The organism is Lactococcus cremoris subsp. cremoris KW2 (assembly GCF_000468955.1).
In the GTDB taxonomy this organism is placed as follows: domain Bacteria; phylum Bacillota; class Bacilli; order Lactobacillales; family Streptococcaceae; genus Lactococcus; species Lactococcus cremoris.
Map to the genome: position 1 here is coordinate 1,095,757 of NC_022369.1, position 57,671 is coordinate 1,153,427.

Sequence of the window (57,671 nt, forward strand, 5' to 3'; positions counted from 1 at the left end):
CACTTGTTTATGATGCTGTATCTATTCTGATTGATTTGGATTCTGAGGATGAAAAAGCTTTAGCAGAAGCCGATGCTTTTTGGGACAAGGCCGTTGAATCAGGAACAGTTACAGTAAATTTGCCTTTTGAGACACAATTTTGGGGTGGAAAAATGGGAGATTTTACTGACAAATATGGTGTGCGTTGGATGTTGCATGCTCAACCCTATTCAAAATTGCCATAAAATTCATAATTAGTAAAAATAAAAGTACTGACAGCCAAGACTGGTCAGTACTTTTTTATATGAAAATCAATTTTTTATTTAACGATACCTAAAAATTTTATAGATATTTGGATAGTTGCCAAAAATTTGTTATAATCGATATGTGAATTTTAACACAAAAGGAGTAACTATGAAAATTTGGACAAAACTGGGCTTGCTCTCGCTTGTAGGCCTCACTTTAACAGCTTGTGGAAGCAACACAAAGACAGCTAAAGAACAATCGAGTTCGTCTCAAAAAGTTGAAACTTCTGCTGGTGCAAGTAAATCAAACACTTATGCAGATCCTTCAACATTAAGTGATAAATATGATGTTATTATTGTTGGTTCGGGTGGAGCTGGAATGACAGCAGCAATTGAAGCGAAAGATGCTGGAATGAATCCAGTGATTTTGGAAAAAATGCCGATAGCTGGAGGAAATACTTCAAAAGCCTCAGCTGGTTTGAACGCATCAGAAACATCAGTCGAAAAAGCACAGGGTGTTGCCGATTCAAATGATAAATTTTATGAAGAAACGCTCAAAGGTGGTGGTGGAACCAATGATAAAGCCCTTCTTCGCTATTTTGTTGACCATTCAGCTGGAGCTGTCGATTGGTTAAATACCAATGGAATTGTATTAGATAATTTAACAACTACAGGTGGGATGTCAGTCTCTAGAACTCACCGTCCACATGATGGTTCAGCAGTAGGGGGCTATCTGGTAAAAGGACTCGAAGAAAACATCTCGAAACGAAATATTCCATTATTTGTAAATAGTGATGTAACTAAAATTACTGAAAAAGATGGAAAAGTATCTGGAGTAAAGGTTAAAATCGAAGGGGAAACAAAAAATATTTCTTCTAAGGCAGTAGTAGTCACAACTGGAGGCTTTGGTGCAAACAAAAAAATGATTGCCAAATATCGTCCAGATTTAAAAGATTATGTAACAACAAATGCTGCTGGCTCAACTGGTGACGGAATCACTATGATTTCAGAACTTGGTGGTCAATTAGTTGATATGGATAAAATCCAAATTCACCCAACTGTATTCCAAAAAACAGGTTATCTGGTTTCAGAGTCTATCCGTGGTGAGGGAGCAATTCTTGTAAATCAAAAAGGAAAACGTTTCTTTAATGAGATGGATACCCGTGATAAAGTATCTGCTGCCGAACTCAAACAACCTGGGAAATATTCTTATGTTATTTTCGGTGAAGGAACAAAAGCTAATGTAAAAGCTGTTGAACAATATATGTCTAAAGATATGGTTGTAGAAGGAAATAGTGTAAAAGATCTTGCTGACAAGCTTGATATTGACCAAAAAACACTTACTTCAACAATTGATGGCTGGAACAAAGCAGTTTCAACTAAAAAAGATGAAGAATTTGGTCGTACAACAGGAATGACCAATAATATTTCTGGTAAGTTTTATGCGATTAAAGTAGCGCCGGGTATTCACCATACAATGGCAGGGGTTAAAATTAATACAAATACTCAAGTTCTGAAAAAAGATGGAAGTCCAATCCAAGGCTTATATGCTGCAGGAGAAGTTACTGGTGGCCTCCATGGTGGAAATCGAATTGGTGGGAATGCAGTCGCTGATATTGTAATATTTGGACGTCAAGCAGGACTTCAATCATCTGCTTACGCGAAAACAATTGACTAATAATAAAGAAAGTTAAAATTAAACTGGAATGAAGTGCTGACAAGTCTGTCAGTACTTTTTTCTAAAATAATACTAATTTTCATTTTTATTGTATACTAATATTAAGTTTGTATAGAAAAGGGCTAGATGATAATGGATAATGATATTCAACTATTGACAGAAGAAGCAAATGAGTTATCTCACATTTTGAATAGAGGAAATATTGTCAGTGCCCAAGTGCAAAAAATGGAGCCTTATGAGCAAGGATTTTCTGGGGCTAGTTTACTTCGACTCAAAGTCCTTTTTGCTGATGGACAGCAAGGAAGCTTTATTGGTAAGAAAGCAGATTTAAAGGAGAGAATGGTGATGCGAACGTTGACAGAACAAGGTCATCATCATACGCCAGCATCTTACTGCAAGAATTTAACATCAGATGAAGCCCAATGGATGGTTGAAGAAGACTTAGGTAAACAACTTAGTGCCCCTCCTAATCGCTTACAATGGTTGAATAAAGTTGCGGCTGCTCTTGCTGAAATTCATGGAAATAATATGAAGCGAGGAAAAGAAATGGCGTGGCTTACGCCTGCTGATGCTGAATATTGGAATAAAATAGTAGGTCAATTATCGGTGGACCATTTTGAAAAAGCAATTTCTGATGATTATAGATTTGCTCAGCAATTTGAAGGCTATTTACCGAAAGTAAAAGAAAAGGCCGCTTTATTTGCGAAGAATATGATAGAAATCTCTAAGGAAGAAGAATGGTTAACCTTGACACATGGCGATTTACAAAATGTTGAGGGAAACCATGTCTATAATATTCAAGGAAATCCTTATATTATTGATTTTGGATTTTCAAGCTATGCTCCTTTTTATATTGACCTTGTAGATTATTTTTCTGCTGATGAGGCTATCTTATATCATAAAGCACTTATAGAAAGAGGCTTTTCTTTGGAATTAAAAGACTTTGAAGAACGTTTTAAGGCAGCAAGTTTATACCCTTGCTTTATTTACATGTTTCCAAGTATGATGGACTGGAAAAGGGGAAATGAAGAAAAGTTGATGAAATTGATTGATAAAATTGTTCATGACTGACGTAAAAAAATGGCTAAGTTCTATCATTAAAAAAACGCGAAATAAACAATCAAATATAAAAATAAAAAAAGACAAAATGTTTAAATTTGTCTTTTTCTTTTATTGAGAAAATTCGGACATGCTAATTATTTTCTTTAGTTTTTTTCTTCCGACGACGGTAGAGATAAAGTAAAATAACAAAAATAGGAATTAAGAGTAAGAACCATAATAACCACCAATAAGAGTCTTTCTTTTGAACAGAATTGTTCGCAATTTCTTTGACTTGTTTATTGCTAACAGTAAATTTCTCAGTAAAATGCCAAGTATTTTTACCAGATTTGGCTACCAAATCTAAATAGTAATGTCCTGCTTTAAGCTTAGTCTTTGCGGGAACACTATAATCAAAAGTAGAATGAGGGGCCATATCAAGATTTTCATCAGTAGATTGATATAAAAGTTTATTATTATCTTGCTGATAAACTTTAGTGGATATAGACAGGTGTGGCATTACCCAGCTTGTTGGATTAGCCAGTTTAGCCAGAATGCCTGATTTATTTTTATTGGTAACTCCTGCTGTCACTTCGGTCAATTGTAAATCTAGCTGAGGTGGTGAGCTTGGCTGTGTTCGAATGACTACGGGGATTTCTGCACTATAATGATTAACGATTTTTTGATTTTTATTTTCTTTTTGTTCTACATTATTTGGAACTTTTGAGACATGAATAGCGCCTAAAATGATTCCAGGTGATGAAACGGAAGGTTGGGTCAAATTAAGAAGAATTTCTTTACTTTGATTTCCAGCAATTTCAACTTCTGTAGTCTCAGCATTTAATTGGCTAAGAGTTGTTGAAGTACTAGGGAAAGGAAGAGTAGCTTTAGAAGGGGCCGCATAAGTTATTTGCCCTAAATTATTTGTCAAACCATTATATAAAGAAACTTTGAATTTATTAGTTTGACTTTCGTTATTAGAAATTGTTAAGGAGAGTTGAGCTGTAGAATCAGTTGGAATCAGCAAATCATAAAATGATGCGTCTTTTGTCTGGTACTGATTTTCATTTTTCTTAATTGAAAAATTGGCATCTGCCTTTACAGGGAGCTGTGTCACTAAAAGACTACCGAAAACAAATGATAAAAGGAGGAAGAGTTTTTTCATAAGAGTTCCTTTTGGGAAGATTATTAATAACAACCCTCACGCCGTGAGGGTTGCCTATAAATTAGTTAAAGTCACTAGCTTTTGTGACTGTTTTTGAGATTGTCCAATCAACATTTAATGTGATAGATTTACCAGCAGTAGCTTTTGCTTGATCTTTAGTTAAGGCAATATTTGTACTATCTTTATCAATATTTAATGACTGTTGTCCAAAGATTTCATCATCAGCCGCTTTAGTGAACACAGCACCACTTAAGCTGGTCAATGTTACACCATTTATTGTTAAGTTAGCTCCAGTATCTTGAGTGCTACCTGAAACTGTCCAACCTGTTGGGTTGGCTCTTGTATCAGTGACGTGTACAGCTTCCTTACCAGTTGTATTAGTACTATCTTTCAAAAGAACTGAAATATCACTATTATTATATTGGAATGAACCAAAGTCAAGGCTATCAATACTATTAAGTGTAACATCACCATCAGTAATTTCTAGAGTTCCTGTAGAAGTAGCGTCATCAGCAAATACAACGGCTGTTGATGAGACTCCCATTAGAGTAGCTAGGGTTAATAAAGCAAGGTTTATTTTTTTCATTTTTATATCTCCTTAAGTTAGTGGATTTTTAGAACTACAATATTGTAACACATTGTAACCAAAAAAACTAACATTAAAATGATATAATACTTAATAGTTTTTAAAAACATAAAGGAGATTGTTTTGCATTGATGTAGTATATAAATTACAACATTACAAAACAACCTTCTGAAAGTGTGGTATTAAGGGGATTAATTGAAAAGAAGTAAATGTTTTTTGTATTATATAAGTGAGATTGTCATATTCGCCATTTTATTGGTGCTTTTATCGCAAGGAGTTCAGGCAGATACAAAAGGAATTGTTAGACCGAGTGACAAATATCCTTTAGGAGCGGCAACAATGGCAACTTTCTATGCAGGGGAGAATATGGTTATTAACACTAACTATCCAACCAATGGGGAGTTTTATGCAGGTCACTTTTATTCAGGAACAAGTTTATCAAGTGATGGAAAAACTGAACTTGGACCTGGAAGTATCAATGATTTAAGTAAATATACAGGTAAGTTGCCCAATAATCTGGATCCAATGTTTATTTCGCCCACGGCATTTTCTCCAGCTATCACAAAGTCACTTGCTGAGACACAGAGTTTGCGAGGAAATCAAGGGGAGACCTACCATTACGTGATGGGGGCAACCAAAGCTGATGAATTTACTGACAATCAATTAAACAGTATTTTTAATAATAATGAATATAAGACAGCTTTTACGAATAAAGCTTACAAGAAATCTAATGGAGAAACGGCTCATCTTGAAGATATTGATTATTTTAAAGATAATGGTGTAGTCAATCAAAGTTCGGGAATTCAAAATGTAACGACTGTCAGTGATTATTATGATAATTTGACTGCGAGTACCTATGATTCTGAGGGAAATATAACTGGTTATAAATTGGCGGTCTTTAATGATGCAATAAAATCTGTAACAGTCAACAGCCAAATGGTCAAAGACCCTATCTGGACTTCGCCAAGCCTTATCCAAATAAATATAAATATGGATGAAACTAAAACGAATACTGGGGTTGTTGCGGTCGATATTGACGGTAAGGCAAATAATGGTATTTTTCAAAATTCAGAAGAAGTATCAATAAATTTGTTAAACTATGATTCTAGTAAGCAAAAAATTCCTTATATCATTTTGAATTACCATAATTTTAATCAATTTAATTTTGAGAACACTTCAATTTTCAGAGTAAGTGCTTATACAAGTGAACAAGTGAAACGTGATAAGCCAGATGTAAATCAATTCTATTTAAAAGATGACCGTCTAAATTTATCCTCAACAAAGGATAACGCACAGAGATATAATACCGCTTCACATATTATTAATAATTTCAATACAATTACCGGTGGAGAGGACTCAACGATTCAAATCAATAATGATAAAACAGACGATGGTTTTTCATTTTTAGGAACCTTACTAGCCCCTCACACTAATATTTCCGTAAACAGTACCACAACTCAAGGGTTCGCAGGAAATATAGTAACGGGACGCAGTCTTTACTTATTAAGTGATATCACCGCTGACAATGCCTTCTCGGCGAATTTTAACAGCGATGGTGATTTTCCCGGTACCAGCGATTTAGAACCTGATGCAAATACACCACCGCGTATTCTATCAATTGATTTACCTGATAATGTTAGTTTTAGCCCAGAAAATGCGACGACTCATTACAAATTTGAATTTTCTTTAAACAATAATATCCAGGTAGACCCAGAATCCCAAACGATGCACCGACTAGATGGCAGAAAAGTAAAAAATACATTTAATATTGAGCAACCAGCCAATAGTTCGAGCAATCTGTGGTCGCGTATGAATGACGGACAATGGAAAAAATATGAAAAAGAAGCAATCGCAGCTAATGACCAAGATAGTGCTCAGACTACCCAACTCTCAATTGCTGACGTCACAGAAGATTTAAAAACTGCTGATGGAAAAGATAATTATGATGATCAGACCTTATATGATGGAGGTCAAATTGATGCTTCTTATGATGTGGATGGTCAACAAAAAGCATTCATTGGTCAGCATTTATTACATAGAAATAAAATTTCATTTATTGTTGCAAGAAAAGAAGATGACTTATCAACGATGAGTCAAGAAGAAATTGATAAGAAGTATTCTAATACAATGGCTGTCTATACACTCGAAGTACATGGAGACCTTTTGGTCAATTATCCTAAGATATTTGATTTTGGGACTTATCAATTGGGGACCTCAGGATTAGCAAATAATGAGTTTAGAGTTGCGAAAGGTCAAATTAATGTAGAGAATCCTTATTATTTGGATTGGAAATTACTTGTAAAAAATACCACGACTGAAATTCAAAATAATCCATTGTTGTTAGATAGCGCAACGGATTTTAATGCTCAATTATATAATCTTGTCAGTGATACAGATGATACTTGGTTACCGGGCGCTTTTGTAAATTTGGGCTCACTCAAGGCAACAGGAGAACAAACAATGCTAGTACTAAGTACTGAACCTGATAATTCGGTTGATTCCAATTGGACTGAAGTTCAGCCAACTTCAAGTATGCAGTTTTATAAAACAGATGTGGAGTTAAAGTTCCATACGAATCGTGCGGATGGTTATGTAAAAAGAACGGGAAGTTATAAGTTGAATGCTTCTTGGGAATTAACAACTCCAAATATCATCAAAAAATAGTTGGAGAATTTCTACATTTATAGATTTAGCAAACTTTAAAAATAATCAGATGAAATTTGTGAAGGACGGTCTGTATTGAGAAGTTGGCTAATTTTAGGCCTTATCGTCATTTATTGACCCTCATTGATAGGGTATGTTATAATGTAAAGGGAATAACTGATTTTTTTAGCTTTATTAAGGAGGCTTTTCATGGCAAAACATTCAAAAGCGAGTTTAAAAAACAACAAAAAAATAATTGCAATTATCAGTTTAGCAGTCATTTTAATTGTTGCTCTCGGAGTCATCGCTTATCAAGTTTTTTATCCTCATAAAACCTCTGATAAAGCAGCATCATTTGCACAAACAAGCTCTACAAAGGTAAGTAAGAGCACTGCAAGTAAATCAAAAAGTAGTAGCACAACCAGTGATTCAACTCAAGCATCGTCATCGAGTTCATCGACATCGACTACTTCAACGACTTCAGCAAGTTCAAGTTCATCAAGTAGCCAAAGTACAAGTACTCCGGCGAATTGGACTGACTTAACAAGCACACAGCAAGATGCAGTATATGCCCAATGGGTTACTAACTCACAAGGCAAATTCGATGTATATACTGGGGAAGCATATCGGATTTATTTAGTCAATGTAGGAGCAAACGGAGTCTCATCTTATAATGACCCAGTTGATGTGATTCAGAATACAGCACGTGTTCAAATTAACGCAAATGGAACATATTATTTGCAAGTTCCAGACCCAAGCCAAACAGGCTTAAGAATGGCACAGAATCCTTGGCCGTTGGTCAATTGGCAGACTAAAGAAACACTGACAGGTGCACAACTTGCAGCCAAATATGGTTCAGATACTTCACTCAATAGTGGAAGTTCACAAATTAAATCAATAAATGCCACACCAGTTCCAACAGGAAATTGAAAAAAGTAGACTGACTTTTGTCAGTCTTTTTTTGTGAAATTAAAGTACTGACTATTCTGTCAGTATTTTTGTATTGGCAACGATGACTGATAGAGACTGTAAGTGATTTTTTAGACAAAAAATGCTATAATTTTCAGGATGAATGAAAATTTGAACGGCATTTTAAATGTCTATAAAGAAGCTGGTTGGACATCTTTTGATGTCGTCGCCAAACTTCGTGGTATTTTAAAAACAAAAAAAATTGGACATGGTGGGACTTTAGACCCATCAGTAACCGGTGTTTTACCTATTGCTGTTGGAAAATCAACACGATTATTAGAATACATGGAAGCAGCAGGTAAAATTTACGAAGGTCAAGTGACGATTGGGTTTTCAACTGAAACTGAGGATGCTGATGGTGCAATTGTAAATCAAACGCCAGTAAAAAATAATTTAACTGAGAGTGAAATTGATTCTGCTATGTCGCACTTTGTCGGGAAAATAAAACAGATTCCGCCAATGTATTCGGCAGTAAAAATCAATGGGAAAAAGTTATATGAATATGCTAGAGCGGGTCAGACGATTGAACGCCCAGCAAGAGAGATTACAATAAAATCTTTTGTAAGGACAAGCCCGATTGATTGGAATAAGGAAGAAGGCTTAGCCACTTTTTCTTTCAAAGTTGAGTGTAGTAAAGGGACTTATGTTCGGACTTTAGCGGTTGATTTGGCGGACAGTCTTGGCTATGCAGGACATATGTCAAAATTACAACGGACGGCAAGTAATGGCTTACTGATTAAAGATGCTATTAAATTGTCAAAAATTGAAGAAATACAAGAATCAGGAAAGCTTTCTACTATATTGTATCCAGCAGAATATGCTGTCAGTGATTTGCCTAGAGTTAATTTAACTACTGTTCAGTTTGATATGGCGCGTGTTGGCAAGAAATTTGCTCAAAGTGATTGGACAAATGAGGTAGAAACTGCTGACAGCTCTGTCAACAAGACAAAGCAGCAAGAATATTTACTGACAGACTTGTCGTTACTGACAACAGAAAAATTTGCGGCTTTTTATAATGATAAATTAGTTGCTGTCTATATGAAACATCCTGAAAAAGAAGGAATCTGGAAACCCAATAAAGTATTGGTCTGATTCTAAGCACATGAAGTTAAAAGTGAGAAAAATGGAAATATTAAAATTTACTGATGAACTAAAATTTGATGAAGAACTAATTCTTGTCCTCGGTTATTTTGACGGCTTACACCGAGGACATCAAAGCCTCTTTGCTGAAGCAAAAAAAATTGCTGCAGTATTAAATTTAAAAATTGCTGTTTTTACATTTCCAGAAAAACCAACTTTAACATTTAATAAATTTGAGCCAGATATGCTTTTAAAATTAACCTCAGATAAAAAAAGAGCAGAACTGTTTGCTGAAAATGGGGTTGATTATCTTGTTTTTAAAGACTTTACCTCTAAGTTTGCTCATCAAACTTCAACAGAATTTGCTAAAAGTGTAGTCATGAGATTTAATCCTAAAGTCGTTATTACTGGTTTTGATTATACAACGGGTTCTGATATGAAGAATCTAGAGTCAACAGAAGACTATCGGGTTGTTATTATGCCAGAAAAAGCTGATGAGCAAGGGAAAATTTCTTCAACTCGGATTAGAAAAGCAGTTGAAGCAGGAGATATTGCTCAAGCTAATCAACTACTAGGCTATTCTTATGAAACCACTGGGCTTGTTGTACATGGTTTTGCCAGAGGAAGACAGTTAGGTTATCCAACTGCAAACTTGGTCATTAAAGATTATGTTCATCTACCTGCAGTGGGAGTTTATACCTGTGATGTACTCTTTGCGGGTGAACGTCACCGAGGCTTTGCTTCAATTGGCTATAATGATACCTTTAATGGCACTGAAAAAACGGTAGAAGTTCATATCTTTGATTTTAATGGAGAAATCTATGGTGAAAATTTGACCGTGTTATGGTTAGATAAAATTCGCGATATGATAAAATTTGAAGGTATTGATCAATTGATTGACCAGATGAAAGAAGATGAACAAATCGCTCGAGATTTTAAAGCGTAAGAAACTAGGAAAAGAGATTTGGAAAGGGAGCCAAAAAACGTTGTGAGTCAATAGTTAACTCACTTGTTTTTTTGTGAAAAAAGAGATGAAAATTAATAATAAAAAAGTTGTAATTGTGGGAGCTGGAGCAGTAGGGAGTACTTATGCTCATAATTTGGTCGTTGATGATTTAGCAGATGAAATCGCCATTATCAATACTAATAAAAGTAAGGCTTCAGCCAATAGTTTGGACTTACTTCATGCTCTGCCTTATTTAAACTCAGCTCCTAAAAATATTTATGCAGCAGACTACGCTGATGTTGCTGACGCCGATATCGTTGTTTTATCCGCTAATGCTCCGTCAGCTACCTTTGGTAAAAATCCAGACCGTCTTCAATTACTAGAAAATAATGTTGAAATGATTCGCGATATCACGCGAAAAACAATGGACGCTGGTTTTGACGGCATTTTCTTAGTAGCTTCAAACCCCGTAGACGTACTTGCTCAAGTAGTTGCTGAAGTTTCTGGCTTACCTAAACACCGGATTATTGGAACAGGAACCTTGCTTGAAACAAGTCGAATGCGACAAATTGTAGCTGAGAAACTTCAAATTAACCCTAAAAGTATTCATGGTTATGTTTTAGCTGAACATGGGAAATCTAGTTTTGCCGCTTGGTCCAATGTTACTGTTGGTGCAATTCCATTAACAACTTGGCTTGAAAAATATCCGAATCCAGATTTTCCGACATTTGATGAAATTGATCAAGAAATTCGTGAAGTTGGCTTAGATATTTTCATGCAAAAAGGAAATACCTCATACGGGATCGCAGCTTCATTAGCGCGTTTAACAAGAGCAATTTTCCGAAATGAGAGCGTCATTTTACCTGTTTCAGCTCATTTGACAGGTCAGTACGGACAAGCTGAACTATATACAGGCAGTCCAGCAATAATCGACCGGACAGGCGTTCGAGCCGTTTTAGAATTGGAATTAACAGCAGAAGAGCAAGGTAAATTTGAACATTCTGCAGCACTCTTAAAAGAGAACTTTGAATCCATCAAGGAAAAATGCACATTATAAAATAAGGGATAGATAATTATCCCTTTTTTTATTTAATTCAACGAAATAATATTTCTTAAATAAAAAAATAAAATTAATGCTTGAAATAATAATTCATTTACGATATAATGAATACGTTATCAAGAAATGATATTTCGAAAGGATAAAAAATGTACGGTTTTTCAATTTTCATGAATAAGGACTTAGATGAAAAGACTTATTCATATATTGACAAAATGGCAAATCAAGGTTTTAAAGGGATTTTTACGTCTATGCACATTCCGGAAGATGAAGTGAGCCTTTATAAAAAAAGGCTGATGGATTTAGGGAAGATAGCAAAAGAGAATCATTTAAAACTCATGGTTGATATCTCAGGAAATGCTCTAGAGAAAGCTGGCTTTTCTATTAATCGCCTTAAAGAGCTTAAAGATTTAGGTGTAACTGGTCTTAGGATGGATTATCATATTAGCAATGAAACAATTGCTAAAGTGAGTCAGGAACTAACAGTAAGTCTAAACGCTAGTACTATTACACCAAAAGACATTGATGAGTTAAAAGAATATAAAGCAAACTTTAGCAAACTTGAAGCATGGCATAATTACTATCCAAGACCTGAAACAGGACTTTCCCGTGAAGGTTTTCTTAAAAAGAATGAGTTTCTGAAAAATCATTCTTTTCAAGTGATGGCATTTATTCCAGGCGATGCTTCTTTACGGCATCCTCTGTATCAAGGCTTACCAACTCTTGAAGAGCACAGATTCAAACACCCTCTGGCTTGTTTACTAGATATGGAATCAATGAATGTTGAACATATTTACGTCGGCGATGGAGGTTTGAAAGACTATACCCTTAAACAGATTAAAGGTTATTTTCAAGAAAATGTATTGTCAGTGAGAGCTAGTCAAACAACAACTTCCTTTAGTTATGTCTTAGGTCAACATGAAAATAGACAAGATGATGCCAGAGATGTAATTAGGAGCGCTCAAGCGCGCTTCAAGGAAATTCCAGAAATTATCCCAGAAAACACAAGTGAGCGAAGTAGAGGCTCAATCACTATTGATAATTGTGACTATGGCCGTTATATGGGTGAAATTCAAATTGTCAAAAATGATTTAGCAGCAGATGAGAAAGTCAATGTCGTAGGCAAGATAATCGCTGAAGACAGACCACTCATTACTTTCATTGGTTCAGGACAAAAATTTAAAATAGAAAAAGAGAAAAATAATGATTGATTTATCAACACTAACAACAGAACGACGAAATGACGAAACATTTAACCTTGATCAAATGACCGTAAAAGAAGCACTTGTCAAAATGAACAATGAAGATAAGAAAGTAGCTTATGCGGTAGAAGAAGCATTACCAAATATTGAACCAGTTATTTCATCAGCAATAGAAGCTTTTAACAAAGGTGGCCGTTTGATTTATATGGGAGCTGGAACAAGTGGTCGTCTGGGGGTTCTTGATGCGGCTGAATGTGTCCCAACTTTTGGTGTGCCAGCAACGCAAGTCGTTGGTTTAATCGCTGGAGGAGACAAGGCAATGACAGTCGCAGTTGAAGGAGCTGAGGATAGTTTAGAACTAGGTAGACAAGATTTAATTGACTTAAATTTGTCAGAAAATGATCTAGTTTTGGGAATTGCTGCAAGTGGACGAACACCTTATGTGATTGGTGCTTTAGACTATGCAAAAGAAATTGGTGCTAAAAGAGCCAGCCTTTCTTGTAATCTTAATGCTGAAATTTCAAAACATGCTGAATTTCCGATTGAAGTTGACTGTGGTCCAGAATTTTTAACTGGTTCTACTCGCTTGAAATCAGGGACAGCTCAAAAATTAATTTTGAATATGATTTCAACAATTTCAATGATTGGAATCGGGAAAGTTTATAATAATTTGATGGTTGATGTTAAGCCAACTAACGAAAAATTAGTTGAGCGTAGCAAACGAATCATTATGCAAGCAACAGATTGTTCTTATGAAGAAGCAGAAGAAAAATTCAATGAAGCAAATCAAGATGTCAAACTGGCGATTGTAATGCTTCTCACTGACTGTGCTGCAGAAGAAGGAAAGACAAAACTAGTTAAAGCAAATGGTTTTGTGAAAAATACTCTGAATTAAGAATTCACCCTTTTAAGGTAGAAAAAGGAGCAAAAATGGCGGAAGAAAAAATAGCTCGTATTGCAAGAGAGATTTATGAAAATGTTGGCGGAACACAGAATGTCAAAAAATTAATTCATTGCATGACTCGTGTTCGGATGACCATTATTGACGATTCTAAAGTTAATCTCGCAGGCCTAAAAGCAATTGATGGCGTGATGGGCGTTGTTGAAGATGAAACACTTCAAGTTGTTATAGGACCTGGAACAGTAAATAAAGTTGCACAAGCAATGGTCGACACAGTTGGCGTGAGATTGGGAGAAGCTTTTCCAAATGCAGAAGGTCAGTCAATCGACGATTTAATGGCAAAAACAAAATCGGAAGCTAAAGAAAAGTATAATAAACCCTCAAAATTTAAGGCAGTATTAAATACAATTTCTAAAATATTCGTTCCCTTGATTCCAGCCTTTGTTGGTGCTGGTTTAATTGGAGGTTTAGCCTCTGTATTAGGTAACTTGGTCACTGCTGGAACTTTAGATGCAGCAACTTGGACACAATTTATTACTGTTCTTAAGATTATTCAATCTGGAATCTTCTCTTATTTGGCTATTTATGTCGGAATAAACTCAGCTCAAGAATTTGGTGCGACTCCAGCTCTTGGTGGGGTCATCGGTGCTGTTTCTCTACTAACAGGTATGAATCCAGAGCTTCCTCTAAAGAATATTTTTAACGGAAGTGCTCTTTCAGCCGGTCAAGGTGGGATTATCGGTGTAATTTTTGCAGTTTGGCTATTATCAATTTTAGAAAAACAATTGCGTAAATTTATTCCTGATTCAATTGATATTATTGTTACACCTACGATTGGTTTATTAGTGATTGGGTTTGCAGAAATCTTTGCTATTATGCCAATAGCAGGGGTCATTTCTTCAAGTTTGGTAGGAGCGATTAATTTTATTCTTCAAGTTGGTGGTGGCGTTTCTGGTTTTGTACTTGGCGTTCTCTTTTTACCAATGGTTATGTTTGGTTTGCACCAAATTTTGACTCCGATTCATTTAGAAATGATTGCCAAAACTGGTTCAACTCAATTATTGCCAATTCTAGCCATGGCTGGTGCTGGTCAAGTCGGTGCTGCGATTGCACTTTGGCTTCGTTTGAGAAAAGATAAAGAATTTGTTGAACTCGTAAAAGGGGCTTTGCCAGTTGGAATATTAGGTATTGGTGAACCTTTAATTTATGGAATTACGCTTCCTCTTGGTCGTCCCTTTATTACGGCCTGTATTGGTGGAGGGATTGGTGGTGCCATTATTGGTTCTTTAGGTCAAGCAGGTGCCATTGCCATTGGGCCTTCAGGTCTTGCTCTCCTTCCACTTATTGCCAATGGAAAATGGTGGGTATATCTTCTCGGTCTCTTGGGTGCTTATGTGGGTGGATTTATCGCAACTTATCTCTTTGGGATTCCTAAAGATGCTAAGGAAAAAGCGGATAATTATGGAAAATCCGTACAAATGGAAACTCTCCAACCTACATTACGTGTCGTAACGGCGCCAGAATTTTCTAGCTCAGTAATCAGTTCACCACTTGATGGTAATGTAAAAGAACTTTCTTCAATTGAGGATGAAGTTTTCTCAAGCGGAATGTTGGGTAAAGGAGTGGCGATTGAACCAACGAATGGAGAAATTGTGTCTCCAGTTAACGGAGTAGTCACAACTGTCTTTCCGACTAAACATGCTATAGGTTTGACCAGTGATGAAGGGGTAGAAATATTAATTCATATCGGCATGGATACTGTTGCTTTAAATGGTGAAGGATTTGAAAGTTTTATTAAGCAAAATGACCGTGTTAGAAAAGGTGATTTATTAGTTCGAGCTGATTTTGAAAAAATAAAAGCAGCAGGCTTGTCTACAATTACACCAGTTGTTATTACTAATTCGGATACTTACAGAGAAATTATCATTACACATGGTGCAACAATAAGTAAAGGTCAAGAAATTTTCACAATAAAAGCATAAAAGTTAGAGGTTGGTTTATACCAACCTCTTTGTTATAATGAAATAAGAATGGAGAGGATACATGGATACTTTACTTATCATCAGGCAAAATTATTCTAACTTTACAACAGTTGAGAAAAAAATAGCCGACTATATTTTTGAAGTCGGAGAAAAAATGTTAGAAAAAAGTGCGCAAGAGGTAGCGAGTGAAATTGGAAGTTCTTCGGCGGCTTTAGTAAGATTTTCCAGAAAGTTGGGTTATGATGGATTCTCACAACTTAAACAAAAATTGAGTGCCTCCTATGCTGTTCATGAAGATGATGAAAATTATTATAAAGAAGTAAATGACTCTGAAACACCGTCCTCAATCAAGAATAAACTAAAAGTTCGGGTTAATCATATGGTGGAAACGACCAATGCAGCCTTATCAGATGATGAAATCATGGCGGCTGTCGCTTTAATTGATGAAGCAGAAAGTATTTTTGTATTTGGTATTGGAGCATCATCTATGGTTGCTCAGGATATTTTTCAAAAGTTTAGTCGAATTGGAAAGCAAGTTTTCTTTATTCAAGATGCTCATTTATTTGTTTCATCTCTTTCGATTTCGGATAGAAAAACAATTTTTATTGGCATTTCGATGAAGGGAGAAACAAAGGAAGTAATTGAACTGGCACGAGTCGTAAGAGGGATGGAAATTCCAATTATTGCGATCACTTCAAGAGAAGAATCGACACTCGGACAGATGTCAGATTATATTCTTCATTCAGTTTCTGGAGAAGATTATCAAATGCGTACGGCTGCCACCATGAGTTTGATGGCACAACTTTATGTTGTGGACATTCTTTTCTATATGTTTGTATCAGAGCATTTTACCGAGAGCTATGATAAGTTAGAAAAGACACGAGATGCAATTAAATTATTGGAAGAAAAATGATAGAGCCGAAATTTACTGATGATGAGTTGATTTCTGCAATTTTTTTCACAATGTGATAAAATAGACCATGTAAAAGATGGATTAAAAGTCCAAAATTTAAGAGGCTTAAAAGGCCCTATAAGGAGAATTAGAATGTCACGTAAACCAATTATCGCTGGTAACTGGAAAATGAATAAAACTTTGTCAGAAGCACAAGCTTTTGTTGAAGCTGTTAAAAATAACTTGCCTTCATCTGATAATGTTGAATCAGTTATCGGTGCACCTGCTCTTTTCCTCGCTCCTATGGCTTACCTTCGTCAAGGTTCAGAATTGAAACTTGCTGCTGAAAATAGCTACTTCGAAAATGCTGGAGCATTCACTGGTGAAAACAGCCCAGCTGCAATCGTTGACCTTGGTGTTGAATACATCATCATCGGTCACAGCGAACGTCGTGAATATTTCCACGAAACTGACGAAGACATCAACAAAAAAGCAAAAGCAATCTTCGCTGCTGGAGCAACTCCAATCCTTTGTTGTGGTGAAACTTTGGAAACTTTTGAAGCTGGTAAAACAGCTGAATGGGTTTCAGGTCAAATCGAAGCTGGTCTTGCAGGATTGACTGCTGAACAAGTTTCAAACTTAGTTATCGCTTACGAACCAATCTGGGCAATCGGAACTGGTAAAACTGCGACAAACGAAATTGCTGACGAAACTTGTGGTGTTGTACGTTCAACAGTTGAAAAACTTTACGGAAAAGAAGTTTCAGAAGCTGTACGTATCCAATACGGTGGATCAGTAAAACCTGAAACAATCGAAGGATTGATGGCTAAAGAAAACATCGACGGTGCCCTCGTTGGTGGAGCTTCACTTGAAGCTGATAGCTTCCTTGCATTGCTTGAAATGTACAAATAATTTTTAAATTATGGGTTGAATGAAAGTACTGATAATTCTGTCAGTACTTTTTTCGAACTTTTTTGAACCTTTGTCATAGGATAGCATTTTACAGATATGCTAGTATCTCTATTAGTAAATTTTTTGATAAAATAAATAGATGACATCTATTTAAGGGGAGAAAAAATGTGTACTAGTTTTCAACTAAAATCAAGTGATGGTGGCCTAGTTTTTGCAAGAACAATGGATTGGCATCCATTTAAGGCAGAAGCACTGGTTCTGCCTAAGAATTATGAATGGACAAGTGTTTACAATGAGAAAAAAATGACAAATCCTTATGCAATTCTTGGTGTTGGAAATAGTGAAATGCGTCAACATGCTGATATTTCTGATGGGGTCAATGAATATGGCTTGGCAGCTCAAAAATTAACCTTTTCGAATCAGTCAGATTATGCTAGCGAAGGAGAAGCTGGGAAAATTCAACTCGCTGCTTTTGAATTTTTACTTTGGTTATTAGGAAACTGTCGTTCAATTGAAGACGTTCGTCAGAAGATTGATACTGTCCAATTAATGACCGATGAAAATTCAACTTTCAAATTTGGTCGAAATGATTTGCATTTTTCGGCAACGGATTCGAGTGGTCAAATGATAAATATCGAACCACATGGTGGACGTCTGATCATTTCAAATAACTCGATAGGTGTGGTCACCAATGCTCCCAAATTTGAAAGAGAAATTGAAAAATTAACCACTTATATGGATCTTAATATACTGACAGAACCATCAGTAAAAAATAATAATCCCAATCAGATTTCGACTGGGAGTTTTAATGGTAAGCCAGTATTTCCTGGTGGATTTACACCGACTTCCCGATTTATCCGGGCCGCTATCTATAAAGAAAGAGCCATTTATCCTAAAAATGAACAGCAAAATATTATTGAAGCTTGGCATATTTTAAATGGGGTGACTGTTCCTAAATCAGAGGGCCGCTCAGGGACTTATACTGTCTATCGAAGTGCAGTTGAGGTGACGAGTCGAAGACTTTATTTACAGACTTATGAGGATTTAAACGTTCAAGTCTATCGTTTCCCAGAAGAACTCTAGTCCTAAAATTTTGCTATAATAAAGCAAGATTAATAGGAGAAATTAATGCATTTTATTGTTATATTAGGGGCGCTCATTTCGTTGTCCTTTACAAGCACTTATCTTGTTGCCAGCATTCGTGGTCGTGTTAAACCCAATAAAATTACCTGGTTAATATGGGGTATTGCTCCACTAATTAGCACAGCTGCATCATTATCAACAGGAGTTTCTTGGGCGAGTTTACCAGTGTTTATGGCCGGTTTTGGGCCAATCTTAGTATTTACGGTTGCTTGTTTTAATAAGGCTGCTTATTGGAAAATGGGAAAATTTGATTATATTTGTGGTTTTGTATCAATCTTAGCTTTAGTTGCTTGGTATATGACTAAGAGCCCAAATGTTGCTATTTTGTTAGCGATTCTTTCAGATGCTTTAGCGGCACTTCCAACTCTGATTAAAGGTTGGAACTTCCCAGAAACCGAAAATGGATTCTTGTTCTTAGGAAGTCTCTTTTCAGCAAGTACAAGTTTTACAGAAGTTCATCAGTGGAAACTTACAGAAGTTGCTTTTCCGATTTATCTCATTATCCTTAGTTTGACAATGATGTTTCTAATTGAAGGCAGAAGAAATTATTTAAAGCATAAAAAAGTACTCTAATGAGTACTTTTTTTAGTTAATTTGCCAGTAAAATTAACAAGAAGTGCATAAAATGGATTGGGTTGATTGTTATAGATGACATAAATAATTATAATTAATTCAGTCACATTTTTTGAGCTTTCTAAGCAGTAGATTAAAGGATTCATCTAAGATAATATGAACACAACAAAATGTAATTAATATGTTCGTTTTGGTATATCCTTGAAAAAAATCAATAGTTTAAGTAAAATAGACTTAGTTGATAAGGAATTTTAGATAAATTATAAGAATTCAATATTAAATCGGGAAAATATTATCTAAATGGAAACTATTCAAAGGGGATGAACTAGTGAGAAAATATCAAGAGGAAAATGTATATGAGGCTTTTAATAAGCGATTAGACTACATATGCAATTATTTTGATCATTTAATTGTTTCCTTTTCGGGAGGAAAGGACTCCGGAGTGATGTTAGAACTCGTTCATCGTTACTACGAAGAAAACGAATTAGAGGCAAAAGGAGTTAAAGTTTCTGTTTATTATCTTGATTACGAAGGAAATTATCAAGAAACAAAAGACTATATTGAGCGTTCAATGGGAAAATATCCTAGTTTTGACTATTATCACATCTGTATGCCTGTTTCAGCTTCTTGTGGCATATCAATGTCTCAATCAACTTGGTTGCCTTGGGATCCGGAACATCCAGAGCTCTGGTTAAATCCCATTCCCAAAGGAGCAATTCATCTTCAAAATCATAATTTCCCCTTTTTTCAAGTTGGAATGTCAGACTATGATTTTCAAAGTAAGTTTTGCCAGTGGCTTCATCAAGAAACAAAAGCAGAAAGAACGGCTGTTCTTGTTGGAATTAGAGCTCAGGAAAGTTTGAATCGTTTTAATGCTGTGACTCGTGAGGAAACTTTTTCACGATTTGGCATGACCAATTATAGTCATCGTATTTTTCATAATGTCTTCAATTTTTATCCAATGTATGATTGGCTATTTGAGGATGTATGGGTAGCAAATGCAAAATTTGGCTTTGACTATAATCATTTATATGATTTATATTTTCAAGCTGGTGTTCCCTTTAAAAGTATGAGAGTTGCTAATCCATTTCATCAGTGTGGAGTCGCCTCTCTAAAACTTTATCAAGCTTTAGAACCTGAGACTTGGGGGAAATTAATGGGGCGTGTCAATGGAGCAAATTTTGCGGCTCTTTATGGCGGGACGGTCGCTCTTGGTTATCGGGGAGTTACCCTGCCTAAAGGACACACTTGGGAAAGCTATGTCAATTTCCTTCTTAAAACTCTTTCGAAAGAAATGCGGCAAGTTTATCTTAAAAAATTTCAAAGTTCATTGACTTATTGGACCAAAAACGGTGGGGCCCTTCCAGAAAAAGTAGTTCGTGAACTTGAAGAAACAGACTTACAATTTGAAAACCTGGGAAATCCGAAAAATAATCGAAATTATAAACAGGAACATAAGGTTATACGTTTCAAAAAATACCCCGATGATGTTCCAATCAAAAACTTTAGGCTGGTTCCTTCTTATAAGAGAATGTGTATCACAATTTTAAAAAATGATACTTCTTGCCAGTACATGGGTTTTGGTCAAACCAAAGATGAATTGCAAAAGAAAAAGGAGGCCATGAAAAAATGGGAGAGCTTTTTATAAGCCCAGCTTATCAAGTGCAACGTGTTCCAATTGAGAAAATCAGAGCCAACTCATATAATCCAAACAAGACTGCACCATCAGAGTTCAAACTATTAGAGCGCTCTATCTTAGAAGATGGCTATACGATGCCAATCGTTTGTTATTATGATAAAGAAAAAGATATCTATGAGATAGTGGATGGTTTTCATCGATATCTAGTCATGAAAAATTCGCCAGAAATTGCTCAAAGAGAACAAAATTGCTTACCAGTGTCAATCATTGACCGTCCCTTAGAAGACAGAATTGCGAGTACCATTCGCCACAATCGTGCTAGAGGGACTCATTCTATTGAATTAATGACGCAAATCGTTCAACAATTGGTTGAGGCAGGATTGAGTGACCGTTGGATAATCACAAATATTGGGATGGATAAAGAAGAATTACTAAGATTAAAGCAATTGAGTGGTTTGGCCTCTTTGTTTAAAGGAGGAGATTTTTCAAGATCTTGGGAATGGGATAGCGAAGAATGATTAAATAGAGGAGCGAAAGCTACCCTATTTTTTATTTCTGAAAAAATAGAAAAAAATATTTTTGTTTTAAAAAAGAAGTAGCTTTTCTCAGGTATGATATAATAGGGCAAGTATTTATGATTTACATTGGAGAAATTATTTTCCATTATATTTCATTGAGTAGGAAAAAACTTTTGAAGGGAAGTATTAATGTTTCAAAAACCGAACTCAGCATATTTTCATATTCCTTTTTGTTCTCATATCTGTTATTATTGCGACTTTGCCAAGGTTTTGATGACAGGGCAACCTGTTGATGCTTATATTGAGGCAATCATTGAAGAATTCCAAAGTCTTAAAATAAAAAAATTGAAAACGGTCTATATCGGTGGAGGAACACCGAGTGTTTTGTCAGCTCAACAGCTCGAGCGTTTGTTAACTGCTATAGCTGACCAATTGGATTTAGATTTTTTAGAAGAATTTACTGTGGAGGCAAATCCGGGAGATTTATCAGACGATGTGATTAAAGTTTTAGCTCATTCTGCTGTCAATCGAATATCGCTTGGTGTTCAAACTTTTAATAATACTTTATTAAAAAAAATTGGGCGAACTCATAATGAAGCTCAAGTCTATGATTCAATTGAACGCTTGAAAATGGCTGGTTTTGAAAATATCACCATCGATTTAATTTATGCACTCCCTGGACAGACGATGGAAATGGTCAAATCAGATGTTGATAAATTTTTGGCTCTTGATCTTCCGCATGTTGCTTTATATAGTTTGATTTTAGAAGACCATACCGTTTTTATGAATCGTCAACGCCGTGGCCTTTTACGCTTGCCAAGCGAAGATAAGAATGCAGATATGTATGAATATATCATGGATATCTTAGCTCAACATGGTTATCAGCATTATGAAGTTTCAAATTTTGGTCGCCCAGGTTTTGAAAGTAAGCATAATATAACTTATTGGGATAATGAAGAGTATTATGGAATTGGTGCTGGAGCATCAGGTTATTTATCTGGTGTTCGATATAAGAATTATGGACCAGTGCATCATTATCTTAAAGCAGCGGCAAATGATAAAAGAGTGAATGAAGAAGTCTTAAGCAAAAAATCTCAAATTGAAGAAGAGATGTTTCTAGGTCTGCGCAAAAAATCAGGAGTTCTGGTTGAAAAATTTGAAGCAAAATTTAATTGTTCTTTTGATAAACTATATGGAGAACAAATTACAGAACTCATCAAACAAAAGTTATTATATGATGACCGAGAAAGAATTCATATGACTGACAAAGGGTTTGAACTAGGAAATAACGTCTTTGAAAAATTTTTACTCGATGATGTTAATTATTAATGCTATAGTGATGAATTTTTGTGAAAAAAATGTTACAATATAATTAATGAAACCTAAAATGAGACGTAAACTTAAAAAAATGGGAGCTTTTATCTTTACAGCAACCATGATTGCAATGATCGCCTTACTTGGTTTAGTACGAATTCGACCGATAGAACCTCCTAAAAAAGCAGCAAATGAAAAGATTGTTGTTAATCATATTTTGGATGAGAAGGTGCTGGATTTGAATAAACCAGTTGTCGACCTTTCGGGTTGGCAACGTCCAGAAGATATTGATTATAACACCTTGAGTCAGCATGTGATTGGTGCGGTTATACGGGTCAATGGTTCTTATGGTCATGCTGATAATTCAGCAAGCAAGGATGGAGAAGATACTGCTTATAAACAGCATATCAAGGCTTTTCAAGAGCGAGGGATTCCAACGGCAGTCTATGCTTTTGTAACTGGTAAAAATACTACAGAAATGAAGAAGCAAGCAAAAGACTTCTATCGTCGTGCAAGTCCCTATAAACCAACTTATTATTGGCTTGATGTTGAAGTTACCAATATGAAAAACATGAATGAAGGAATCGAAGCTTTTCGCGCGGAATTAGAAAAGCAAGGGGCTAAAAACATTGGGATTTATGCACAAGATTGGTTCTTACGGGATAATCAAATAAAAGTTGATAAGTTCAAAGCAATTTGGATTGCAGCTTATGGGCGAAATACAGGCTCATGGGACGCATCACCAGAGACAAGTTTAAGTTACAAAATGCAACAATTTACTGACCAAGGAACGGTGCCTGGTTATTCAGGAAATGTTGATTTAAATATGGTTAATAATCAATCAAATTATAATGAATTATTTAAAAATCAAAAATAATATTTTTCTTCCAAGTGATTTGCTTTCTCTTGGAAGTTTTTTTATCAGGACTGATGCAAATAAATTTGTTATAATGAATCAAATAGTAATTAAGGAGTTGTCATGACTGAAAAATTTATAAGACCAAGCAAGGATGAATACTTCAAAGAAATAGTTCAAGTGGTTGCGAAACGTTCTACTTGTAACCATGCCCAAGTTGGAGCTTTATTGGTGAGTCCAAATGGTCAGCTGCTTTCAACTGGCTATAATGGTGCCGTTTCTGGAATGCCTCATTGTACTGATATTGGATGTACAGAAGACAAGTACGGTCATTGTGTTGCCACTGTTCATGCAGAACAAAATGCGATTGCTCAAGCTGCCAAACATGGAGTATCGCCTGAGGGCGCAATTCTATATACTACTCTTTTTCCTTGTCTAGCCTGCCTGAAATTAGTCGTTGCTGCTGGGGTGAAAGAAATCAAATATATTGATGAATATCATGCCAAAGACCCATATGAAGAATTACTGATTGACACGTTAGAAATTTCTTGTAATAAGATTTGATTAGACAAGTTGTTTGAATTAGTAAATCACTGTTGAGTAAATGAGCAATTTATGAAAATTGCTCTTTTTTTTGCTAAAATAGAAGGCGAGGTTATCATAAAATGGGTATAAAATATCAACAAAATTATCAAGTTCCTTTCTATGAAAGTGATGCTTTTAAAAAAATGCGAATTTCAAGTCTTTTGGCCGTGGCCTTACAGATTTCAGGTGAGCAGTCGACAACTCTTGGGCGTTCTGATGTTTGGGTCTTTGAAAGATATGGCCTTTTTTGGGCAGTTATTGAATATGAACTAACCATTCACCGTCTACCAGAGTTCAACGAAAAAATTATCATCGAAACAGAAGCAACAAGTTATAATAAATTCTTTTGTTATCGTAATTTCTCATTTTTAAATGAAAAAGGGGAAGTTTTAGTTGAAATTCGTTCAACTTGGGTTTTAATGGACAAAGAAACAAGAAAAATTGACCGTGTGTTGGATGAAATTGTTGACCCTTATGAATCTGAAAAAGTGTCAAAAATTTCCCGTCCTCATAAATTCCTTAAATTAGAGCAATTTGGTGAAACACGACAAATTGTTTATCCTGTTCGATTTTCTGCTTTAGACATGAATGGTCATGTTAATAATGCTAAATATTATGATTGGGCAGCTGATATGGTTGACTTTGATTTCCGTAAAGAACATCAACCAAAACATGTCTTCATCAAATACAACCATGAAATTCTTTATGGTGAAGAAATAAAAGCTTTGATGTCTTGGAAAGATGACGTTAGCCATCATAATTTTAATGACGGAAGCACTCAAATTGAAATTCATTGGGGGAAAATTTAATGACAGTTCTGTCAGTAGATTTTTAATGATAAAAATTAGAAGAGAATAAAAATGACAAATAAAAAATATGGTGGTTACTTGATTGACCTTGATGGAACAATTTACTTAGGTAATAAACGGATTCCTGCCGGTGAAAATTTCATTCACCGTCTGCAAGAAGCCAAAATACCTTATCTTTTAGTGACTAATAACACCACTAAGACACCGCGCGTGGTTCAAAAACGTTTGAGTCAGCACTTTAATATTGAGACTCCACTTGAAACAATTTATACTGCCAGCCTAGCAACTGTTGATTATATGAACGATTTGGGTTTAGAAAAAACAGTCTATATTATTGGTGAAGATGGACTAAAAGAGGCAATCTATGAAGCTGGTTATAAAAAAGACCGTGAAAATCCAGCTTATGTTGTTGTTGCTTTAGATACTGATTTAACTTATGAAATGTTGGTCTTGGCGACGCTTGCCATTCATAAGGGGGCAAAATTTATTGGAACAAATCCAGATTTAAACTTGCCAAATGAACGTGGTTTGACTCCCGGTGCTGGAGCATTGATTAAAATGCTTGAAGCGGCAACACGAGTTGAAGCGACAATTATTGGGAAACCTGAAGCAATCATTGCTGACAAAGCCGTTGAAAAACTCGGACTTCCTAAGTCAGACTTATTGATGGTCGGAGATAATTATCTGACAGATATTCATACAGGAATTAATAATGGTATTGATAGTCTACTTGTGACGACAGGATTTACCAAAGCTGAAGAAGTACCAAACCTTCCAGTTCCACCAACTTATGTGGTGTCTAGTTTGGACGATTGGGAAGTCTAAACTTACCGTCAACTCTGTCAGTAATTTTATAACTTACAAAATAGTTATTGACCATTTTATCAGCAGTTCTTGCAGGTTTTGGTTTACTGCGTTTCTGCTATATTTTCGTCAGTAACTTATTGAATACTTTAGGAGAAACTATGCGAGATAAACTCATTTTTGGATTAAGTATTATCTGGATTATTGCATTTTCCGTAACTTTAACTATTTTTCTCGCTATTCCCTTGTTTTTTGGCGAAATCTTTTGGTATCGTTTGACTGATTTAGTACAAATGAGTGTTGGAAAAATCTGGCACAATTTCCTTATTTTGATGAATTATTTAATTAATCCTTTAGAGAATAAGTTGTCTATGCCTGATTTCCCCTCGTCAGCAAGTGGACTCCATCATTTTGCGGAAGTAAAAAATTTGTTCATGCTTGTTTTCTTTCTGACAATTATATTAATCCCAATATTTATCCGATTTATCAAAGAAAATCTTTCTCTAGTTTTCCATAATGCTATTAGAGTTGTCATGATTTTTCCTTTGGCGATTGGAATTATTGCTTGGTTGATTGGCTTTGACCAGTTTTTTGTAGCTTTTCATGAAGTATTATTTCGTGATAATAGTTGGCTCTTTGACCCGGCAACTGATCCAATCATCAGTGTCCTACCTGAACAATTCTTCATGCACACATTTTTGATTTTTCTACTCGTATATGAATTAAGCTTTTTCATAATTTATCGTCGTGGAACTTTCCTTTTCAATAAAAAACGCTGATAAGTTTGTCAGTGTTTTTTATTGTTTGCCATTTCCGAACGTTACACTCCGTTTTTTCTTATAAATAAGGTAAATTACTCAAAAATCCGTTTTTTTGAGATAAAATGAATAAGGAAGGTTGAGCAAACAGAGATTTTATAATCGCTCAACTAGTGAAACCCGTAGGGTTTGGTCGGTCTTTTCTGTAAATCAAATCATTAATGAGTTCATAGGCTAAGAAATACTTAGAAATAGCCTAGTCACACTCCAAGGAGAAATTACAATGAATAACCTAAACTCAGTATTTGACTACGAAGACATTCAACTTATCCCAAATAAATGTGTCATTAACAGTCGCTCAGAAGCAGACACAAGCGTTAAACTAGGCAACTATACTTTTAAATTGCCAGTCGTACCAGCGAATATGCAAACGATTATTGATGATAAAATTGCTGAAATGCTTGCAAAAGAAGGTTATTTCTACATCATGCACCGTTTTGAAGCAGAAAATAGAGCCGCTTTTATCAAGAAGATGCACAAAGATGGTCTGATTGCCTCAATTTCTGTCGGAGTTAAAGCAGACGAACATGCCTTTATTCGTGAAATTTCAGCAGAAGCTCTCATTCCTGAATTTATCACGATTGATATTGCTCATGGTCACGCAGACTCTGTCATCAAAACCATTCAATTAATTAAACGTCTCATGCCCCAAACATTTGTCATTGCAGGAAATGTTGGAACACCAGAAGCTGTTCGTGAGCTTGAAAATGCCGGAGCAGATGCAACTAAAGTTGGGATTGGCCCTGGTAAAGTTTGTATCACGAAAGTTAAAACTGGATTTGGTACAGGTGGTTGGCAGCTTGCTGCGGTAAAATGGTGTGCTAAAGCAGCTAGTAAACCAGTTATTGCAGATGGTGGAATCCGTACACATGGTGACATTGCTAAATCAATCCGCATGGGTGCGACGATGGTCATGGTTGGTTCTCTTTTTGCTGCCCATGAAGAATCTCCAGGGCAAACAGTTGAACGTGACGGACAACTTTTCAAAGAATACTTTGGTTCAGCTTCCGAATATCAAAAAGGTGAACATAAAAATGTGGAAGGCAAGAAAATTCTTCTTCCGCACAAAGGCTCACTAAAAGATACTTTAAAAGAAATGGAAGAAGACCTCCAAAGCTCAATTTCTTATGCTGGTGGCCGTGATTTGTCTGCACTTACTAAAGTTGACTATGTTGTTGTTAAAAACTCAATTTGGAATGGTGATGCTATCTAATAAATATATGGATGCCAGTTTCTGAAAATATAGGAAATAAAATTTGCAAATAATCCTTTATTTTAAAGGTTGAATCTATCAAAAAAACACCCCATTAAAAAGTTAATGGAGTGTTTTTGTTTTCCGAGAGATGAAGACATTAATTATAATAATTTACCCTAATTTAATATTTTTAAGGATTATTAATAAAGTCTTGAAAGCCAGATGTATCAACGCCTTGCCACTGACCACCAGCTACATCACGAAGACTATCGACTTTCGCTTGTAAATCTTCCGAATATCCCGACCAGACATCAGAAAATTCAATAAGTAGCGCCAGATGAGCCACATAGAAATCCGCTAAATTTTCAGGTGGGAATTTTCGTTGTCTCATATAAACATCAATTACGTAATTTTCTAAATCTCTTTTAAGATTTTCTGGTTGTTTTTCCCGAATCACTCGTAAAAACAAACGATTTTCTTTTGCCCAAAGGGCCGTTTGATGTTCAAATGATTTGCCATTTTGACGGACAAGTGAGTTTTCGTTATAAAGCCAGCTATAGACAACACTATCAATATAATGAATATCTTTTGCGAGCTGACAAGATAAGCCAACAAAATAAGTATCCTCGAAAAGTTTTAATTCTGGATGAAAACTCAAATTTTCTTGTTGGAGGTACTCACGTGAAAACCACTTGGCATAAGCAGCCTTCCAGTCATAAATAGGATGAACCAAATAGCGAAAACCACCTTTTTCATCTAAAAATTGCTCGATGTAGCGTGCAATTAAGATTTGATGGTCCCCAGAATCCTTGATTGCATTGAAAAATTCTAATAGAGCTCCTGCAAAATGCAACTCATCATCTGAATCCATAAACATAATATAGCGGCTTTCACTATGGTCAATTCCGAATTGTCTTGCCATACCAGGTCCAACATTGTTTGGCAATTGATGATACTGTAAGTCCAAATTTCCAAAGATGGAAAATTTATCCCAATCAATTTCAGGACCAGCATCGTTTACTAAATGTACTGTAATTTCCGAAAAATCAATACCGATTTGACCATTGATTGACCCTAGAGCGACAGCTAAATTCTGTTCCGTTTGTCCCATAAAAGGGATGATAATACTCAAAGTTTTCACTTTTCCTCCAAAACAAGAAGTCACTCAATGAAATGAGTGACTTCTTTAAATTGTTTTACTCAATTCGTCAAATAAATTATGATTTTTTCATTTTACGACGTAAAACTTCAATAGAAGCGCCTAAAGCTAACATAGTTGCGCCAATTTCGACAAATGTTTCATCAAGTGATGATCCACCAGTTACAGGCAATGATGTTGATTGTGGAGCCATAGGTACTGTTTGGTAATTAAGTGCTTGTGGCGTACCATTTAATACGCTTTGACCGTTAGTCCCATTAGTCCCATTAGTGCCGTTTGTTCCATTTTGACCACTTGTACCTGTAGAACCGCTAGGGCCAGTTGAGCCAGTCGCCCCAGTCGCCCCAGTCGCCCCAGTCGCTCCTGTAGAACCAGTTGCCCCAGTATTTCCTGTAGAACCAGTAGGCCCAGTAGGGCTAGTAGGATTAGTTGGACCAGTAGGTTCTCCGGGAACTTCTAATTCACCAGTTTGTGAACCATTGTTATAGTTGCCATCAGGAGTATTTGCTCCAATTCCAGAACCAGAAGGGTTAGAAGTTGAGCCAGTGTCTCCTGTAGAACCAGTAGATCCAGTATCTCCCGTTGAACCTGTATCACCAGTACCAGGAACAGTTAAATCACCAGTTTGTGAGCCATTGTTCAAATCTCCGTTAGGAGTATTTGCCCCAATTCCAGAAGTTGCACCTGTTGCACTTGTTGAACCAACGCTAGTATCAGTATCAGAAGAACTTGTTCCAGCAGCAGCTGCGACTACAGTCACTTCTTGAGTGGCAGTAGTACTAGCAGCTCCTTGTGTCGTTGGGTCGATGTAATTGTAAGTATAGACAACTTGATATGTACCAGGAACCGCAGTGTTCACATTATTTGAAAGAATCATACGATAACCACTGTCCGCTGTATAGTCTGTATCAGTTACAATTGCATCACCGGCAGATGGAATAAAGCTATCTCCAACGGTTACTGTCACATTTGCAGGGGCAGTAATTGTTGGCATTACAAAGTCAGTTGACTTAGAAGAGTCGGTATTATCTGTTGTAGCTGTTTGACTAGAATTACTATCCCCCGGAATTACCAAACTACCTGTTTGCGTTCCACCTGTTACACTACCATCAGGCGTGTTTGTGCCGATTGTTGTAGGACTTGCTACATTTGTTGCATTTGATGTAGAACCTACAGTTGTAGCAGCAACGGTATCATCTCCAGGGATTACCAAACTACCCGTTTGCGTTCCACCAGTTACATCACCATCAGGTGTATTCGTTCCGATTGGGTCACCAATACAGAAGCCAGCAGTTAATACAGCATGAGAAAGTCCAGTGGCATCAAAAGTGATTGGGATTGCAATTTGGCCAAAACCAGTATTATTTAAGCTAATAACACCAGAAGTTTGGGTAAGCAATTTATCATTTGCATAGAGGTAAACTTTGACGATTTGATTTCCTGTGACAATTTTGCCATCGCCGTCTCGTAAATCAGCAACAGCAACAACTTCATTGACTTGTTGATTTGGTTTATCTGCCAAAGGATGAGTTGCATCGAGAGTTAAGATTCCTGAAGCATTTCCTGTCCATTGTCCATCACCAGGTGTATTGGTTGTACCAGTGTCTCCCGTAGGACCAGTCGCACCCGTATCACCTTTAGGACCGGTAGGTCCAGTAGGTCCTTGGATACCTTGAGGTCCTTTAGGACCAGTTGCGCCAGTCGCCCCAGTCGCTCCAGTTGCGCCATCATTCCCTGGACGACCTTGAACCCCAGTCGCTCCCGTTGCTCCTGTATCACCTTTAGGACCAGTTGCGCCAGTCGCTCCTGTTGCACCGGTCGTTCCTTTAGCGCTGTGTCCGGTATCAGTATCACCAATCCACCAGTTACCATCAGGTCCAACATAAGGAGTATCACCATCTTTACCAGTGGCACCCGTAGGTCCAGTGGCACCCGTTGCCCCTGTTGCGCCTAATGCTGATTCGCCAGTATCATAAGAACCAATCCACCAGTTGCCATTATCACCAATTTCTGGAGTAATACCATTTTTACCAGTGGCTCCTGTTGCTCCAGTTGGGCCTTGAGCATGGATACCGCTATCTTTATTGTTGATATACCAGTCGCCATTAGCGCCAATATAAGGGGTTGCCCCGTCTTTACCAGCAGCACCAGTAGCACCAGTAGCTCCGGTCGCACCAGTATCGCCTTTGGCTTTAATACCTAAGTCGACATTGCCAATCCACCAGTCGCCGTTTGAACCGATGAATGGAGATTGACCATCTTTACCAGTAGCTCCTGTTGCCCCAGTGTCACCTTCGAGTCCAGTTTGACCAGTTGCACCCGTATCACCTTTAATGCCTTGAGCACCAGTATCACCAGTAGCTCCTGTTGCGCCCGTTGCACCTTGTGCATGAACGCCAGTATCAATACCGCTCACCCACCAGTTGCCATTGACTCCGATAAATGGAGTGTCACCAGTCTTACCGGTCGCACCCGTTGCACCAGTGGCCCCGGTCGCACCTGTAGTACCTTCTGCTTTAACTCCAGTATCAGTACCGCCAATCCACCAGTTACCATTGACACCAATTTGTGGAGTAAGACCGTCTGTACCATTTGTACCGTTTGTGCCGGCAGCTCCAGTATCACCCGTTGCACCGGTTGCCCCAGTAGCAGGATGACCAGTATCAACGAATTGACCTAGGTCATTATTCCAAACCATCCAGTTACCAGTAGCTGTGTTGATATATGGAGAATGTCCATCGGCACCAGATGCTCCAGTGTCACCCGTCGCTCCGGTCGCCCCAGTAGCGCCTTGGGCAGGAATACCTGTATCGAAGAGTTCATATTGGTTAGTGGTTGCATTCCAGTTCCATGTCCACCAGTTGCCATTAACGCCAATTTCTGGAGTAGGACCAGTTTCGCCATTTTGACCAGTAGCCCCTTGAGCATGGACACCGGTATCTTGATTATTTACAAACCAATCGCCATTTACACCAATATAAGGAGTTGAACCATCTTTACCATTTTGACCAGTCGCCCCAGTAGCGCCAGTAGCACCTTGTGCTTTCACACCGCTATCCCATGAACCAATCCACCAATCGCCATTTGAACCAATGGTTGGAGTAGTTCCAGTCGCACCAGTCGCACCTGTTGCTCCTGTGGCACCCGTGGCTCCAGTCGCCCCGCTTGCACCAGTATCACCTTTGACGCCTTGAGCTCCAGTTTGACCAGTTGCTCCAGTCGCACCTTGTGCATGGATACCAGTATCTGTACCATTTACAAACCAATCGCCGTTAACTCCAATATAAGGAGTTTGACCGTCTGCCCCATTTTGTCCAGTAGCTCCAGTAGCTCCAGTCATACCAGTGTCACCTTTGGCTGTGATACCAGTATCAACAGAACCAATCCACCAGTCACCATTTGAGCCAACAAACGGAGTGAGACCGTCTTTACCAGCTGCACCAGTAGCACCGGTATTACCTGTCGCACCAGTAGCACCGGTATTTCCTTGAATACCTTGTGCGCCCGTTGCTCCTGTGTTACCTTGTGCGTGAATACCAGAGTCTTGATTGTTAACATACCAATCGCCATTAGTACCGATGTAAGGAGTTAAGCCATCTTTACCAGCTGCACCCGTAGCACCTGTAGCGCCAGTCGCTCCAGTTGTTCCTTGAGCTTTGATGCCAGTGTCGACAGAACCAATCCACCAGTCGCCATTTGAGCCGATTGTTGGAGTAGTTCCACTTGCACCCGTAGCCCCAGTTTGACCAGTCGCACCTGTAGCGCCAGTCGCCCCAGTCGCACCTGTGTCGCCTTTAACACCTTGTGCTCCAGTATTACCTGTCGCACCTGTGGCTCCGGTTGCTCCTTGGGCTTGAATGCCAGTATCTTGACCATTTATGACCCAGTCACCGTTTGATCCGATTGTTGGAGTGGCTCCGCTTGTGCCGGTAGCGCCCGTGGCCCCAGTTGCCCCTGTAGCTCCAGTTGTTCCTTGAGCTTTGATGCCAGTATCGACAGAACCAATCCACCAGTCGCCATTTGATCCGATTGTTGGAGTAGTTCCACTTGTACCAGTAGCACCAGTTTGACCCGTAGCACCCGTAGCGCCCGTAGCCCCAGTCGCTCCAGTGTCACCTTTAACACCTTGTGCGCCGTTTAGACCCGTAGCCCCAGTTGCGCCCGTCGCGCCGGTTGCTCCTTGGGCTTGAATTCCAGTATCTTGACCATTGATGACCCAGTCACCGTTTGATCCGATTGTTGGAGTGGCTCCGCTTTGTCCAGTAGCGCCGGTAGCTCCAGTCGCCCCGGTCGCCCCAGTTGTTCCTTGAGCTTTGATACCAGTATCAACAGAACCAATCCACCAATCGCCATTTGATCCGATTGTTGGAGTAGTTCCGCTTGTACCAGTCGTGCCTGTCGCCCCGGTCGCTCCAGTTGCACCTGTCGCAGGTGTACCAGAATCTTCCCAACGTCCAGAAACATCATTCCAAACCATCCAGTTGCCATTTGAGCCAACGTATGGAGAATGTCCGTCTGCACCAGAAGTACCGGTTGCACCTGTAGCCCCAGTCGCACCAGTGGCACCTGTTGCAGGGATACCTGTATCAGTCAGAGTGTAAGTGTTGTTAGAATTATCAAGAACCCATGTCCACCAGTTACCATCTGTTCCGATTTCTGGTGTATAACCAGTTTTACCTGTGGCACCGGTATTACCCGTAGCTCCAGTCGCACCAGTACTACCAGTGGCACCTGTAGCTCCAGTTGCACCGGTATCACCGGTCGCACCCGTAGCCCCAGTATTACCTGTAGCGCCAGTTGCTCCAGTTGCACCCGTGTCACCCTTAAGTGGCATTGCAGTAATAGGTACTGCATTTGAAGTGATTTGTGTTGAACCAACTGTTGCAACGCTGGTCAATGTTTTACCTGCATACTTACTTAAATCAAGTCCAGAGTAGTTGAGTGAAACAGTTGAATTACCATTTGAGTCGAAGACTGCAGTGGTCGTTGTAGTGCCAACCTGAGTTGTTCCTGCATAGAGTATTCCAGTGACTGGCGCTGTTGTATTGACAGCACCGGCACCACCGCTAAGAGTCACAAGGTTAGAAAGAGCTTGACCAGTTGTAGCATAAGGAGAGCCAACAAGATTTGAAGAATTTGTTGTATAGTTTGGCGTCAATGCTGTAACGGTAATGACTTGTGAAGTTGAAGCAGTCACGCCTGTTGTTGGGTCTGTGTAGGTATAACGGATTGTATGTGGACCAACAACAGCTGCATTTGCTGGAATTGCCCAGTTTGTACCACCATTTGTTGAAACGCCATCAACCGTTACTGTTAAACGAGCGTCTTCGGTAGTATTTGAAAAGTCAATGTTGTTGCCTAAAGCGTTAGTTCCAGCAAGACCTGTCAAAAGGTTAACATTTGTACCTGCTTGAGCGGTTTGCGTATTTGGTGTGATGCTAAGGGCAGGAGCAGCGAGTGCTGAGACATTAATTGTTTCAGTAGTTGCTGTTGATACACCAGTCGTAGGGTCGACATAAGTATAAGTAACTGTATGTGAACCAGAAGCTGTTTTTTGTGGTACTGCCCAAGTTGTTACGCCTGATGAAAGTGGTGTTCCATCTACAGAAATTGTCAAGTTAGCCAATTGTTGACTATTTGAGAAGTTGATGGTTTGACCATTGGCATCGGTGCCTGTCAAGCCAGCTGGTGAATTCACGAGTTGAACGGTTTGACCAGCAGTCACGTTTTGAGAAGGTGCTACTGATAAGGTTGGTGCTGCTAAGGCAACTTCATTGATGATTTGTGTTGTGCCTGTAGAGAAACCAGTCGTAGGGTCAATATAAGTATAGTTAACTGTATGTGTAGCGTTGCCGTCTTTAACATTTGTTGCTAATACTGTCGTACCAGTTGGGAGTGCTTTGCCATCAATAGTAATCGTCAAGTTAGCCAATTGTTTAGCGTCTGCAAAGTTAATTGTATTTCCTTCAGAGTCTGTACCAGTTAAGCTTGATGGACTACCAAAGAGTTGAACGCTTTGACCTGCATTAATGGTTTGCGAAGCTGTTACTGAAAGTTCAGGTTGAGCAAGTGCAGAAAGAGTAATCAACTGTTGAGCCGTAGCTTTCACACCAGTCGTAGGATCTGTGTAGATATAATTAACAACGTGTTGACCAGAAGTAGCATTTGCCGCAAATTGATATTGAGTACCAGTTACGGCTGTGCCGTCCATTGTAATCGCAAGGTTAGCAAGTTGACTAGGCAAAATGAAGTCAATCGCAGTACCAGTAGCATCAGTTCCTGCAAGGTTTGATGGATTTGCAACCAACTCGTAATTTGTGCCAGCTGTTACTGTATTTGATTTCAAGACGTTCAATACAGGAGCAGCAAGAGCATTTTCAGTTACAGTTGATGTTGCTTTACCTGTATAGCCAGTTGTGGGGTCTGTATAAACATAGTTAACTGTATAAGTTGTATTCGGGTCTTTCACACTTGTTACGAAGCTTGTTGTGCCTGATGGAAGTGTGCTTGTTACTGAGGTACGATTATTCGTCACTGAGATAGCAAGATTACCGATTTGAGCGGCTTGTGTGAAGTCAATCGCATTACCGTTTGAGTCTGTACCGGCCAAACTTGCAGGAGAACCGACAAGTTGAACGGTTTGTCCAGCAGAAACGGTTTGACTTTGAACGTTAAGTGCAGGGCTTGCTAATTTACCAATGTTAATGACTTGAGTGGCAGTTGCTGTTTTTTGACTATTTGGGTCGGTGTACTTGTAAGTAACGGTTGCTGTACCACTTGCATCTGTAACCTTAGAGTTGTAAGTTGTTCCACTGATTGTACCTGTGATACCAGCAGAATTTACGACAGAAAGTTGAAGATTAGCAAGTGTTTGAGCATTAGTGAAATCAAGGCTGTTAAGGCTTGAATCTGTGCCTGTAAGTCCTGTTAAGAGGTTTACCGAACCACCGGCTGAAATATTTGTTGTAGAATTGGCAGTCAAGACAGGAGCTGCTAATGTATTTTCAGTCACAACATATTTGGCTGTCGCTGCAACATTCGTTGCTGGGTCAGTATAAGTGTAATTGAAAGTATAGACAGTTGTAGGGTCAGAGGCTTTTGTTGCCAATGAAACTTGTCCAGCTGGTAAAGTCGTTGGATTTGTAGGGGCGGCTGAACCAACTTGCGTACTTAATGTTATCGTGATGTATGGAGAAGAAGTGCTGTAACTGATTGTTTTTCCATAAGCATCTGTACCAGTCAGATTTGCTGGAGCATTGATATAGTTGATTGTATCACCGGCATTTATTGTAGATGATGGTGTGACGCTCAATGTTGGCGTAGCAAGCGGAGTCACGGTAATCACTTGTGTTGCTGTGAGTTGTGCACTATTGAATGGGTCTGTGAAGGTATAGACTACATTGTGAGTGCCAGCAGGTGTTGCCGTTGATGGGTTATAAGAAACATTACCATTTGCATCTGGGATAACGGTTGTGCCATCAACAGTGACCACGAGTGTCTTTGCAGCGGAAGCAGATGCGCCAGTAAAACTGTTTAAGTTAGAATCAGTTCCTGAAACGCCTGTCAAAAGATTAACTGAACCACCAGCGACAACTGTTGCTGCGCTAGGTGCTGTTAATGTATCTGCTTGTGTGTTTGATAAAACATAAAGTGTAGTGTTTGAGGCAGCTGAAGTTACTTGGACTGTTGTAGGTTGAGTAGCACCAATCGTTGCATTTTGTGCGCTTGTCACATAGTGATAACCTGCAGGTGCATTAGTAGTGGTGTAGTAGCTATTTGTGAAATCGATGTTGTTGCCAACGTTAGCTGTTGGAAGAGAACTATAAGTTCCTGTTCCTTCAAGTCCACCTTGAGTACTGCCAGTTGCAACAACGGCACCTGTTCCAGCATCTACATAATTATAAGTCACACTGTTGTTTGGTGCAGGGTAAACCATCATATAATATGTGGTTGCTGCCGAACCAGTAACGGGAACAACCATATATTCAAGTTGACCTGTTGTATCATAGGCATTGATACCGTATAATGAAACATTTCCTGAATAAGTTGAGTTGCTTTGGAGAGCCGCTGCAAGTGTTGAATTAACTTCGGTACCTGTTGCTAAAACATAGCCTTTAGGCATTGGGTTAACGGCATAGGCTGCAATAATTGCTTGTAAGCTATCGCCAGGAAGTGGTGTGCCTGTGTTCAGGTTATCACCTGCGAGATTGCTGCTTGTTGATGATACTGGAACAGTAAATGTTCCAACAACTTTTCCGCTAGCAGAAGTAGCATCAACATAATTAATGGTGATATTACCAGGAGTACCTGGGACCATGACGATAGAAGTCAAACCAGTGTTTGAAACGTTTGTTACGGTTTGAGTACTGTCGAGATAACCATTCCAAGTTCCATTTTTGTCAGTTAAAAGTGTAGAAACAGTTCCATTAAGTTTATTTGTTGATGGAGTAGTTGTTACATTAACGTTAGACAGATTGGTTGTACCGGAACCTGTAATTGCGACATAGGCGTCACCGCCACTGAGGGTCATTGTGGCTGGCGAAAGAATATTAGCGGTCCCGTTATTCTGGATCGCGTAGTAAGCATTACCAGTAGGAGCAAGAGTTAATGTAACACCGTGATTGAGTGTTAAGCTATCAGAAGCGTTGTTGAGGATAATTCCAGTTTGTGAAGTATTTGCAGAAATTTTATTATACTGACCAAAAACATAAGTATGTTTTTCGGTTGCAGAATAATTTGCTCCAGGATTTGAACCATTATTTCCAGCAGCATCAGAGATGAAGTTCGTTGAACCTTGAACATTAAAGGTAACATTATCCCCTGTTGTTAAGTTATTCAATCCGGCAAAAGCTGCATAACCATTGGCGTTAGTTGTGATGGAAATACTTGAACCATCACCAAAGTAAGCATTTGGTTGTGCTCCAGTTCCGGTTGTTGTGCGGTTTGGATTTCCTGCAGTTCCTGTAGAGGTAAAGTAAATAGGAGACCATGTACCATTTTCTGTATAATTGACGGTTGCACCGTTTGCCACATAGAAAGTACCTGTGGCAACCATGTGGGTATCGGCAGAGAAGGTATCTTTACCAGACAGTGTGATTTGAGAATAAGAAGCAGCAATAACAAGACCGATTCCTGTCGAACCTGCCGTTGTATCTTTGACATTGATGTTCCAGTCACCGGAACCACCATAAGCGTTAGCATTGATAACAGAAGAGTTATTTCCTTGTCCATCATCAGAACCTGTTTGAGTGGTGTTCAAAGTAATATTATTTACGCTGAAGGTTTGGGGAGTATGACCGACTGTCGAGCCAAGAGGCAAGTTATAGTTGCCAAGGTTGATGACGCCGCCATTCCCGTCAATAATAAGATTAGAAGTCCGACTATTCAGCGCAGCTGCCAAGGTTAAGGTTGTGTTTGGAACCAATTGAATATAGGTAATTGCTGAATTGTTGTAAGCGGCTTGGAACTGTGCTGCTGTAGAAACAGGGGCCAAAGTCCCAGCTGTATTTGCTGCTGCATAAGCTGAAGACAAGGCAGCGCTTGTGAGAGGGTCAGCAACTTTCACAGTTGTTGGAGATGTGTTGTTTTCAGATGCTGAGGTGAGGGCGTCTTGCGTATTGTCTGGCATTGCATTTACTGTCAGACTTGTTTGAGCTGCTGTAGGAACTGCTGCAGCAAGACTTTTAACAGCTACTTTTGGTGTGACAGTCGCAGTTGTAGAGGTTGTAGAAGTTGCACTTGTCGTAGCTGGAGTCGTAGTTGACGCACCAGTAGCTGAAGTAGTCGCTTGGGTAGCTGTTGATGCACCAGTAGCCGAAGTAGCCGCTTGGGTAGCTGTTGACGCACCAGTAGCTGATGTTGCCGCTGGAGAAGTGGTTGAACTATCAGATGCAGTTGTGGTTGCTGTCGTAGCTGTTGACGCGTCAGTAGCTGAAGTCGCCGCCGGAGTAGTAGTTGAACTATCAGATGTAGTTGCTGCTGGCGTGGCTGTTGACGCGTCAGTAGCTGAAGTCGCCGCCGGCGTAGTGGTTGAACTATTAGATGTAGTTGCGGCTGCTGTCGTAGCTGTTGAAGCATCCGTAGCCGAAGTTGCTGCCGGAGTAGTAGTTGAACTATCAGATGTAGTTGTCGCTGCTGTGGTAGCGGCTGTTTGAGGCGCTGCGGTTTGTGTTGTAGCAGAATCATCAGTTGGAGTCGTTACCGCGGGTGTTGCCGCAGCAGTAGCAGAGGTATCACCAGTTGTTGCAGGAGGCGTTGCTGATGTAGTTGACGTCGTTGAGACTTGTGCCACCTCATCAGCTTTTACTGTAACAGAGGTTGCAAGTCCTCCTCCACCGGCAAGGAGTAAAGCTAATGCACTTGATGAATAGAGCCAAGCTTTTTTGGATTTCCAGGTTCGGAAATTCTTGTTTTGGGTATGATTCTTTCTAGAATCAATAATCTTTTTCCCTTTGGAGAAATTATCTTCCATATTTAAAACACCTTCCTTTTTCTAGCTACATAAATTTTGTAGTTGTGATTATTTTACTAAAAATACAATAAAATAATAATATGTTTCAAAGATGAATTGATTTATATGGAGTAAACTGACAATTTAATATTAGTAATATTTAAATTCCTGGTTATTTTTGATTTTATTAGTGCTATATTAGGTTTTGTAAGAACAAATTTATTTAAAAGTAATGTAAAGATTCTTAAATAAAAATTTCATTATTTATATAATGTAAACTTTTTGACATTTAAGTGGAGGTGCGGTTATAATGATTTTAGATGATTTCCGCAAATAAGGAGCAAAAATTGTATATTACAGAAATTCAGAAAAAAATTATGGATGCTTTTTTGGTTGTAGCAAATGAAAGTAATTCTGGAACACGAATTACGATGAATGAAATTGCAAATAAGGTGAGGATGACACCACAGGCCATTTATCGAAAACACTTTAAAAGTGTCATAGAAATTAGTGATACGATTCGAGATGAGATAACAGATGATATTATCAAAGCTATGGATGAAGCTTTTGTAAAAGATAAAAATCTTCCGATTTTGGAGGCAATTGCAAGAGAGGTGATTCCTGTGATGTATAAGTATCGCTTTGCTATTCGGATTTTTTATCATTATACGGAATATGGTGATTGGTTTAGTTATATTGGAGATGGGTTCGTCGAATGGGCAAGGCCTTTTCTAAAGAAAGACCTTTCTGATGTGTCGATTGCAAGAGAGAGCTTGCTGCGTCTATATGTACGCATTATTATACAAATTTTATTACAGTGGGTCGCAGAAGATTCACCCGCACCTCCGTCTATTTATTGTGATGAATTCTTAGAATTATGTGAGATGTTACATCTTTCGGATTACTTTGACCGGTTTTATTTAGATGATTCTCTTTGAAAAATGAATTATTGTTGATAAATATATAGAATTTTTTGATATATGTTATATAGATGAATTTATAATAAAAATGTAATTTTTAGTATAAATTTTATAGTAGGAATTTTAAAAGAATAGTGTTAAAATGTATAAATAGTATTTTCAATAAGAATCGTTGAGCTGCTATAAACAATCTTATTTATACCTAGAATATGGCTGGGCGTTTCTACCTCGTACCGTAAATGCGAGACAATAAGGAAATTCGATTTTTCAAAAATTTAATTTCTTTTTTGCGTATTTGAAACGTCTTGTTATTTTTATAACGAGACGTTTTTCTCACCTGTGGGCACAGATGAGAAAAAATTTTTTTAAGGAGAGAATAATGAAGTTATTAGAAGACCGCATTCATTCAGACGGTCAAGTATTAGGTCAAGATATACTTAAAGTTGACCGCTTTTTGACACACCAAGTTGATTATCAACTGATGAAAGAAATCGGGAAGCGTTTTGCACAAGTTTATGCAGATGCCGGAGTTACAAAGGTTGTAACGATTGAAGCAAGTGGAATTGCACCTGCTCTATATGCTGCTGAATCACTCAATGTTCCAATGATTTTTGCTAAAAAAGCTAAAAATGTGACTATGAATGATGATTTATTGATTACAGAAGTTTATTCCTTCACTAAAAAATTAACTTCTACCGTTCAAATTTCAAGTAAACTGATTGAAGAAGGCGATAAAGTCTTGATTATTGATGACTTTTTGGCCAATGGACAAGCAGCACTTGGTTTGGTTCATTTGATGGAACAAGCCAAAGCAGAAGTTGTTGGTCTAGGAATGGTGATTGAAAAATCTTTCCAAGATGGACGTCAAAAACTTCTTGATCAAGGAATGAAACTTACCAGTCTTGCCCGGATTGAGAAGTTTGAAGATGGTAAAGTAATCTTCGCCCCAGCGGACGATATCGCTTTCGATTAAAACTAAGCAATAAGCAATTAAAAAGAATAAAAAAAGAAAAATTTAAGGAAAATCAAAATGCCTCATAAAAATGAACAAAGCCAGGAGCAAAGTAACTCTAAATCTGCTGTCTTGGGACTCCAACATCTGTTGGCCATGTATTCAGGGTCAATTCTTGTCCCAATTATGATTGCTGGAGCTTTAAATTACTCGGCTACGCAATTAACTTATTTAATTTCAGCAGATATTTTCATGTGTGGTTTGGCCACTTTCTTGCAACTACAAATGCGTAAGCATTTTGGGATTGGTTTACCAGTAGTCCTAGGGGTAGCCTTTCAATCTGTTGCTCCTTTGATTATTATTGGACAAAGACATGGTTCAGGAGCTATGTTTGGTTCATTGATGGTTGCCGGAGTTTTCGTTATTTTGATTTCAGGAATTTTCTCTAAAATTCGCAAACTCTTTCCACCAATTGTCACTGGTTCAGTAATTACAACAATCGGTTTAAGTCTTATTCCTGTGGCAATCGGAAATATGGGAAATAACGTTGAGAAGCCAACTATTCAAAGTTTAATTTTAGCTGTTTCTACTATTTTAATAATTTTACTCATTAATATTTTTACTACTGGATTTATTCGTTCTATTGCGATATTGATTGGACTCATTGCAGGGACAATCATAGCAGCAAGTATGGGCTTGGTTGACTTTTCTGTTGTTTCTCAAGCACCATGGGCACACCTTCCTCAACCTTTCTATTTCTCAGCACCGAAATTCTATCTGGCAGATTCCTTAATGATGATAATTATTGCTATCGTTTCATTGGTTGAATCAACTGGTGTTTATTTGGCTCTTGCCGACATCACTGGTGAAAATCTTGATGAAAAACGTTTACGTAATGGTTATCGTGCAGAAGGATTTGCTGTCTTTCTTGGAGGGATTTTCAATACCTTCCCTTACACAGGATTTTCACAAAACGTTGGTTTAGTGCAATTATCAGGAATTAAAACTCGTAAACCAATTTATTTTACTGCAGGATTTTTAATTATTTTAGGACTTATCCCTAAATTTGCCGCTGTTGCACAACTTATTCCTACTCCCGTTCTTGGTGGAGCAATGTTGATTATGTTTGGGATGGTCGCGACACAAGGGATTAGAATGTTAGCGAAAGTTGAATTTGAGGGTAATCAAAATCTTTTGATTGCCGCTGTTGCGATTGCGATGGGTGTCGGCTTTAACTCTACTAACCTGTTCACGGCTCTTCCAAGTTTCATTCAACCTTTTGTTTCTAATGGGATTGTGATGAGTACTGTTTCAGCGATTATCTTGAATTTGGTATTTAACCATGGAAAAAAAGATGAATTAGCTGCTGATGAAGCAAAATAAAAAATAACCACCAAATGGTGGTTTTTTTATGTTATTTCAAATTTCTTTTAAATCACGTTCAAATTTCTTTTCTGAGTAGACCTCGAGCGAACCTTCAGGCACAAGGACAAGGTACTCTCCAAGTCGTCCAAAGGCTGGGATACGGACTTGATTGACTACGAGAAAAATTGCATTCGGATAAACGTTACCCATCTTATTGGGCGAGATATAAAGCCCTATCCAGTCCAAATGTTTTATTTCATTGCTTATATTATGTTGGTCATCTGAACTTCTTTTGATCATTCCATCAGTGATTAGTTGTTGTTTTTTAGCGCTATTCATAGCAAATTGGCCAGACCAGGAAATCTGCCCTTTTTCAAAGGATTCAAGAACCCAAGGTTCATTTTCGGGTTTACTGGTGCTGATTTTCCAAAAATCTATAATTGTATTTCCTAATTTTGCTTTCATATCCTGCTCCTCATCTATCTCTGTTCATAAAAAATAAAGCTCAAAATTAAGGGTCTTCGTTTGGCACCATTATAGCACTTCGGCCTTTAACATACAATAGAAAAAAGCTCTGCAAATTTGCAAAACTTTTTGTAAATAAATATATAGTTAAAATTATTTTAACTTGTCTTTTTCATAAGTATGGACAAGTTCTAATCCACGGAATTCTTGTTGTTTGAGTGCTTCGTAGACGATCATGCATGCGCAGTTAGAAAGATTTAATGAGCGGACGTGTTCGTCATTCATTGGGATACGGATACATTCGTCACGGTGTTCATGCATAAATTCTTCAGGTAGTCCAGTATCTTCACGGCCAAACAAGAAGTAGTGGTCTTTTTCATCATCAGAATAGTCAACATCAGAATAAACGTGTTCTGCAAATTTACTGACCAAATAAAGTTGGCCTCCGTCAGCAATTGAGTCCATAAAGTCTTGTAAATTTTTATGATAGACAATATTTACTTTATCCCAATAGTCCAGACCAGCACGTTTGAGGTGTTTATCTGAAATTTCAAAACCAAAAGGTTCAATCAAATGTAAAACAGTATTTGTAGCTGCACAGGTACGAGCAATATTTCCTGTATTGAAATGGATACGAGGTTCAAAAAGAGCAATATGATTCATGTGATACACTTTCTTAATAACAAAAATTTTACTGACGGTTATGTCAGAACCCGTTTGTACTTTCGTCAATTGGGTATGCGAGAATGTCAGTCAATAAAACAGAATTACGAGAGACATTTTACTTGCAGATATCAAACCGTCAGTAAATTAATTAAAGTAAAAAACAAAAAAACTAGACCCCTCGGAGTCAATCTCAGCAAGAAGTCTAGTTGGGGGACTAATTTGCTTTAATCATAACAGGAAAGATTGAAACAAATTAATATAATTGATATCATACCACTTCTTTTTGCATTTGTAAAGGAAAAACTTAAATTTTTTTATAAAAAACAAAATAATTGATTAAAAGGTGTACGGAGAACTGAACTTGTCAAAGCGAAAATAGCAAAATTTTGCTATAATAGAAAAAGTAAAAATCAATGAGAGGGGTTGCTATGATAATTGGAATATGGGCAGAAGATGAGCAAGGACTTATCGGAGAAGCTGACAAAATGCCTTGGTCTTTACCTGCTGAACAAAAACATTTTAAAGAAACAACCATGAATCAAGTGATTTTGATGGGACGAAAAACCTTTGAAGGAATGAACAAACGTGTTTTGCCGGGGAGAATAAGTATTATTTTAACTCGTGACGAAACTTATCAATCTGAAAATGAAAAAGTTCTCATCATGCACAGCCCTAAGGAAGTTCTGGATTGGTATTATAAGCAGGATAAAGACTTGTTTATCACGGGAGGCGCTGAAATATTAGCCCTTTTTGAATCAGAACTTGAATTGCTTTATCGAACAGTTGTTCATGAAAAATTTCAAGGAGATACTTATTTCCCAACTCATTTTGACTTTGGGAAATTCAAAGTGGTTTCGGAAATTTTTCACGATAAAGATGAGCGAAATGCTTATACTTTTACGATTAAAAAATATGAAAAAGTGAAACAACCATGACAAAATCAATTTTTGGGCTTTTCACAGCTCTCCTTTGTTGGATTAGCATTGTCATTGCGATTCAATGCTTTAGAAAAAAACGTTGGGGCTTAGGAGTATTATTTTTACTTAATGCTTTTACTAATCTCGTAAATACTATTCATGCTTTTTCTGGAACTTTGTTTTAAAAGTATTTAGAAAAAGTATGTTATATAAGTAAGCTAACGACTATCAGTTTTATAGGTTAGCACAATCAGGAAAAAATAACTATGTCAAATACACAAAATCCAAATATTCATTGCTCTTTCTGCGGAAAGAGTCAAGATGATGTAAAAAAGATGATTGCCGGTTCAGATGTTTATATCTGTAACGAATGTATCGAACTTTCAACTCGTATCTTGGAAGAAGAATTAAAAGAAGAACAAGATTCAGAGATGCTTGAAGTTAAGACACCAAAAGAAATGTTTGACCATTTGAATGAATACGTTATTGGTCAAGAAAAGGCCAAACGTGCGCTTGCAGTTGCGGTTTATAATCATTATAAAAGAATTAATTTTACAGCAAGTAAAATTGCTGAAGATATTGAGCTTCAAAAATCAAATATCTTACTCATTGGCCCAACAGGTTCAGGAAAAACTTTCCTTGCACAGACTTTAGCAAAATCACTCAATGTTCCTTTTGCCATTGCTGATGCGACAAGTTTGACTGAAGCGGGTTATGTGGGAGAAGATGTTGAAAATATTCTCTTAAAACTTTTGCAAGCCAGTGACTTTAATATCGAACGTGCAGAACGTGGAATTATTTACATTGATGAAATCGATAAGATTGCTAAAAAATCTGAAAATGTTTCAATCACTCGTGATGTTTCGGGTGAAGGAGTTCAACAAGCCCTTCTAAAAATTATTGAAGGAACAGTTGCCAGTGTTCCACCACAAGGTGGACGTAAACACCCTAATCAAGAAATGATTCAAATAGACACCAAAAATATTTTGTTTATTGTTGGTGGAGCTTTTGATGGAATTGAAGAAATTGTCAAACAACGTTTGGGTGAAAAAATCATTGGTTTTGGTGCCAATAATAAAAAATTGAGTGATGAAGATTCTTATATGCAAGAAATTATCGCTGAGGATATTCAAAAGTTTGGGTTGATTCCTGAATTTATTGGACGTCTTCCGATTGTAGCTGCCTTAGAACGCTTAACTGAAGAAGACTTAATTCAAATTTTGACAGAGCCTAAAAATGCTTTGATTAAACAATATAAACAACTTTTGTTATTTGATAATGTTGAACTTGAATTTAAAGATGGAGCTCTTATGGCAATTGCGAAAAAAGCAATTGAGCGTAAAACAGGTGCGCGTGGTCTTCGTTCAATTATTGAAGAAGTGATGATGGATATTATGTTTGAAGTTCCAAGTCATGAAGAAATTACAAAAGTTATCATTACTGAAGCAGTTGTTGACGGAAAAGCTGAGCCAGAAATGATTCGAGAGGCCGATAAAAAATGACCATTAATACAAATAATCTGACAATAACAATTTCAGCAGCATCAAAAAAACAATATCCTGAAAACGATTGGCCAGAAATTGCCTTAGCAGGTCGTTCAAATGTTGGTAAATCAAGTTTTATTAATACTTTATTGAATCGCAAGAACTTTGCAAGAACTTCTGGTCAGCCAGGGAAGACGCAGTTGCTCAATTTTTATAATATTGATGATCAACTTCATTTCGTTGACGTTCCTGGTTATGGTTATGCCCGTGTGTCAAAAAAAGAACGTGAAAAATGGGGCAAGATGATTGAAGAGTATTTGACAACACGTGAAAATTTAAAAGCGGTTGTCAGTCTAGTTGATATTCGTCATGAACCTTCAGAAGATGATTTGATGATGTATGAGTTTTTAAAATACTATCATATTCCAGTGATTTTAGTTGCAACCAAAGCGGATAAAGTTCCACGCGGTAAGTGGAATAAACATGAATCAATTATCAAAAAAGCAATGAAATTTGATAGTACAGATGATTTTATTATCTTTTCTTCAACCGATAAGACAGGAATTGAAGAAGCTTGGACAGCAATTTTGAAATATCTCTGAAAATAGTGCTATGAAGAGATTCATAGCCTTTTCTACACTTAAAAAGAGGAATTATGTACAAAATAAAACTTAATAATATGAAATTTAGAGCGCATATTGGTGTGCTTTCTGAAGAAAAAATTTTGGGTCAGAATCTTGAAATTGATATAATTGTGGAAACGAATTTTGATTTCTCAGGGAAAGATGAATTAGATGAAACTTTGTCTTATGTAGATTTTTACGAAGCAACCAAAGCAGTTGTAGAGGCTTCGAAAGCCGATTTGATTGAACATGTTGCCTTTGAAATTATTCAGGCTGTAAAAGCAAGTTCAGAAGGGATTTCAGCAGTTGAGGTCCATCTTAGAAAATTAGCTGTTCCGATTGAAGGTATCTTTGATTCTGCTGAAATCGAGATGAGAGGGTAGATTTATCTGCTAAGATAAACATTTTACAGACAAAGTAGGAGAACATAATCATAAAAGATTGTGTCTAAATGGAGGACTTATGCAAACAACTTATTTAAGCATGGGAAGTAATATTGGGGACCGTCAGTATTATTTACATGAAGCCATTCGTTTATTGGGAAAACACCCGAAAATTATGATTGAAAAAGTATCAAATTTTTATGAAAGTTCTCCAGTTGGTGGCGTCAAACAAGATGATTTTACAAATTTAGCTTTAAAGGTGGCCACACTACTTGAACCCTTAGAATTATTAGATTTTATTCATGAAGTTGAACTTTCTTTAAATCGTGAGCGAAAAATTCACTGGGGACCAAGAACAATTGATATTGATATTATTTTCTATGGAAATTCAGAAATTCAAGAAGAAAATTTGATTGTTCCACATAAAGAAGCTTTTAATCGTTTATTTGTTTTAAAGCCTATATTTGAGCTTTTAAGCAATGATTTTAAGTATTATGAGCCAATTCGCGAGGCGATTGCTAAACTTTCAGAAAGTGAGCAAGAACTGCATGTGATTGAAGAAGAAAAGTCTCCAAAAAGTCGTATTGAAGAGGCGGTCAAAGAAATTCTTTTTGCAGTGGGTGAGAATCCAAATCGAGAGGGATTGCTTGAAACTCCTGCCAGAGTGGCTAAAATGTATGAAGAAATTCTTTCATCACAACGTTTGACAAACTTTAATGAATACAAACTTTTTGAAATTGATTCTTCTAAGAATGATTCAATTGTGCTGATTAAAGATATTCCATTTTATTCAATGTGTGAGCATCACATGCTACCATTCTTTGGAAAGGCTCATGTTGCTTATATTCCTGATGGTGGACGCATCATTGGATTATCGAAAATTCCTCGTTTAGTTAATTATGTTTCTCGTAAACTTTCGGTGCAAGAAAATATTACTCATGATATTGCCGATATTTTGACGGATATTTTAAAACCCAAAGGAGTGGCTGTTCTTGTTGAGGGACGTCACATGTGCGTGGAAATGCGCGGAGTGAAAAAAGTAAATTCGTTGACCAAAACTTCTTACTTCTTAGGTGAATTTAAAGAAAACAGCGAAAAAAGAATGGAATTTTTAGAAAGTCTTTTATGAAAATCTTAGAACTTAATCAAGAATCTTTTTCTTTAAAAAATATTGTGATAAAATTTGAAGAATTAAGTAATGATGAATTGACAGGCTTACAAAAAAAGCTTTATAGGATTGGAAGTCTTGCAAAACTGAGCGAAAATAGTCTTCTAGCTGTTTTAACTATTGATGAGTTGGCAAAACTACTTAATCATTTGGAAAATATTGAAGTAAAAAATGAGCTTGAACTGATTTATAAACGGCATCAAATTATTTGGTCAGGAAAAAATTTCAATTTTGATTTGACTAGAAAATCAATCGTTTACTCAATTGTTAATGTTACTCCCGATTCCTTTTATGATGGCAATCCAGATAATTTAAACATTTCCCATATTCTTAAAAGAGTAGAGTCCGATTTAGAAAATGGAGCATCTGTACTTGAGTTAGGTGGAAAATCATCTCGTCCTGGTTATGCGGACATTAGTCCAGAGGAAGAATGGAGCAGATTAAAAGAACCCATTGCTCAAATTAGAAAGTATTTTCCAAAAGCTGTCTTAGCCGTGGATACGGATGAAGCTTATGTTATGGAAAGGGTGTTAGAGGCTGGTGTCGATATTATTAATGATATTGATGGTTTTGACACAGCGGATAAGCTAAAAGTGATTGAAAAGTACCAGCCAGCAGTGGTTGCCATGAATAATGGTCGGGCAGGTTTTAAGTATGCTGACAATGTCTATGAAGAACTTCCTTTATTTTTTAAAGATAAAAAAATCGAACTGACTCAGCTTGGACTGAATCCTGAAAAAATTTCTATTGACCCCGGAGTTGGTTTTTTCAATGGAGATTCAGGCTCTGATAGTCTTCAACGTGTTAAAACAACGGAACTTTTGAGCAGACTTGGTCTGCCGGTCATGATTGCGATTTCTCGCAAGTCATTTATGGGAAGACTCTTCAATGCTCAAGGAGAAGAGCGACTTTTTTCAAGTTTGATGTTAGAGGGACAAATGGTTGCTGATGGTGGACGTATCCTTAGAGTTCATGATGTGAAAGAAACGAAACGTTTGCTTGACGCAATTGAAATTTATAAGGAATTTTAATCATGAATGAGGATTTGATTTCTCAAATAAAAGAAGTGGTAACTGCTGAAAATCAGGAAAAATTGATAAAAATTATTCAATTATTGGAAAGTTCAAATTATGAGTTACGTGGTAAAATTAACCCAGATTTGCAACTTTCAGCCAGTGCCCTAGTTTTCAAAGAAGATAAATTGTTTTTTATTGAGCATCCTTATCAAAAGGAGCTTTTACTTCCTGCTGGGCATGTTGAATTGAAAGAAAGCCCGTTGGACACTTCGATTCGCGAGTTTCATGAAGAAACAGGCTTTTTTGCAAAAAAAATGGGTAAGCTAGTAGATGTTAATTTGATTGATATTCCATTTAATGAAATAAAAAATGAAAAAAAACATCAGCACATTGATTTTCGCTATCTCTTGGAGTTGGAAAAACAAGAAGCTGAGCTTGCTGAGCTACCTTTTTTTCTCCTTGAACTAGAAGAAGCACCAGAAGAGTTTAAAAAGTATTATCGTTATAAGAACATATAATAGAAAAGGTCAAAAATGTCTATTGAACAAGCATTAGAATGGATACATTCACGATTAAAATTTAATATTCGCCCAGGGCTAAATCGAGTTTCAGCACTTTTAGAATTATTAGGCAATCCAGAGGAATCTTTATCAATGATTCACATTGCTGGAACAAATGGGAAAGGATCAACTGTTGCCTTTACGCGTTCTATTTTTATGCAAGCTGGCTTAAAAGTTGCTTCTTTTACGAGTCCTTTTATTACGACTTTTGGTGAACGAATGTCTATAAATGCTCAACCAATCCCTGATGAAAAGTTAATTTATTATGTAAAGATGATTCAACCTTTAGTTGAGCAGCTTGATAATGATGCTGAGTTGACTGGAATTACTGAATTTGAAATTATTACCGCGATGGCTTTTAAATATTTTGCTGATGAAAAGGTTGATTTGGCGGTAATCGAGGTTGGCTTGGGTGGACTGCTTGATTCGACAAATGTCATTAGACCCGTTGTTTCTGGAATCACAACAATCGGGCTAGACCATATTGATATCTTGGGTTCAACGATTGAAGAAATCGCAGCTCAAAAAGCAGGTATTATTAAAGCTGGAATACCTGTTGTGGTTGGAAACATTGAATTAAAAGCCTTGCGAGTTATTTGGGAAGTTGCCAGAAAAAATACTGCGCGTATTTATCAGTATCCTTATGATTACCGCACCGAGTTAAAAGAGCATGAACATTTTGATTTCTTTGCAGGTCAAGAGGCAATTCTGGATTTAGAAAAATCTTTGATTGGCTTGCATCAAGTAGAAAATGCTGGAATGGCCATTGAATTGGCGCTCGTCTATGCGAATAAAGTTGGAATTAACTTGAATGAAGAGATTATTCGTGCGGGAATTCGTGAAGCTTTTTGGCCTGCTCGAATGGAAAAATTAGGCGAAAATCCTTTAATTTTACTTGATGGGGCTCATAATGTTCATGCCATGAATCGTTTGCTTGAGAACTTGGGGAAAGAATTCCCTGATAAAAAAATTACAATTATTTTTTCAGCTATTACCACAAAAGATATTAGGCAGATGATAAAAATGCTTCAAACGGTAAAAAATTCTCGCTTAATTTTGACAACTTTTGATTATCCTAAAGCTTTAGACTTGAAAGATTTTCGGTATTTAGAGGATGAAGGGGTTGAATTAGCACCAAGTTGGGAATTAGCGATTGTTCGTGCACAAAAAGCTTTAGATGAAGATGAGCTCTTATTAATCACTGGTTCGCTCTATTTTTCATCACAAGTTCGTGAATTTTTGAAAAAAGAAAAGTAGTAAATAGAAGTAGTTTTCGTTTCTAAAATTCATTAAATAGTTGTAAATCTTAAAAATTCGGCTATAATAAAATAGATTTAATAAATTCATTCTTTATTTGGGAGAATGACGAGGAGGAAAAGACAATTTTGATCGTATTAGCAGGTACTATTGGTGCAGGGAAATCAAGCCTAGCAAAGGCTTTAGGGGAACATTTGAAGACAGATGTTTTTTATGAAGCGGTGGATAATAATCCTGTCCTTGATCTTTATTATCAAGATCCTCAAAAATATGCTTTTTTATTGCAAATCTATTTTTTGAATAAACGTTTTGAATCAATTAAGATGGCTTATCGTCAGGATAACAATGTACTCGACCGTTCAATTTTTGAAGATGAACTTTTCTTAACTTTGAATTATAAAAATGGGAATGTGACGAAAACTGAATTGGAAATTTATCAAGATTTGTTAGCAAACATGCTCGAGGAACTTGATGGAATGCCAAAAAAACGTCCAGATTTATTGGTTTATATTGATGTTTCTTTTGAAACAATGCTTTCAAGAATTGCTCAACGGGGACGTTCGTTTGAACAAATTGAGAATCAAGAAGGTTTAAAAGACTACTATGCCCAAGTTCATGATGAATATCCTGATTGGTATAAAAATTATGATATTTCACCAAAATTGAGAATTGATGGAGATTCTATTGATTTTGTCAATAATCCCGAACATTTAGATGAAGTTTTGGGACAAATTGATGATGAATTAAAGAAACTTGATTTACTTTAAGCATAAATTTCTATTTTGTAATTTACTGATTAATCTGTCAGTAAAATAGAAGCATTTAGATTTACTGACCATTCTGTCAGTAAATTTTTTTCTATAAAAATGGTATAATATTAAGAAATTATTCAAAAGTTATTTTTTGAATTATCTTAACATTTTATTTTAGATTTTAAAGGAGAACTGATGGCAGTAAATATAGCAATTTTGGGGTTTGGGACAGTTGGCACAGGGCTTCCAACTTTACTTTCAGAGAATAAAGAGAAATTAGCAAAAATATTGGATGAAGAAATCGTCATTTCAAAAGTTTTGATGAGAGATAATAAGGCAATTGAAAAGGCCAGAAGTCAAGGCTTTAATTATGATTTTGTCTTAAATTTGGACGATATTTTAGCCGATTCAGAAATTTCAATTGTCGTTGAGCTGATGGGACGAATTGAACCTGCTAAGACCTACATTACTCAAGCGATAGAAGCAGGTAAAAACGTCGTCACGGCTAACAAAGACTTGCTGGCTGTTCATGGGGTGGAACTTCGGAGTTTAGCTCAAAAACATCATGTAGCCCTTTATTATGAAGCGGCAGTCGCTGGGGGAATTCCTATTTTAAGAACTTTGGCTAATTCATTTTCATCTGATAAAATTACACATCTATTGGGAATTCTTAATGGAACAAGTAATTTTATGATGACGAAAATGAGTGAAGAAGGCTGGACTTATGATGAATCCTTGGCTAAAGCTCAAGAACTTGGTTATGCTGAATCCGACCCTACGAATGATGTAGACGGAATTGACGCCAGTTATAAATTAGCTATTTTAAGTGAATTTGCATTTGGAATGACGCTTGCGCCAGATGAAATTGCTAAATCTGGTCTGAGAAGCATTCAAAAAACTGATGTCGAGATTGCACAACAATTTGGTTATGTTTTAAAGCTGACTGGTGAAATTAACGAAGTTGATTCAGGAATTTTTGCCGAAGTTAGTCCAACTTTTCTGCCTAAATCACATCCACTCGCCAGTGTAAATGGGGTCATGAATGCTGTATTCATTGAATCAGAGGGTATTGGAGATTCAATGTTTTATGGTGCAGGGGCGGGTCAAAAACCCACAGCTACGAGTGTTTTAGCAGATATTGTCCGGATTGTTAAACGCGTCAAAGATGGGACAATTGGAAAATCATTTAATGAATATGCACGTTCTACAAGTCTAGCTAATCCCCATGATATTGAAAATAAATATTATTTTTCAGTTGAGACACCTGATTCAACAGGACAACTTTTACGCTTGGTTGAGCTATTTACAAGTGAAAATGTTTCTTTTGAACAAGTTTTGCAACAAAAAGGAAATGGCAAGCGGGCAGTTGTTGTGATTATTAGTCATAAAATTAATCGTGTTCAACTTTCGGCCATTCAAGATAAATTGAATCAAGAAAAAGATTTTAAATTACTTAATCGTTTCAAAGTATTGGGGGACTAATCAAATGAAAATTATTGTGCCAGCAACATCAGCAAATTTGGGCGCCGGTTTTGATTCAATTGGTATCGCCGTCAATTTATATTTGACAGTTGAAGTACTTGGGGAAAGTAGGGATTGGAAGATTGACCATGATTTAGGTGAAAATATTCCAACTGACGAAAGAAATTTATTACTGACCACACTGTCAGCAGTTTTGGAAGACAAGAATGTCGCTCTGTCAGCAAAATATCATCTAAAAATGACCTCAGAAGTCCCTTTGGCAAGAGGACTCGGCTCATCAAGTTCAGTCATTATTGCTGGAATTGAGTTGGCCAATCAGTTGGCAAAACTTAATTTGACTTCTGATGAAAAACTTAAGTTAGCTTGTGAAATTGAAGGACATCCAGATAATGTCGCTCCAGCTCTTTTAGGAAATCTGGTTATTGCAAGTACTGTGGCTGGTAAAACAAGTCATATTGTCGCTGATTTTCCTTCATGCGCACTTTTGGCTTTTGTTCCAGATTATGAATTAAAAACGGTCGAAAGTCGTAAGGTCTTACCCAATGAGTTGACTTATAAAGAAGCAGTTGCTGCCAGTTCCATTGCGAATGTACTGACAGCCAGTCTTTTGACAAATAATTTAGAAGTAGCAGGGCAAATGATGGAAGCTGACCGTTTCCATGAAAGCTATCGTGCTTCCTTGATTCCAGAGCTTCAGTTATTGCGAGAAATCGGTCATGATTTTGGGGCTTACGGAACTTATCTGAGCGGTGCAGGTCCAACAGTGATGCTGCTTGTACCCGATGATAAGTTAACTTTACTGACAGAAAAAATTATGGAAAAAAACCTCACTGGTCACCTTTATCCATTGAAAATTGATAACAAAGGATTACAAGTAGAAGAATCTGTATTTTAATACAGGTTCTTTTTGTTGATTATTTTATAGATAAAATGATATAATCATTAAAGCAAAAAAGAATGTAAAGTAGTTCACTAACTTTCGTTTTATTTGTCAGAATAAGGTTTTTGATTTATCATTTTTTTAAAGTTAAAAGTAATGAATTATTAAATTTCTTCTAATGACAAAAAATGTGATTTAAATGAGAAACCACGATTGCCCTACTGTCCGCTTTTTTAAAGCAAGAGTTTATAAAGAAAAGGAAACTCAAATGACTCAAACAAAAAAGGCAAAAGTCAGAAATCTGATTATTGCTGCGATGCTTACTGCACTTGGAATTTTAATTCCAATGATGATGCCGGTTAAACTCATTATTGGCCCAGCCTCATTCACGCTTGCTGCACATGTTCCGGTAATGGCTGCCATGTTTTTCAGCCCACTTATGACTGCTTTTGTTGCTCTGGGAACAACTCTCGGATTCATGATTAGTATTCCGGTGCCAACAATTTGGTTGCGCGCGCTGATGCACCTTCCTGTAATGACTGTTGGTGCCTATGTCTTGAAAAAACATCCAGAATTTGTTCATCAAAAAGTTAAAATCCAAATCTTTAATTTTATTCTCGGTATTTTTCATGCTGGTTTGGAAACTTTAGTTGTTTATGCTTTTTATTCTCTAGGATTTGCGAATATTGAGCAAGGTGCTTTATTGAACTTCCTCTTATTGATTGCTCTTGGAGGACTTGTCCATAGCATGATTGACTTCAACTTAGCGCTTGGTTTGGGTAATGTTTTGAGTAAAGCCTTTCCTATTGACATCTTTGATAAAGCTAAAAATCTTGTGAATAAAAAGAAAGTTAAAGTCGAAATTTAAGACAAAATTGTCATCTTTAATAGAAAATGATAAAATAAGGTTATGATAAAAGAAACTGATCTTGAAAATATCCCAGATTTACTGATTAAATTTAATGAACCCCTATCAAATTATACTTACACAAAAGTAGGAGGACCAGCTGATATTCTGGCTTTTCCGGCTACAATAGAAGCACTGACAGAACTGTCAGCAAAAGCGAAAGCAACTGATACACCGGTTACAGTTCTTGGAAATGCCTCAAATTTGATTGTTCGTGATGGTGGAATTCGTGGACTCGTTATTTTACTTGAAAAACTTGATTCAGTAAAAGTGGCTGGTTATACCATTGAAGCGCAAGCAGGAGCGAAATTAAAAGAAGTCACTCAAGTGGCCCAAGCGAATTCACTGACAGGTTTTGAATTTGCTTGTGGGATTCCTGGCTCAATTGGTGGAGCGGTATTCATGAATGCTGGAGCTTATGGTGGTGAAATTTCCCAAGTTTTGGTAAGCTGTAAAGTGATGGACGCTGAGGGAAATGTTTCGGTTTTAAGTGCAAGTGAAATGCAATTTGGTTATCGTCATTCCGTGATTCGTGATAAAAACTTAATTGTTCTGTCAGCAAAATTTGAACTCCAAGCAGGAGATCCAACACAAATTCAAAATGAAATGGATCGTCTTAATTTCTTACGTGAAAGTAAGCAACCTTTAGAATATCCAAGCTGTGGCTCAGTTTTTAAACGTCCAGTTGGTCACTTTGCAGGACAATTAATTCAAGAAGCTAAACTTCAAGGTCAGCGTATTGGCGGTGTCGAAGTCAGTAAAAAACATGCCGGTTTTATGGTTAATGTTGCTGATGGAAATGCGACGGATTATGAAAAACTGATTGCTCTGGTCATTGAAAAAGTTAAAGAAAATTCAGGTGTGACATTAGAGCCTGAGGTCAGAATTATTGGTGAAAAATAAGACAGGATTTCCTGTCTTTTTCAAATTTCAACTTGATAAATCATCGAATTTAAGCTATAATTAATGATGTTCTGTGCATATACAGAAGATTTGACCGCTCAAGATTACGGATACTTTGTCAGTAATCAATTTATGTTTTAATAAATAATTTGAGCTAAGGCCAGACGGACAGCCGGGTCAAAAGCCGAAATTGGCGACTTTCGTTGCCTTATTGATTAACTCGTTCATGAGTTATGGGGAGATATAAAAAGCCCCACCCAAGAAAAACACGCTTTGGCGCATCAATAAGAGTATTAAAAGTTCTTCTGCTGTATAGACTCTGCACAAGATTTTTCTGTTTGTCCTTTTGGAATCAGAAGACTTAAATTGATGATGAAACCAAGCGTTGGCTTGGTTTTTTATATTATTTTCAAGTAATTTTATGGCTTAACACATCTTTATATTCAAAGGAATTATTAAAATGTCAAAAACAATTATCGAATTTAAAAATGTCAGTAAAACCTATGCGGATACTGATACAACTGTCCTTAAAGATATTTCATTTGAACTTGAAGAAGGAAAATTCTACACGCTTTTAGGCGCCTCAGGTTCGGGAAAATCAACAATTTTAAATATTATTGCCGGACTTCTTGACGCAACTGATGGTGATGTTATTCTTGATGATAAAAGAATTAACGACCTACCAGCTAATAAGCGCAATGTACACACTATCTTTCAATCATATGCCCTTTTTCCAAATATGAACGTTTTTGATAACGTCGCTTTTGCTCTTAAAATCAAAGGAGTAGATAAAAAGGAAATTGCTAAGCGTGTCTCAGAAAGTCTAAAACTTGTCCGCTTAGATGGCTTTGAAAAGCGTTCAATTACGAAATTATCAGGCGGTCAAAAACAGAGGGTTGCTATTGCCCGCGCCATTATCGACCGTCCAAAAGTTCTCTTACTTGATGAATCTCTATCAGCCCTTGATATGAAACTTAGAAAGGACATGCAATATGAATTAAGAGAACTTCAACAAAGTCTTGGAATTACATTTATCTTTGTTACCCATGACCAAGAAGAAGCACTGGCCATGTCTGATTGGGTTTTCATCATGAATGAAGGTGAAATCGTTCAATCAGGCACGCCAACAGATATATATGATGAACCAATCAATCATTTTGTCGCTGATTTCATTGGCGAATCAAACATTCTGAACGGAAAAATGATTGAAGATTACCTTGTAGAATTCAATGGTCAAAAATTTGAAGCCGTCGATGGTGGGATGCGTAAAAATGAACCGATTGAGGTGGTCATTCGTCCAGAAGATATCTGGTTTACTCTTCCTAACGAGGGAAAATTCAATGTCAAAGTGGACACTCAGCTCTTTCGTGGTGTTCACTACGAAATTGTAGCTTATGATGAATTTAACAATGAATGGCTGATCCATTCGACCCACAAAGCTATCGTTGGTGAAACGGTTGGACTTGATTTTGACCCAGAAGCCATTCATATCATGCGTCTCAATGAAAGTGAAGAAGAATTTGATGCTCGGATTGAAGAATATGTTGAAGAAGAAGAAACCGTCGGTTTAGCTAAAGCTGTTGAAGAAGAAAATGCTGAAGAGGAAGCGGCCATTCAAGAAGCAGTCAAAGAAGCTCTTGAAAATACAATGGAGCTGACAGAACTTGCTGAAACTGTTAATGAAATTTTGCAAAAGCAAGAAAATGAAACAGAAAATAGTGAAAGTGGGGATCATAAGTGACCAAAAGAGTTTATTCCGTTCCCTATTTTCTCTGGATTGTCTTCTTTGTTATTGTTCCTTTGGCCATGCTTTTGTGGCAATCATTTTTTGAT

49 protein-coding genes and 1 riboswitch (2 of these 50 only partly in view) are annotated in these 57,671 nt (G+C 37.2%); of the genes, 43 read left to right on the top strand and 6 right to left on the bottom strand.

Annotated features, from left to right (window positions below; all coding sequences use genetic code 11):
* From KW2_RS05290 to KW2_RS05300, 3 genes are all read left to right on the top strand, one after another.
* Nucleotides 1–224: the end of a VOC family protein gene (locus KW2_RS05290; RefSeq protein WP_015082395.1), read on the top strand. It extends 226 nt beyond the left edge of the window; 224 of the gene's 450 nt are visible here — the last part of the coding sequence; the start codon falls outside the window, past its left edge; its stop codon occupies nucleotides 222–224.
* Between the two features lie 169 nt (nucleotides 225–393).
* Complete coding sequence (locus KW2_RS05295) at nucleotides 394–1,902, top strand: flavocytochrome c (RefSeq protein WP_021037168.1); 1,509 nt, start codon at nucleotides 394–396, stop codon at nucleotides 1,900–1,902.
* Between the two features lie 132 nt (nucleotides 1,903–2,034).
* Complete coding sequence (locus tag KW2_RS05300; protein ID WP_041168614.1) at nucleotides 2,035–2,973, top strand: phosphotransferase; 939 nt, start codon at nucleotides 2,035–2,037, stop codon at nucleotides 2,971–2,973.
* 121 nt (nucleotides 2,974–3,094) lie between these two features.
* Here the strand turns inward: KW2_RS05300 and KW2_RS05305 are convergent, their stop codons facing one another.
* Nucleotides 3,095–4,105 carry a DUF3324 domain-containing protein gene (locus tag KW2_RS05305; protein WP_021037170.1) on the bottom strand — a complete coding sequence of 337 codons (1,011 nt, stop codon included), beginning with the start codon at nucleotides 4,103–4,105 and terminating at the stop codon, nucleotides 3,095–3,097.
* A 61-nt stretch (nucleotides 4,106–4,166) separates the two neighbouring features.
* Nucleotides 4,167–4,691, bottom strand: a complete 525-nt coding sequence (locus tag KW2_RS05310) for a WxL domain-containing protein (protein WP_021037171.1) — start codon at nucleotides 4,689–4,691, stop codon at nucleotides 4,167–4,169.
* 195 nt (nucleotides 4,692–4,886) lie between these two features.
* Between KW2_RS05310 and KW2_RS12115 the strand changes: the two genes are divergently transcribed.
* The 21 genes from KW2_RS12115 to guaC all read left to right on the top strand — a co-directional run bounded on the left by KW2_RS12115 (nucleotide 4,887) and on the right by guaC (nucleotide 27,547).
* The gene (locus KW2_RS12115) at nucleotides 4,887–7,355 is read left to right on the top strand and encodes a hypothetical protein (protein ID WP_244878750.1); all 2,469 of its coding nucleotides are present in this window, start codon (nucleotides 4,887–4,889) and stop codon (nucleotides 7,353–7,355) included.
* 189 nt (nucleotides 7,356–7,544) lie between these two features.
* The gene (locus tag KW2_RS05335) at nucleotides 7,545–8,264 is read left to right on the top strand and encodes a hypothetical protein (protein ID WP_021037173.1); all 720 of its coding nucleotides are present in this window, start codon (nucleotides 7,545–7,547) and stop codon (nucleotides 8,262–8,264) included.
* 150 nt (nucleotides 8,265–8,414) lie between these two features.
* Complete coding sequence (gene truB, locus KW2_RS05340) at nucleotides 8,415–9,395, top strand: tRNA pseudouridine(55) synthase TruB (protein ID WP_338033620.1); 981 nt, start codon at nucleotides 8,415–8,417, stop codon at nucleotides 9,393–9,395.
* Between the two features lie 31 nt (nucleotides 9,396–9,426).
* On the top strand, nucleotides 9,427–10,329 hold the full coding sequence (locus tag KW2_RS05345; protein ID WP_021037175.1) for a bifunctional riboflavin kinase/FAD synthetase: 903 nt from the start codon (nucleotides 9,427–9,429) through the stop codon (nucleotides 10,327–10,329).
* 85 nt (nucleotides 10,330–10,414) lie between these two features.
* Nucleotides 10,415–11,386, top strand: coding sequence for an L-lactate dehydrogenase (locus KW2_RS05350; protein ID WP_011676241.1), 972 nt, complete (start codon nucleotides 10,415–10,417; stop codon nucleotides 11,384–11,386).
* A gap of 149 nt (nucleotides 11,387–11,535) precedes the next feature.
* Complete coding sequence (locus KW2_RS05355; protein ID WP_021037176.1) at nucleotides 11,536–12,597, top strand: DUF871 domain-containing protein; 1,062 nt, start codon at nucleotides 11,536–11,538, stop codon at nucleotides 12,595–12,597.
* Complete coding sequence (murQ, locus tag KW2_RS05360) at nucleotides 12,590–13,483, top strand: N-acetylmuramic acid 6-phosphate etherase (RefSeq protein ID WP_021037177.1); 894 nt, start codon at nucleotides 12,590–12,592, stop codon at nucleotides 13,481–13,483. Before KW2_RS05355 ends, murQ begins: the two co-directional genes overlap by 8 nt.
* A 35-nt stretch (nucleotides 13,484–13,518) precedes the next feature.
* Nucleotides 13,519–15,471 carry a glucose PTS transporter subunit IIA gene (locus tag KW2_RS05365; RefSeq protein WP_021037178.1) on the top strand — a complete coding sequence of 651 codons (1,953 nt, stop codon included), beginning with the start codon at nucleotides 13,519–13,521 and terminating at the stop codon, nucleotides 15,469–15,471.
* Nucleotides 15,472–15,532: 61 nt separating this feature from the next.
* Entirely contained in the window at nucleotides 15,533–16,384 is an 852-nt protein-coding gene (locus KW2_RS05370) for a MurR/RpiR family transcriptional regulator (protein WP_021037179.1), read from the top strand.
* 132 nt (nucleotides 16,385–16,516) lie between these two features.
* Nucleotides 16,517–17,275, top strand: a complete 759-nt coding sequence (gene tpiA, locus KW2_RS05375; RefSeq protein WP_011676246.1) for a triose-phosphate isomerase — start codon at nucleotides 16,517–16,519, stop codon at nucleotides 17,273–17,275.
* Between the two features lie 165 nt (nucleotides 17,276–17,440).
* The gene (locus KW2_RS05380; RefSeq protein ID WP_021037180.1) at nucleotides 17,441–18,358 is read left to right on the top strand and encodes a choloylglycine hydrolase family protein; all 918 of its coding nucleotides are present in this window, start codon (nucleotides 17,441–17,443) and stop codon (nucleotides 18,356–18,358) included.
* A 45-nt stretch (nucleotides 18,359–18,403) separates the two neighbouring features.
* The gene (locus KW2_RS05385; RefSeq protein ID WP_021037181.1) at nucleotides 18,404–18,991 is read left to right on the top strand and encodes a hypothetical protein; all 588 of its coding nucleotides are present in this window, start codon (nucleotides 18,404–18,406) and stop codon (nucleotides 18,989–18,991) included.
* 328 nt (nucleotides 18,992–19,319) lie between these two features.
* Nucleotides 19,320–20,639 carry a DUF3440 domain-containing protein gene (locus KW2_RS05390; protein ID WP_021037182.1) on the top strand — a complete coding sequence of 440 codons (1,320 nt, stop codon included), beginning with the start codon at nucleotides 19,320–19,322 and terminating at the stop codon, nucleotides 20,637–20,639.
* Nucleotides 20,621–21,148: an IbrB-like domain-containing protein gene (locus KW2_RS05395; protein ID WP_011835278.1), complete on the top strand. Its 528-nt coding sequence runs from the start codon at nucleotides 20,621–20,623 to the stop codon at nucleotides 21,146–21,148. Before KW2_RS05390 ends, KW2_RS05395 begins: the two co-directional genes overlap by 19 nt.
* A gap of 189 nt (nucleotides 21,149–21,337) precedes the next feature.
* On the top strand, nucleotides 21,338–22,477 hold the full coding sequence (gene hemW / locus KW2_RS05400) for a radical SAM family heme chaperone HemW (protein ID WP_021037183.1): 1,140 nt from the start codon (nucleotides 21,338–21,340) through the stop codon (nucleotides 22,475–22,477).
* Between the two features lie 58 nt (nucleotides 22,478–22,535).
* The gene (locus KW2_RS05405; protein ID WP_021165275.1) at nucleotides 22,536–23,339 is read left to right on the top strand and encodes a glycoside hydrolase family 25 protein; all 804 of its coding nucleotides are present in this window, start codon (nucleotides 22,536–22,538) and stop codon (nucleotides 23,337–23,339) included.
* A 102-nt stretch (nucleotides 23,340–23,441) separates the two neighbouring features.
* A complete protein-coding gene (locus tag KW2_RS05410) occupies nucleotides 23,442–23,882 on the top strand; it encodes a deoxycytidylate deaminase (protein WP_011676252.1) in 441 nt (146 codons plus the stop codon).
* A 101-nt stretch (nucleotides 23,883–23,983) separates the two neighbouring features.
* Nucleotides 23,984–24,712 (top strand): acyl-[acyl-carrier-protein] thioesterase, encoded by a 729-nt coding sequence (locus KW2_RS05415; protein WP_021037185.1) that lies wholly within the window; start codon nucleotides 23,984–23,986, stop codon nucleotides 24,710–24,712.
* Nucleotides 24,713–24,763: 51 nt separating this feature from the next.
* Nucleotides 24,764–25,537 carry a TIGR01457 family HAD-type hydrolase gene (locus KW2_RS05420; protein ID WP_015082408.1) on the top strand — a complete coding sequence of 258 codons (774 nt, stop codon included), beginning with the start codon at nucleotides 24,764–24,766 and terminating at the stop codon, nucleotides 25,535–25,537.
* A gap of 140 nt (nucleotides 25,538–25,677) precedes the next feature.
* On the top strand, nucleotides 25,678–26,295 hold the full coding sequence (locus KW2_RS05425) for a TIGR01906 family membrane protein (RefSeq protein WP_021037186.1): 618 nt from the start codon (nucleotides 25,678–25,680) through the stop codon (nucleotides 26,293–26,295).
* A 262-nt stretch (nucleotides 26,296–26,557) separates the two neighbouring features.
* Nucleotides 26,558–27,547, top strand: coding sequence for a GMP reductase (gene guaC, locus KW2_RS05430; protein ID WP_011676256.1), 990 nt, complete (start codon nucleotides 26,558–26,560; stop codon nucleotides 27,545–27,547).
* Nucleotides 27,548–27,719: 172 nt separating this feature from the next.
* Here guaC and KW2_RS05435 read toward each other — a convergent pair whose 3' ends face one another.
* Nucleotides 27,720–28,670 carry a glycosyltransferase family 2 protein gene (locus KW2_RS05435; protein ID WP_021037187.1) on the bottom strand — a complete coding sequence of 317 codons (951 nt, stop codon included), beginning with the start codon at nucleotides 28,668–28,670 and terminating at the stop codon, nucleotides 27,720–27,722.
* 76 nt (nucleotides 28,671–28,746) lie between these two features.
* Entirely contained in the window at nucleotides 28,747–39,159 is a 10,413-nt protein-coding gene (locus KW2_RS12120) for a collagen-like protein (RefSeq protein WP_021037188.1), read from the bottom strand.
* Between the two features lie 326 nt (nucleotides 39,160–39,485).
* Here KW2_RS12120 and KW2_RS05445 point away from each other — a divergent pair, with 326 nt between their 5' ends.
* From KW2_RS05445 to KW2_RS05455, 3 genes are all read left to right on the top strand, one after another.
* The gene (locus KW2_RS05445) at nucleotides 39,486–40,076 is read left to right on the top strand and encodes a TetR/AcrR family transcriptional regulator (RefSeq protein ID WP_244878751.1); all 591 of its coding nucleotides are present in this window, start codon (nucleotides 39,486–39,488) and stop codon (nucleotides 40,074–40,076) included.
* A 154-nt stretch (nucleotides 40,077–40,230) separates the two neighbouring features.
* Nucleotides 40,231–40,328, top strand: a riboswitch (purine riboswitch).
* Nucleotides 40,329–40,437: 109 nt separating this feature from the next.
* Nucleotides 40,438–41,031 (top strand): xanthine phosphoribosyltransferase, encoded by a 594-nt coding sequence (locus KW2_RS05450; protein ID WP_021037190.1) that lies wholly within the window; start codon nucleotides 40,438–40,440, stop codon nucleotides 41,029–41,031.
* A 57-nt stretch (nucleotides 41,032–41,088) separates the two neighbouring features.
* Nucleotides 41,089–42,393 (top strand): nucleobase:cation symporter-2 family protein, encoded by a 1,305-nt coding sequence (locus KW2_RS05455; protein WP_021037191.1) that lies wholly within the window; start codon nucleotides 41,089–41,091, stop codon nucleotides 42,391–42,393.
* A 36-nt stretch (nucleotides 42,394–42,429) separates the two neighbouring features.
* Here KW2_RS05455 and KW2_RS05460 read toward each other — a convergent pair whose 3' ends face one another.
* Both KW2_RS05460 and KW2_RS05465 read right to left on the bottom strand, forming a co-directional pair.
* Nucleotides 42,430–42,840, bottom strand: coding sequence for a hypothetical protein (locus tag KW2_RS05460; protein ID WP_021037192.1), 411 nt, complete (start codon nucleotides 42,838–42,840; stop codon nucleotides 42,430–42,432).
* Nucleotides 42,841–42,993: 153 nt separating this feature from the next.
* Nucleotides 42,994–43,503 (bottom strand): tRNA (cytidine(34)-2'-O)-methyltransferase, encoded by a 510-nt coding sequence (locus tag KW2_RS05465; RefSeq protein WP_011676268.1) that lies wholly within the window; start codon nucleotides 43,501–43,503, stop codon nucleotides 42,994–42,996.
* A 431-nt stretch (nucleotides 43,504–43,934) separates the two neighbouring features.
* On the opposite strand from KW2_RS05465, the gene KW2_RS05470 reads away from it, so the two are divergent.
* The 16 genes from KW2_RS05470 to KW2_RS05545 form a co-directional block, all read left to right on the top strand.
* Complete coding sequence (locus tag KW2_RS05470; protein ID WP_011835213.1) at nucleotides 43,935–44,441, top strand: dihydrofolate reductase; 507 nt, start codon at nucleotides 43,935–43,937, stop codon at nucleotides 44,439–44,441.
* The gene (locus tag KW2_RS05475) at nucleotides 44,438–44,608 is read left to right on the top strand and encodes a hypothetical protein (protein ID WP_003132101.1); all 171 of its coding nucleotides are present in this window, start codon (nucleotides 44,438–44,440) and stop codon (nucleotides 44,606–44,608) included. Before KW2_RS05470 ends, KW2_RS05475 begins: the two co-directional genes overlap by 4 nt.
* A gap of 81 nt (nucleotides 44,609–44,689) precedes the next feature.
* Entirely contained in the window at nucleotides 44,690–45,925 is a 1,236-nt protein-coding gene (gene clpX, locus KW2_RS05480; protein ID WP_021037193.1) for an ATP-dependent Clp protease ATP-binding subunit ClpX, read from the top strand.
* On the top strand, nucleotides 45,922–46,509 hold the full coding sequence (gene yihA, locus KW2_RS05485) for a ribosome biogenesis GTP-binding protein YihA/YsxC (RefSeq protein WP_011676272.1): 588 nt from the start codon (nucleotides 45,922–45,924) through the stop codon (nucleotides 46,507–46,509). The genes clpX and yihA overlap by 4 nt, the downstream gene beginning before the upstream one ends.
* 53 nt (nucleotides 46,510–46,562) lie before the next feature.
* A complete protein-coding gene (gene folB / locus KW2_RS05490) occupies nucleotides 46,563–46,913 on the top strand; it encodes a dihydroneopterin aldolase (RefSeq protein ID WP_011676273.1) in 351 nt (116 codons plus the stop codon).
* 79 nt (nucleotides 46,914–46,992) lie between these two features.
* Entirely contained in the window at nucleotides 46,993–48,042 is a 1,050-nt protein-coding gene (folE, locus tag KW2_RS05495) for a GTP cyclohydrolase I FolE (RefSeq protein ID WP_021037194.1), read from the top strand.
* Nucleotides 48,039–49,112 carry a dihydropteroate synthase gene (gene folP / locus KW2_RS05500; RefSeq protein ID WP_021037195.1) on the top strand — a complete coding sequence of 358 codons (1,074 nt, stop codon included), beginning with the start codon at nucleotides 48,039–48,041 and terminating at the stop codon, nucleotides 49,110–49,112. The genes folE and folP overlap by 4 nt, the downstream gene beginning before the upstream one ends.
* 2 nt (nucleotides 49,113–49,114) lie before the next feature.
* Nucleotides 49,115–49,615: an NUDIX domain-containing protein gene (locus KW2_RS05505; protein ID WP_021037196.1), complete on the top strand. Its 501-nt coding sequence runs from the start codon at nucleotides 49,115–49,117 to the stop codon at nucleotides 49,613–49,615.
* Nucleotides 49,616–49,630: 15 nt separating this feature from the next.
* Nucleotides 49,631–50,914, top strand: coding sequence for a bifunctional folylpolyglutamate synthase/dihydrofolate synthase (locus tag KW2_RS05510; protein ID WP_011835207.1), 1,284 nt, complete (start codon nucleotides 49,631–49,633; stop codon nucleotides 50,912–50,914).
* A gap of 128 nt (nucleotides 50,915–51,042) precedes the next feature.
* Nucleotides 51,043–51,681, top strand: a complete 639-nt coding sequence (locus KW2_RS05515) for a deoxynucleoside kinase (RefSeq protein WP_011676278.1) — start codon at nucleotides 51,043–51,045, stop codon at nucleotides 51,679–51,681.
* Between the two features lie 180 nt (nucleotides 51,682–51,861).
* Complete coding sequence (locus tag KW2_RS05520; RefSeq protein WP_021037197.1) at nucleotides 51,862–53,148, top strand: homoserine dehydrogenase; 1,287 nt, start codon at nucleotides 51,862–51,864, stop codon at nucleotides 53,146–53,148.
* 4 nt (nucleotides 53,149–53,152) lie between these two features.
* Entirely contained in the window at nucleotides 53,153–54,043 is an 891-nt protein-coding gene (gene thrB / locus KW2_RS05525) for a homoserine kinase (RefSeq protein WP_021037198.1), read from the top strand.
* Nucleotides 54,044–54,296: 253 nt separating this feature from the next.
* Nucleotides 54,297–54,896: a niacin ECF transporter S component NiaX gene (niaX, locus tag KW2_RS05530; protein WP_021037199.1), complete on the top strand. Its 600-nt coding sequence runs from the start codon at nucleotides 54,297–54,299 to the stop codon at nucleotides 54,894–54,896.
* A gap of 42 nt (nucleotides 54,897–54,938) precedes the next feature.
* Nucleotides 54,939–55,838, top strand: a complete 900-nt coding sequence (gene murB / locus KW2_RS05535; protein ID WP_011835202.1) for a UDP-N-acetylmuramate dehydrogenase — start codon at nucleotides 54,939–54,941, stop codon at nucleotides 55,836–55,838.
* Between the two features lie 460 nt (nucleotides 55,839–56,298).
* A complete protein-coding gene (locus tag KW2_RS05540; protein ID WP_011835201.1) occupies nucleotides 56,299–57,579 on the top strand; it encodes an ABC transporter ATP-binding protein in 1,281 nt (426 codons plus the stop codon).
* Nucleotides 57,576–57,671 carry the start of an ABC transporter permease gene (locus KW2_RS05545; RefSeq protein WP_021037200.1) on the top strand. It continues 693 nt past the right edge of the window, so the window shows 96 of its 789 coding nt (coding positions 1–96); it begins with the start codon at nucleotides 57,576–57,578; its stop codon lies off the right edge, out of view. The genes KW2_RS05540 and KW2_RS05545 overlap by 4 nt, the downstream gene beginning before the upstream one ends.

Excerpts from the sequence above, each read along its gene's own strand:
- KW2_RS05295 (WP_021037168.1), top strand. The coding sequence starts at position 394 with ATGAAAATTTGGACAAAACTGGGCTTGCTCTCGCTTGTAGGCCTCACT.
- KW2_RS05300 (WP_041168614.1), top strand. The coding sequence starts at position 2,035 with ATGGATAATGATATTCAACTATTGACAGAAGAAGCAAATGAGTTATCT.
- KW2_RS05305 (WP_021037170.1), bottom strand. The coding sequence starts at position 4,105 with ATGAAAAAACTCTTCCTCCTTTTATCATTTGTTTTCGGTAGTCTTTTA.
- KW2_RS05310 (WP_021037171.1), bottom strand. The coding sequence starts at position 4,691 with ATGAAAAAAATAAACCTTGCTTTATTAACCCTAGCTACTCTAATGGGA.
- KW2_RS05335 (WP_021037173.1), top strand. The coding sequence starts at position 7,545 with ATGGCAAAACATTCAAAAGCGAGTTTAAAAAACAACAAAAAAATAATT.
- KW2_RS05345 (WP_021037175.1), top strand. The coding sequence starts at position 9,427 with ATGGAAATATTAAAATTTACTGATGAACTAAAATTTGATGAAGAACTA.
- KW2_RS05350 (WP_011676241.1), top strand. The coding sequence starts at position 10,415 with ATGAAAATTAATAATAAAAAAGTTGTAATTGTGGGAGCTGGAGCAGTA.
- KW2_RS05355 (WP_021037176.1), top strand. The coding sequence starts at position 11,536 with ATGTACGGTTTTTCAATTTTCATGAATAAGGACTTAGATGAAAAGACT.
- murQ (WP_021037177.1), top strand. The coding sequence starts at position 12,590 with ATGATTGATTTATCAACACTAACAACAGAACGACGAAATGACGAAACA.
- KW2_RS05365 (WP_021037178.1), top strand. The coding sequence starts at position 13,519 with ATGGCGGAAGAAAAAATAGCTCGTATTGCAAGAGAGATTTATGAAAAT.
- KW2_RS05370 (WP_021037179.1), top strand. The coding sequence starts at position 15,533 with ATGGATACTTTACTTATCATCAGGCAAAATTATTCTAACTTTACAACA.
- tpiA (WP_011676246.1), top strand. The coding sequence starts at position 16,517 with ATGTCACGTAAACCAATTATCGCTGGTAACTGGAAAATGAATAAAACT.
- KW2_RS05380 (WP_021037180.1), top strand. The coding sequence starts at position 17,441 with ATGTGTACTAGTTTTCAACTAAAATCAAGTGATGGTGGCCTAGTTTTT.
- KW2_RS05385 (WP_021037181.1), top strand. The coding sequence starts at position 18,404 with ATGCATTTTATTGTTATATTAGGGGCGCTCATTTCGTTGTCCTTTACA.
- KW2_RS05395 (WP_011835278.1), top strand. The coding sequence starts at position 20,621 with ATGGGAGAGCTTTTTATAAGCCCAGCTTATCAAGTGCAACGTGTTCCA.
- hemW (WP_021037183.1), top strand. The coding sequence starts at position 21,338 with ATGTTTCAAAAACCGAACTCAGCATATTTTCATATTCCTTTTTGTTCT.
- KW2_RS05405 (WP_021165275.1), top strand. The coding sequence starts at position 22,536 with ATGAGACGTAAACTTAAAAAAATGGGAGCTTTTATCTTTACAGCAACC.
- KW2_RS05410 (WP_011676252.1), top strand. The coding sequence starts at position 23,442 with ATGACTGAAAAATTTATAAGACCAAGCAAGGATGAATACTTCAAAGAA.
- KW2_RS05415 (WP_021037185.1), top strand. The coding sequence starts at position 23,984 with ATGGGTATAAAATATCAACAAAATTATCAAGTTCCTTTCTATGAAAGT.
- KW2_RS05420 (WP_015082408.1), top strand. The coding sequence starts at position 24,764 with ATGACAAATAAAAAATATGGTGGTTACTTGATTGACCTTGATGGAACA.
- KW2_RS05425 (WP_021037186.1), top strand. The coding sequence starts at position 25,678 with ATGCGAGATAAACTCATTTTTGGATTAAGTATTATCTGGATTATTGCA.
- guaC (WP_011676256.1), top strand. The coding sequence starts at position 26,558 with ATGAATAACCTAAACTCAGTATTTGACTACGAAGACATTCAACTTATC.
- KW2_RS12120 (WP_021037188.1), bottom strand. The coding sequence starts at position 39,159 with ATGGAAGATAATTTCTCCAAAGGGAAAAAGATTATTGATTCTAGAAAG.
- KW2_RS05450 (WP_021037190.1), top strand. The coding sequence starts at position 40,438 with ATGAAGTTATTAGAAGACCGCATTCATTCAGACGGTCAAGTATTAGGT.
- KW2_RS05455 (WP_021037191.1), top strand. The coding sequence starts at position 41,089 with ATGCCTCATAAAAATGAACAAAGCCAGGAGCAAAGTAACTCTAAATCT.
- KW2_RS05460 (WP_021037192.1), bottom strand. The coding sequence starts at position 42,840 with ATGAAAGCAAAATTAGGAAATACAATTATAGATTTTTGGAAAATCAGC.
- KW2_RS05465 (WP_011676268.1), bottom strand. The coding sequence starts at position 43,503 with ATGAATCATATTGCTCTTTTTGAACCTCGTATCCATTTCAATACAGGA.
- KW2_RS05470 (WP_011835213.1), top strand. The coding sequence starts at position 43,935 with ATGATAATTGGAATATGGGCAGAAGATGAGCAAGGACTTATCGGAGAA.
- KW2_RS05475 (WP_003132101.1), top strand. The coding sequence starts at position 44,438 with ATGACAAAATCAATTTTTGGGCTTTTCACAGCTCTCCTTTGTTGGATT.
- clpX (WP_021037193.1), top strand. The coding sequence starts at position 44,690 with ATGTCAAATACACAAAATCCAAATATTCATTGCTCTTTCTGCGGAAAG.
- yihA (WP_011676272.1), top strand. The coding sequence starts at position 45,922 with ATGACCATTAATACAAATAATCTGACAATAACAATTTCAGCAGCATCA.
- folB (WP_011676273.1), top strand. The coding sequence starts at position 46,563 with ATGTACAAAATAAAACTTAATAATATGAAATTTAGAGCGCATATTGGT.
- folE (WP_021037194.1), top strand. The coding sequence starts at position 46,993 with ATGCAAACAACTTATTTAAGCATGGGAAGTAATATTGGGGACCGTCAG.
- folP (WP_021037195.1), top strand. The coding sequence starts at position 48,039 with ATGAAAATCTTAGAACTTAATCAAGAATCTTTTTCTTTAAAAAATATT.
- KW2_RS05505 (WP_021037196.1), top strand. The coding sequence starts at position 49,115 with ATGAATGAGGATTTGATTTCTCAAATAAAAGAAGTGGTAACTGCTGAA.
- KW2_RS05510 (WP_011835207.1), top strand. The coding sequence starts at position 49,631 with ATGTCTATTGAACAAGCATTAGAATGGATACATTCACGATTAAAATTT.
- KW2_RS05520 (WP_021037197.1), top strand. The coding sequence starts at position 51,862 with ATGGCAGTAAATATAGCAATTTTGGGGTTTGGGACAGTTGGCACAGGG.
- thrB (WP_021037198.1), top strand. The coding sequence starts at position 53,153 with ATGAAAATTATTGTGCCAGCAACATCAGCAAATTTGGGCGCCGGTTTT.
- niaX (WP_021037199.1), top strand. The coding sequence starts at position 54,297 with ATGACTCAAACAAAAAAGGCAAAAGTCAGAAATCTGATTATTGCTGCG.
- murB (WP_011835202.1), top strand. The coding sequence starts at position 54,939 with ATGATAAAAGAAACTGATCTTGAAAATATCCCAGATTTACTGATTAAA.
- KW2_RS05540 (WP_011835201.1), top strand. The coding sequence starts at position 56,299 with ATGTCAAAAACAATTATCGAATTTAAAAATGTCAGTAAAACCTATGCG.